The sequence below is a fragment of the Dermabacter sp. p3-SID358 genome (genome assembly GCF_025147465.1).
In the GTDB taxonomy this organism is placed as follows: domain Bacteria; phylum Actinomycetota; class Actinomycetes; order Actinomycetales; family Dermabacteraceae; genus Dermabacter.
The window spans coordinates 1-57,671 of the sequence record NZ_JALXOZ010000007.1 but is presented as its reverse complement, the minus strand read 5'-3'; the positions used below and the strand labels follow the sequence as shown (position 1 = coordinate 57,671).

Sequence of the window (57,671 nt, the reverse complement as noted above, 5' to 3'; positions counted from 1 at the left end):
CTCGCGGCGCTTGTCCTTATCGAGCTCAGACTGGAGGCGCGTGTTGATTTCCGTGAGCTTCTCGTCTTTAAAGCCCGTGTAGTTCTGCTGCGAATTCGGCAGGTAGGTGTTCGAACTCGAAAGTTCGGCAAGCAGGGTACCCACCCAGCTAAACGTCACGAAATCGAAGCTCTGCTTGAGGATGTAGTCGGTGAAGTACTTGTCGCTCGGAACCGTCTTCAGATCAATCTCGAAACCGGCCTGGTTGAGGTTCGTCATGATCTGGCGAGCGCGGTCCTCGTTCGACTTCGCCTCCGCCGGGATGATGATCGAGAATTTGAGCTTCTTGCCGTCCTTCTCGTACACCTTGCCGTTGAGCTTGTACCCCGCATCTTCGAGGATTTTCTTCGCGCCCTCTGTGTCGGCGTCAGGCGAAAGGTTGTCGCCGAACGAATCCTCGTAGCCCTCCTGACCAGGCATGTACACGTAGTTGTTCTTCAGAACAATGGGTGCCTCAAGGGGTTCCACGACCGTGCGACCCACGGCGTTTCGGTCCACCGCGGCAAAGATAGCCTTGCGCACCTCGATGTCCTGAAGAACGCCCTCACCAGCGTTCACATTGAGCGTGAGGTGGGTCCACGTGAGACCATTCGAACGCTGAATCTGCGCGCCCTTACGGCCCTTCGCCTGACCGAGAGTATCGCCATCGGCGATGTCGATGACGTCGATTTCGCCGTTGGCAAAGGCCTGCGGCATATTCTGCTGAGTGGTGACCTTGAAAATAACCTTCTCAAGCTTCGGGGCGCGGCCCCACCACTTGTCGTTGCGCTCCATCGTCACAACACCGCCGTTTTGATCGACGCTCGTGATCTTGAACGGACCGCAGCCGGGAACAGGATCATTCACGTACCCCGTGTTGAAGGCTTCGGGGGTCTCGAAGAGCGCCTTCGGGCCACTCGGGTAGGTGAAGCTGAGCCAATCGGGGAACGGGTTCTTGTACTCGATCTCCGCCGTGAAGTCGTCCTTCGCGCGGACCTCCTTGATGGAGTCCCATCCCTGGGTTGTGACGGTCGCAAACTCTTCGTTTTCGCCGTTGCAGGCCTTCCACTCGGCGATGAGATCGTTCACGGTGACGGGCGAGCCGTCGTTATCCCACACGGCCTTTTGGTTGAACTTCACGGTGACGATCTGAGGATCCTCACTCGTGACCTCAGCCGACTCGATGTAATCAGGATTCGGGCTCATTTCGCCCTTCTCGTCCGCCTTGATGTGGGTGCTGTAACCCTTCCAGTACGACACGCTCGAGGTCGAAACTTCGTTGCCGTCGACGTGGCTCGGGTTCCAGTTCGCCGGAATTTGCGTGATCGCAACTGAGAGCGTGCCACCCTCGGCAACCTGATCGTAATCCAAGCGCTTCCATGCGGTCGAAGGGAGCTTCTCTGCTTCCTTCGCAGCGGCATCATTCTTCTTCTTGTTTTCTTCCTTCTGCTCCTCGGCGCTCTTCTGCGAGCAGCCTGCGACGGCGGCGGCAACACCCGTGATAGCCGTGCCCTGGAGGAAAAGTCGGCGAGTACTCGTGATCTTCATGGTTCTCTCACTTCCTGTGTGAAACCGCGGCCCTTTTTAAGAAAAAAGGGGTTCTCAGGCCGCGGAAAAAGTTTTTACTGGTCGTCGTCTAGACGCCAGGTCTCCTCGGCATGATGGCATTCCACCCGGGAGGCTCCGACCTGCGTGCCCTCAGGGTCCGCAGTCCGGCACAGGTTCTGCTGCTCTTCGCTGAGCATCCCGATCAGGGGGCATCGCGAAGCAAAGTTGCAGCCGATGATCTCTTCAGTGGGGCTTGGTTGATCCCCTTCAAGAAGAACTCGCGTACGGGCGCGCTCAAGCTTCGGATCCGGAACCGGAACCGCCGACATGAGAGCACGCGTGTAGGGATGCTTCGGGTTCTCAAAGACATCCTGGACGGGGCCGTATTCAACGATGCGGCCCAGATACATCACCGCAATGTTGTCGGCGATCTCGCGCACAATCGCGAGGTCGTGAGCCACGAAAAGGTAGCTCAATCCGAGTTCATCGCGGAGATCCTCGAGCAGGTTGATCACGCCGGCCTGGACGGAAACGTCCAGCGCCGAGACGGGCTCATCGAGCACGAGAAGTTTAGGTTCGGTGATGAGCGCGCGCGCAATGCCGATGCGCTGGCGCTGACCGCCGGAAAATTCATGGGGATAGCGATCGGCCATCTCCGGGTCGAGGCCCACGCGCTCGAGGAGCTCGTAGACACGCTTGTAGCGCTCATCCTTCGGCACCTTGTGCACGGTGAGGGGCTCGGCGATGATGTCGCTTACGGGCATACGCGGATCAACCGCAGCCATCGGGTCCTGGAACACGATCTGCACGTCCTTGCGTAGGGCAAGACGTTCCTTCTTGTTCTTCAGAGTTGAGACATCGACGCCGCTCACCTCGAGCGTGCCGTGCTGCGGCGCAACGAGTTCGAGGATCTCAAGGCTCGTCGTGGACTTGCCCGAACCTGACTCGCCCACGAGGCCGAGGGTCTGGCCAGGCTTGATCTCGAACGAGACGTTATCTACAGCCTTCACGACGCCCACCTGGCGACGGAACACCGCACCCTTGAAAAGGGGGAAGTGGCGTTGGATCTCGGTCGCTTTGACGATCGGCTGATCCTTATCGTGGTTTTTCACCACGCGCTCCGTGTGCGGGGGGCGGGGGAAAATATCCGACGGTTTCAGGGTGCCTGCTGTGATCTCATCCGCACGGTGGCAGGCCACCTCACGCTTCGTTTCACCCGGCTGCTCAGTGAGCTCGGGCTCCTCGGTGCGGCAAAGATCGATGGCCGCAGGGCAGCGATCTGCGAAGGGGCAGCCCGGCTTGAGTTTCGCGAGGCTAGGCGGACGACCCTCGAGGGGGACGAGCCGGTCTTTCCCAGCCGTAAGCATGTTGGGAACCGAGCGGAGCAGGCCCATCGTGTACGGCATACGAGGCTCGGCGAAGATCTCCTCGACGCCGCCCTTTTCCACGAGCTTTCCGGCGTACATCACGGCGACGCGATCGACGTTGCCGGCGACAACGCCGAGGTCGTGTGTAATAAGCACGACGGCAGCGCCCGTAACTTCCTTTGCCTTCTGGAGAACCTCGAGGATTTGCGCCTGGATCGTCACGTCGAGAGCTGTCGTCGGCTCGTCGGCGATGATGAGCCTCGGGTCATTCGCCATCGCAATCGCGATCATCGCGCGCTGGCGCATACCACCCGAAAACTCGTGGGGGAAAGCCTTCACGCGGCGCTCGGCAGCAGGGATGCCAACGATCTTGAGCAGCTCGATCGAGCGTTCGCGAAGAGCCTTTGCGCTCATGTTCGAGTTGTGAAGCGTGAGAGCTTCCTCGATCTGTTGCCCAATCGTGTACACGGGGGTGAGTGCGCTCAGCGGATCCTGGAAGATCATCGAGATCTCGCGGCCGCGGAGGTCGGAAAGCTGACGGTCACTCTTCTTGAGGAGCGATTCGCCGCGATACGTGATCTCGCCGGTGATCTTCGCAGACGTCGGAAGAAGACCCATAACTGCCATCGAGCTCACGGATTTGCCGGAGCCGGACTCGCCTACGATGCCGAGGAACTCGCCTTCGTGGACGTCATAGTTCACGCCGCGTACGGCGCGCACGTCTCCAGCAGCATTCGGGAAGGTGACCGTGAGGTCTTTGACGGAAAGAAGTGGTTCAGGCACGGTTGACCTCGCTCGTAGGATCGATAGCGTCGCGGAGGGCATCGCCAAGAAGGTTCACCGAGGTGAGCAGGGCGACGAGGAACGAAGCGGGAATCACAAAGAGCCACCAGCGGGTGAGTACCGCGTTCTGACCATTCGCGATGAGCGTTCCTAGAGAGACGTCGGGCGGCTGAATGCCGAGGCCGAAGAAGCTCAGCGACGTTTCGGAAAGGATGGCGCCACTGACGCCGAGGCACGCATCGATGATGAGCAGCGAGGCGACATTCGGGATGATGTGGCGCGCAAGGATCGTGCCGGTGCCCACGCCCATGTAGCGCGCGGCTTTCACGTATTCGCGGTCCTTGAGGGACTTCGTTTGGTTCTTGACGATTTGCGCCATGATCATCCAGCCAAAGCCCGCGATCGCCACGACGATCACGATCCAGCTGACGTTCGACAGGAGCGGAGAGATGATCATGAGCACGTAAAACACGGGCAGCACGAGCAGCAGGTTGATGATCCAGTTCACGAACGTCTCGAACTTGCCGCCGAGGTAGCCCGCGAGCGAGCCGACGAACGCCGCGATCAGCGTCGCTGCCGGTGCCGCGAGAAGGCCAATGAGAAGCGACTTGCGAAGCGCTTCCACCATCGACGCATACAGATCGACACCGATCGAGTCCGTGCCAAACCAGTGCTGAGCGCCTGGAGGCGAGTTGTAGCTATATGAATCTGCTTCGCCGAGCTCATACACGTTAGGGATATTGCCGAACAGGGCAAAGAGCACAATGCCGCCGAGGACGATCGCGCCGATCCAGAAGTTGGGCTTGCGCTTCAAACGGCGCCACACTAGAGCCCAGCGCGAAAGTGGCTTCCGTCGCTTCTGACCGGTCTTATCGCCGCCGGGGTTTGCGCCCTTGCCTTCGGCCTCGTTGACGGGGATGGCTTCCGGGAGCTCGCTCGCGTCGCTGACAGGGGGTACGGGGTTGCTTGTACTCATGGCGTCACACCCTCACTCGCGGATCGAGCGCCGCGTAAAGAACTTCGGAAAGCATCGAAGAGAACAGAATCACAATCGACGTGAAGCACACGTTACCCGCGAGGGCATTCACATCGGATTGCTGCACTGCGTTAATGCCGTACTGACCCATGCCGGCCCACGAGAAAATCATCTCGAGAAACGCTGCGCCTGCGACGAGCGTGCCGAATGAGTAGGCGAAGTAGGTGGACATGGGAATGAGTGCGACGCGCACGCCATGCTTCACGAGAGCGTGATTACGCGTGGCGCCCTTGGCACGTGCGGTACGAATGAAGTCGCTGCCGAGCACGTCGAGCATGATCGAACGTTGGTAGCGCGAATAGCCGGCAGCACCGAAAGCCGCGAGCACGATCGTGGGCAAAATCAGGTGGTTCACGCTATCGAGGAAGGCTGTCATCCCGCCCTGGGCGCGCAGCGTCGGCGTGTACGAGCCGCTGAAACGAATGAGCTGGGTTCCTACCGCCTGATTAAGCTTGGTCGCCACAACCATCATGAGGAGGCCGCCCACGAAGGTCGGAGTCGAGATGAGAATGTAGGAGGCGTAGGAGACGACCTGATCCGAGAGCTTGTACTGGCGAACAGCGCCCCACACGCCGAGGGCCACGCCAATAATTGCACCGAGGAGCGCACCCGCAATGAGAAGACGCAGCGACACGCCCGCGCGCATCGTCATCTGGTCGATGACCCATTGACCCGAAATGTCCTTGCCGAGCTTCTCGCTCCACGGTTTCACGACGATGTTGGACAGCCAGGTCCAGGTGCGCTGAAGGATCGGCACCTTGTCGTTCATGTTGAGCTCGTTGAGAGTCGCGTCGATCGAGGCCTCGGGGATCGGGGGGTTCTGGCCGAGCCAGCGGCGACGAGGATAGAAGAAGCTGCCAGCCGCGATGTAGGCGAACACGGTAGCCACGACGGTGAGGATCGCGTAGTTCGCGAAGCGGCGAAGAAGATACTTTGTCACGAGAGTGCTCCGATCAGAGCGGTCTTACGCTCGTCGACATCCTTAGCTCTCCAAAGGCGGCGCGAGGGGGCTGCGGCGCGAGGATCGCTGAGGTTGGTGGACATAAGGGACACGTGCGTTTTCCTTATTTCGTATCGCCGCCCGGGGGCGACGGACCGGTTGCGCCGGGGCGCAGGGATGCTTCAGAGTAGTTCAATTCGCAAATCGAGGTGTCAATGCTCGTAATGTGAACAGTGGCGTCACGGAAAGGTCATGAACTATTCATGGAACGGTTGAACTGTACCCTATGTGAGGTGGTTCACCACGCCATATTGGTGGATTATCCCCATCCACCTAGGTTGAGGTCAAACTCAGAAACTGGAAGTCATGGTTAATTATGCACTCGGAGAGCCTGACTCTGCGCTAAGCGGTGCGGACTATCGGCGATATTCCCGGCACCTTCTTTTGCCTGGTTTCACGCCTGAGAGTCAACAAAAGCTCAGTTCGGCCAGGGTTGCCGTCGTTGGTGCAGGCGGTCTTGGGGCGCCGATCCTTCAGTATCTGGCCGCCGCAGGAATTGGCTCGTTGACTGTCATTGATGCAGATTTGGTGGATAGTTCCAACTTGCAGCGGCAGGTTATTCATTCCGAAGCTGCCGTCGGAACGCTCAAGGTTTCTTCCGCAGCCAAGGCGGTTCATGCGCTCAACCGTGCTGTTCACGTGCGCGAGATCCCCGAGGTCCTCACCCCTGCGAACGCACTCGACGTTCTCGCGGGGCACGATCTTGTGCTCGACGGCACAGATAATTTCCCCACGCGTTACCTTGTGTCCGATGCATGCGAGATTCTCAACGTGCCGCTGGTCTGGGGATCCATCCTTGCCTTCGATGGGCAGGTTGCCGCGTTCTTCGGTGACAACGGCCGCGGTGTGACTTACCGCGACGTCCATCCGCGCCCGCCGAAGCCCGGGGAGGTTCCGAGCTGCAGCGAGGCTGGGGTTCTTGGTCCGCTCGTTGGCGTTATTGGCTCGACCATGGCAATGGAAGCCCTCAAGATTCTTGCGGGTCTCGGATCGCCGCTTTTCGGTCGCATCCAGCTCTATAGCGCGCTCACTGGCGACTGGACGCGCGTCGATGTCGCTCGCCGCCCCGGTCGAGAACCCGTCACCGAAATCGAGGACCTCGTGGAGACGTGCGGCTTCCCGGCCGTGATCGCGTCACCGATTGCCGCTGCGGCCGGTCCCGGTTTCTCTAGCACTGGTGGCGAAGCTGACGAAGCCGAAGCAAACGATGTCGACGATTCCTCTGCCGCTCCTACGTCGAACCTTGACCCCGAAGTGCTTTCCCCGTCTGAGGCGATCCGGGAGGCGGCCGATGGACGTCTGCTCATCGATATCCGGGAGGAATCCGAAGCTGCGGCGGGCATGCTGCCTCACGCAGTGAACATCCCGAGGGATCGGCTCATGGAGTTTGCGCGAGGGGAGAGGGTGACCGTCGGGCCCCTGAGTGGGGTTGATGACCTGCGCGGCGCGATCCTCCACTGCGAAGGTGGCGCCCGATCGGCGGCGGCCCAAGCCGAGCTCGCTGCCCTTGGGATTGAGGTGGGCGACATGGCGGGAGGGTACATCGCGGCACAACTCGGTGCCTAGTGGGAGGCTGCATCGCCGCGCAACTTGGTGCCTAGGTCGTGGCAGGGACCTCGTAGCCTCTGGTCATTGCACCCGAACTCTTCCCAGCCTAGGTCGTGGCAGGAGGCTCGAAGCCTCCGACCGGGGTAGCCAACCCTTTCCCGGCCTAGGATTCTAACCCCAACGTTTGCGGTGGTATTCGAGGCTATTGCGCCACAAACGTTGGGTGCAGATTCGTCGGCATGTGCTGTAGTCGCCGAATTCCGTCCATGAACGTTGGGCGTAGATTCTGGCGCCCCCAGTCCGGCGTCACTCGACTTCTCCGGGCGCGCCCTACTTTGACGGTTATCCACAATTTGGCCCGCGCTGCTTTCTCGGAGGGCTCGCCAAGGCAAAACTGACTGTATGAGTCGACCCCCTGCGCCACTGCCGAAGAAGCTTCCACCGGTATTCATCGCCGGTGATCTCACCTCGCTCGGCGACACTCGTAATCGGCTGCGCCGCAGCGACATCAGGACCCTTGGCCCTGGCATTTACGCCGACAACAATCGCGATTTCACCGAGCCGGAGCTCGCGAGAGCTCTATGTGCGAAGTATCCGCACCTCGTGCTCTCAGGGGTGAATGCGGCGCGCGTGCACAAGATGCCGCTGCCTCCCCAGCTCTCGACGTGGGAACCTGAGGCGCCGATGAGCTTCGTTACGTCGCTGAAAGCAGCGAGGCCCAATCCGCTCATTGACCTTCACTTTTCTCGGATCGATAAGAATGAGATTCGCACTCTTACAAACGGTGAGCACAGGTTTCGAATCATGTCGCGAGTGCGCACGTGGCTCGATCTCGCGTCGATCGTTCCGCTCGATTACCTGGTGGCTGCGGGCGATGCCCTTGTGCGGATGCCTCGGTCGACGCTCGAATACGGGCGCACCGCTCCGTACGCGACGCTCGCCGAACTGGAGACCGCGGTCGCCACTTATCCAGGCTTGCCCGGTATTTGTCGTGCCCGCCGCGCGCTCGAGCTCATTCGAGTGGGATCTGATTCGGTGCAAGAAACCCGGGCTCGGCTCGCGATGATCTTTGCGGGGCTTAAGGAGCCGAGTCTCAACGTGCCGATACTGGATAATCGCGGCCGCATCGTCTGTGCGCCTGACTTTTGGTGGGAGAGGGAAGGAGTCGTTGGCGAGTACGACGGGGAGTACCACCGAAAAATCGACGCCATCGAGCGAGATCGAGCTAAGGACTTTTTCTATGCCGATCGCGGCCTCGAGGTTTTCCGGCTTCACGTTCGTGACCTACCGGTTTTGCCTGTCAACGCTCCCGACGACGTTGTCACGCGAGCGCTTGCCAATTCGCGAGCGGCATCCATTGCGAAGCGGGCCTTGAGGCGCCGAGTGAAAGTTGTGTGCAGCCCAACGCGGGTGTAACCGGCCCCGTGGGCAGCGCGTATCGAGAATCTGCACCCAACGTTTGTGGCGAAATGATCTCGAATACCGCCACAAATGTTGGGGTTAGTTTCCTAGGCCGGGGGAGGGGGCCCTGGGCGTCGATCGTCAACGGGGGAACCGGGCCTGGGGGAGGGGGCCCTGGGCGTCGAGCGTCAACGGGGGAACCGGGCCTGGGGAGGGAGCCCTGGGAGTCGAGCCTCAACGGGGGAACCGGGCCTGGGGGGGGAAGGGGAGCCGGGGCGTCAAGCCTCAACGGGGCCCGGAGGAAGGAGCCCCCCAGGGGCGTCGAGCCTCAGCCACCCGCGAACGGCGGCAGCACATCGACCCGGATCGAACCATCCTCGGCAGGCACAAGCTTTGCCGAGGGTTCGTTCTCGCTCACCTTGTTCACAAGGAAACTGCAACGCCCGAGCACAACTTCGGCGTCGGCCCCCGCCGATTCAACGGCACCCGACCTGAGAGCGTCGAGCAGGTCCCCGAGGGTGTCGCCCTCGAATTGGACGCAATGGGAGTCGGTGCCAAAAGCGTGCGCAGCGCCGGCAAAGAAGCGGACGTCGGCCGTGGTCTTCATGTGAGTCCTTTCGGTCATGTCTTTAGCCTCCGATCGCGCTCATGGGGCGTTCGGGCTGAACGAAGTCGCTGCGATCCATGCCGTGGCCCGCCTGTTTGCCCCATTGGGCGGCGCGCCACCGCTCGGCGATGTCCTCGTCGCTCGCCCCGGATCGCATGAGACCAAGCAGGTCGGTCTCGCTGTGAGAAAAGAGGCACGTACGCACGCGGCCCTCGGCAGTGAGGCGAGTGCGGGTGCAGGCCGCACAGAAGGGGCGGGTTACGGAAGCAATAATTCCGACGGTTCCCAGCGCCTCCTCACGCGGCCTTTCGCACGTCTCGACGAACGGTTCGCCGGGGGCCGGAGGCAGCACTTGGCGCACAGCTTCCGTATCCGCTGGATCGATTCCGCGCTCCTTCAACACCCCCGCGATCGTGCCCGGCGCCCCCGGCGCCGGAGCGCCTGGCCGCGGCCATACCTCGAATTTCTCGGCGGGGGCGCCGCCGCGAGCCTCGCGCACGGGGTGCATCACGTAATAGGGGCTGAGAAGCTGCCACACATCATTCGCCGTGACCATGCGCTTGCGGTTCCAGCGTCCTGCGCCATCGAGCGGCATGTATTCGATGAAACGAAGCTCCAGCCCCCTCTCGAGGCACCACTCGAGGAGCTCAGCGGCTTCGTGTTCGTTCGCGCCAGGCTGGAGAACGGCGTTGATTTTGATCGGGCTCAGCCCCGCTTCGCGCGCGGCATCGATGCCCTCGAGAACGCGGTGGAGGAATGGCCGCCGGGTGATCGCTTCGAATGTTTCGGAGTGCGCGGAATCAAGCGAGATATTGACCCTGTCGAGACCCGCCTCCACGAGCTTCGCCGCGCGCTTTTCAAGCCCGATCGCGTTGGTCGTGAGCGAGATATCGGGCTTCGGCGAAAGCTTTGCCACGGACTCGATGATCTCGGGAAGATCAGCGCGCGTAAGCGGCTCACCGCCCGTGAAGCGCACCTCGCGGATCCCGAGCTTCTCGACGCCGATGCGCACGAACCGTGCGACCTCGGCGACGCTCATGAGCTGGGGCTTCTTCAGGAACTGTAGGCCGGCTTCCGGCATGCAGTACGTGCAGCGGAGATTGCAAAAATCGGTCAGCGAAATGCGCAGATCGCTCGCCGTGCGCCCGTAGGTATCGATAAGAGCATGCGACACCGGCCGACCCTCGGTCGAGGGGGTTTCCTCAATGGGGTCCATGGCGCGGGGCTTCGGCATCCCGAGGTCGATCGACATGCTCTCCTTTAGATGTTCGCGGAACGAGGGTCACACCAGCTTAGGGGACTTTCGCGCGCTACCCTAGAGGCCCTGGCCACATCTGGAAGGAACACCACCGTGGAGCACGAGTCGCGCCTCGCGCCTGGTCGCATCCCCCTCGCTGAGCATCGGCGGAGCCTTCGCGAGCTCATGAGCGCCGTGCTGGATTCGCCGAACGCCCCGGGCGTTGAAACCGTCGGACTCGAAGGTGCCCGAAACCGCACCCTCGCGCGCAACGTTTCTTCGCCCGTGAACGTGCCGCCCGTAGCGAATTCGCAGATGGACGGCTTTGCGCTCAACGTGGCAAGCCTCGCTTGCACGCCCGATGGCGCCTCGATCACCTTGCCGCTCGGCCACATTATCGCTGCTGGGGAGGAGCCATCGGCGCTCGAACCCGGCACGGCCCGCCCCATCATGACGGGCGCACCCATTCCCGCGGGCGCGAACGCCGTGATCCCGGTCGAGGCCACGGACATCCAGCGGTTTTCGCAACTCACGAATGAGGGGTCCGACGCTACCCGGCAACCGTCGGACCTCACTTTCACGATCGCCCCCGAGCACCGCACCGAGGGGCGTTTCGTGCGCCACGCCGGAAGTGATACCGATCGTGGCGATGTGGTTGCGCGTGCGGGGCAACGGCTCACGCCGCGCCTGATCGGCCATCTTGCGTCGGTGGGCGTTGCGGAGGTCGAGGTGCGCGAGCGCCTTCGCGCCGTCGTCGTCTCAACCGGAAGTGAGTTGCGCGATCCCGGCGAAGCAGCAGTCGAAGAGTGGAAAATCTTCGACGCAAACTCGGTTCTGATGAGTTCGGCCCTCGGGGAAGCGGGAATCGAGCTATGCGCGCGTCTGCGCGTGACTGACGATCCGAAGTCGCTTCTTGCCGAGGTGCTTCGCGCGTGCGAAAACACGCAGGCGCAGATCGTGGTGTCGACCGGCGGTGTGAGTGCAGGTGCCGTCGAGCCGATTAGGCAAGCGGCAGAGATGTCGGGCTCGCCGCTACGCCTGGCCTTTGACAAGGTCGCGATGCAGCCGGGTGGGCCACAGGGCCTCGGGGTGCTCGCAACACCGCACGGGGATGTCGCGTGGATCGCCCTTCCTGGCAATCCGGTTTCGGGGTTCGTGAGCCTTGAACTGTTCGTGCGCGAGGCCCTCGGCGCCCCGCCGCGCCCTCGCATGTCGCTGCCCGTGCGCACGCAAACTGGTGAGCCGGAGCCGTCGCCCGAGGGTCTCGTTCAAGTGCGGCGCGCGCGACTCAACACCGATTCGACCGTCAAGCTCGTAGGTGGCCCAAGCTCGCATCTTCTGGGCGCGCTCGCCTTGAGTGACGCGCTCGTTCTTATTCCACCGGAGGTCACGCGCGTGGCCGATGGCGACATTCACGAGGTGATGATTCTTCGATGACCAGCGATAAAGCACATGAAAGAGCCGATCTCACGCACGTTCGCGCCGATGGCTCGAGCCACATGGTCGACGTTTCCGGCAAGGCTGTGACGACGCGTGAGGCGAGTGCGAGCGCGACACTTACGAGCCGCGCGGACGTGATTGACAGGATCCTCGCGGGCGACCTTCCGAAAGGGGAGGCACTGAGCGTTGCCCGAATCGCGGGGATCATGGCGGCGAAGCGCACGCACGAACTGATTCCGCTGTGTCACCCGCTTCCGATCACCAAGGTCACGGTCGATTTTTCGCGCATCGCGCCCGAGACTCTCGAGGTGAGCGCACGCGTGAAGACCGAAGGCAAAACGGGCGTCGAGATGGAGGCGCTCACCGCCGCGAGCGTCGCCGCGCTTACGGTTTACGACATGATTAAGGCCGTTGATCACCTCGCGGTGATCGGCGATGTTAAGGTCCTCGCGAAGTCGGGCGGTAAGAGCGGCGATTGGGATCGCATGGTTGCGAGCGGCGAGAAGGGTGGCGCGGCGTGAGTCTCGTGGGGGACCGGGGCTGGTCGGCGCGCGTCATCGTGGCGTCCACCCGCGCCGCGCGCGGCGAGTATGACGACCTCACGGGTCCTGAGCTTTCGGCTTGGCTCAAGCGGTGTGGTTTCGCCGGTTGCGGTGTCACCGTGGTCCCGGATGGGTCCGACGTTGGCCGCGCCCTCGGCGGGGCCATCTCTGCCGGGGTGGACCTCGCGATCACGACGGGCGGCACGGGCCTCACACCGAGTGACGTGACTCCCGAAGAGACAAAGCCGCATCTTACGAGGGAGATTCCCGGGATTGCGGAGGCGCTTCGCCTCAAGGGTCGGGAATCCACGCCGTATGCGGTCGTGAGCCGAGGCCTTGCCGGGTTTGCGGGCCGCACTCTCGTTGTGAATCTCCCCGGATCGCGTGGCGGAGTGAAAGATGGCATGGCGGTGCTCGAGCCGATCCTCGAGCACGTCTTACGGCAACGCGATGGAGGTGGGCACGAATGAGTTCGGGGGCGAAAGCCGCGCAGGATGAGCGAGACCCGCAGCTGGGATCGGTTGAGGAGCGCGCCCGTCATGCGAGCGTGAGTGGCGAGCCGATTACGGTGAGCGACATGGTCGCGCATGTGACCGATCGCCGCTGCGGTGCTCTCGTGACGTTCGATGGGCTCGTGCGCGATCACGATGAGGGGCGCGGGGTTGAGCGTCTGAGCTACACGGCGCACCCAAGCGCGGGCGATGTTATGGCCGATGTCGTGCGCACGATCGCGGAGCGCTACCCCGACGTGTTCGTTGCCGCGAGCCACCGCTACGGTGACCTCGCGGTGGGGGATTCTGCGCTCGTCGCGGCAGTTGCGGCCCCGCACCGTAAGCGTGCGTTCGAGGCCTGCGGTGATCTCGTTGATGAGGTTAAGGCCCGTGTGCCGATTTGGAAGGATCAGTATTTTTCCGACGGCTCCCACGAATGGGTCGGCGCGATCGGCTAACCCTTGTGCCCGCACGGGGTATTCGGGCATGGAAAACGCCCCTGCGCTGCTGCGCTCGAGTGAGCGGCGCGCGGGGGCGTGCGGTAAGTGAGGTGGGCGTTCTTAGCGGCCGAGGCCGAGGGTTGTGAGGCCCTGGCTGCTGCGCGCTTGCGCGATGGCTGCGAAGTCGCCGCCGAGGCGGTTCTTGTGAACCGTGTTGTGTCTTTCGACGTCCTGTCCAACCATGCGATCGGAGAGGTTTTCGAAGGTCTTGAAGATCGAGCGGATGATGGTCATTTGTGGTGTGTCCTCACTACCGGTGTTGCCGTGAATTATGCGCGAAAAGTGGCGGTAGAGAGTTCTCCACCGCTGGCATCTCGCGTACCTCAATCTTATTAAATGGACACTCGCTCGCGCTAGAGCGGAAAATGTGATACCGGCCCTAGGATCCGATTCCCCGGACGCGGGGTGTGGAGCGTCGGCGTTTTCGGGACCATCGCCCCGCCCTCTTCTCCTCATCCCCTCCCTCCTCCCTCTTGGATTGACGTAGGTAAACGTACGAAACGTGGGTTGAGTGAACTCCTCTGTCTCCAGTCCACCTTCTCTTTTTAAACGTTGGGGCAGGGGTGGCTAGATGTGGGCGGCAGGTTGAGATTGTGGTGATCGCCGTAGATTGATGTCGTCTGTGAGTGGGGAAATTTTGTCGTTTCGTGGGGGGCGCGGATGTGAGCCTCGTGCGATTTGGTACGTTTTGCTACCTCAATTCGAGAAAGGGTGGGGAGTGAAGGGGAGTGAAGGAGGGATGGGGAAAGGAGGGAGGAGCGTGAAGCTGGCACTCAGCTTTGACGAGTGCTAACCGGCACACTAGTCTTATTCCGTTGGCAGTCTCAGCGTGAGAGTGCCAAATGGTGCACCGGGTTGTTCGGCACCGCGACGACGAACATCCCACCGTGGTACACCCGTCAACTTCACATTGATAAAAGAAGGAGTGAGGTCGCATGTCGGTCTCCATTAAGCCCCTCGAGGACCGTGTCGTCGTCCGCCCGCTCGAAGCTGAGCAGGTGACTGCTTCGGGCCTGATCATCCCCGATACCGCCAAGGAGAAGCCCCAGGAGGGTGAGGTCGTCGCCGTGGGCGAAGGCCGCTTCGACGACAAGGGTGCACGCATCCCCATGGACGTCAAGGTCGGTGACAAGGTCGTCTTCTCGAAGTACGGCGGCACCGAACTCAAGTACGGCTCCGAGGAATACCTCGTTCTGAGCCAGCGCGACGTTCTCGCAATCATCGAAGGCTGAAAGGCTCATCGTGGCTAAAGAAATCATTTACGACGAGGAGGCGCGCCGCGCGCTTGAGCGTGGCGTCGACAAGCTCGCCGACACCGTTAAGGTGACGCTCGGCCCCAAGGGCCGCAACGTCGTCCTCGACAAGAAGTGGGGCGCCCCCACCATTACAAATGACGGCGTGACGATCGCCCGCGAGGTTGAGCTCGAGGATCCGTACGAGGATCTCGGCGCTCAGCTTGCGAAGGAAGTTGCGACCAAGACCAACGACGTTGCCGGCGACGGCACGACCACCGCGACCGTTCTCGCTCAGGCGCTCGTGCACGAAGGCCTGCGCAACGTGGCTTCTGGCGCGGCTCCCGCAGCGCTCAAGCGCGGCATGGAGAAGGCCGTCGAGGCGCTGAGCGACAAGCTCGGCGAGATCGCGATCGACATCGACTCGAAGGAACAGACCGCGTCCGTCGCGACTGTCTCCTCGCAGGATGCCGAGATTGGCGAGCTCCTCGCCGAAGCATTTGACAAGGTTGGCAAGGATGGCGTTATCACGGTCGAAGAGTCCTCGACCACGGCGCTCGAGCTCGACTTCACCGAGGGTATGCAGTTCGATAAGGGCTTCATCTCCCCGCACTTCGTGACCGACGCTGACCGTCAGGAAGTTGTTCTCGAAGACGCCTACGTGCTGATCAACCAGGGCAAGATCTCGAACGTGCAGGAGTTCCTGCCCGTTCTCGAGAAGGTCGTCGAATCGGGCAAGCCCCTCTTCGTGATCGCCGAGGACGTCGAGGGCGAAGCTCTTGCCACCCTCGTGGTCTCGAAGCTGCGCGGCTCCTTCAAGGGTGCCGCCGTCAAGGCTCCCGCGTTCGGTGACCGCCGCAAGGCCATGATGCAGGACATCGCGATCCTCACGGGCGCCGAGGTCATCACGCCCGATCTGGGCCTCGATCTCAAGACGACCGAGCTCAGCCAGCTCGGCACGGCCCAGCGCGTCGTCATCACGAAGGACAATACGACCATCGTGGGCGGCGCAGGCGATGTGGAAGCCGTTTCCGATCGCGTCCAGCAGATTAAGGCCGAGATCGAGAACACCGATTCCGAGTGGGACCGCGAAAAGCTCCAGGAGCGCCTCGCGAAGCTCTCGGGCGGCGTGTCGGTCATCAAGGTCGGCGCTCACACCGAGGTCGAGCTCAAGGAAAAGAAGATGCGCATCGAGGACGCGGTCGCCGCTACGCGCGCCGCGATCGACGAGGGCATCGTCGCCGGTGGTGGCTCAGCCATTGTCCAGGCTGCGACCGTTCTCGCCGATGACCTCGGGCTCGAGGGTGACGAGGCCGTCGGTGTTCGCGCCGTTGCCAAGGCCGTCGCCGAGCCGCTGCGCTGGATCGCCGAGAACGCTGGCGAAGAAGGCTACGTCGTCGTGGAGAAGGTCAAGGAGTCCCCGGTGGGCACCGGCCTCAACGCTGCGACCGGCGAATATGTCGACCTCGTCGAAGCCGGCATCATCGACCCTGTCAAGGTGACGCGTAGCGCCCTGCGCCACGCCGCCTCGATCGCGGGCCTCGTTCTGACCACCGAGACCCTCGTCGTTGACAAGCGCGAGGACGACGAAGAGTAGTCAATCGTCGGCCTCCATCTCATGCGCCCCGCTCCTTGAGCTTTCTCGAGAAGCGGGGCGTATTCTTAGCGGAGTGCACCCAAAACGCGCCACGCGCGTTCTCGCACACCGAATCCCGAATTGCCGAGACTCGCGAGAGTGAGAGGGGATCGCATGAGCGCAGTGTTCCACTCACCATCGCGCAGCACGCCCAGGGGTGAGCGCCCCACGCAGGATGTGACGACGAGGCACAACGGCAAGGCGCACAGGATTGTTATGCGGCCGAGCCCCGCGGCCATGAGCGCGTCGCTCCTCGCGGCGATCGTGTTCACGGTTCTTCTTGAATTTCTCGTGGGCATCAGTTTCATCGGCCAGGGCCTCTGGAGTGATCCGCGATTGTTTCGCGATCACTGGTTCACCCTGCCGCTTTACGTGTGGTTCGGCGTCGTGATTCTTGCGCTCATCGGGGTGCTGCGTATCGTCAGCCAGTGCGTGATCCTTCATGACGATCGGATCAAGGTTCGAGGGCTCTTCCGTATCCCGCGTTCGGCGCGCTGGAGTGCGCTTTCGGGAATCTGGCTTGTGCGCGACATCTACCGCGGTAAAGAACCCCGTGACCCCGTGGAATCCGAGGTCGATGCCTTCGATGCCGCCCTCATCATGCGCTCGAGTACGAGCCGCGTTGCGAACCTCTCGGGCGCGTTTTACGGCACGCGGGCGCAGTCAATTCTTGTGCGCGAAGCCGAGGCTCACGGCGTCAAAATCGACCATATTGATCATGCGCGCCCCGGTGAGCTTGCCCGCATGATGCCCGGCTCACTGACGGTCATCGATCGTCACCCGAACATGTTCGTGCTTGCGATTGTCGCGTTCTACGCCGCGCACAATGTGCTGACCTTCATGATCTGGGGGATCTGAGGCCACCGGTTCCTTGGCACAATGGAGCCATGCCTGCCCGCCGTACGAAGCGTTTTGCCCGCCCGCCTTTGCCGCAGAGGGCTGGGCTCGATGCCGTGAGGGTGGTGGCGGCGCCACACGAGGTGGGCCGTCCGGTAGGCGAGGTGCTGCTGGAGCGATTCCCTGCGCTCGGTTCGCCTGAGGCGCGTGACCTCGATGCGCGTTTCGCCGAGGGCGAGGTCGTGGACCAGCATGGCGCCGCGTGGTCAGTCCAGGAGCCGATGACGCGTGCGCGCGAAGTGTTTTTCCACCGGGAGCTCGCGCCGGAACCTTTCGAGCCGGCCGAGATTCCGATCGTGTACGAGGACGAGCATCTGCTTGTGGTCGCGAAGCCGCGCACGATGGCGAGCATTCCGCGCGGCGAGCACATTCGCCGCAGTGCCCTTGTGCGGCTGCGAGTCGCGCATGGGCTTCCCGATCTCTCGCCGATTCACCGGCTCGATAAGCAGACCGGCGGGATCCTCGTGCTCTCGAAGATTCCGCAGGAGCGGGGCGCCTATCAGCAACTATTTTCGCGCGGTGAAGTGCAAAAGCGGTACGTGGCGTGGGTGTCGGGGGAGGGGCCGACGCTTGCCGAACTCGAGCGCGGCCCGATCGAGATCCGCGAACCCATCGCGAAACGGCACGGTGATCTCTGGGCGCACATTGACCCGCATGGGAAAGAGGCGTGGACGAGCGTGCGGATGATGCGGCGTGAGGCGGAGAGCCGTCGGAGTCTCGTGAGCCTGGTACCGCATACGGGCCGCACCCACCAGCTGCGCGTGCACCTTGCACACGTGGGCCTGCCGATTGTGGGGGACGAACTGTATCCCGCGCCCGCGCCCGATCCCGCGACGGGGGAGCGGTCACGACGGGACGTGAGTGAGTCTCTCGCCCTGTGGAGCGTGCTCATGGCGTTCACTGATCCGGTGACGGGCAAGGAGCGTCGGTTCGAGTGGTGGCCGCCGGAGGTGCCGGGAGATGACTGAGCGCATTGAGCCGCGTGTGAAAGGTGGCCGGATCGCGCTCGGCCCGACCTTCGTCGCGCGCCTAGTGCCGTGGCTCAAGTGGGGAGCGCCGCTCCTTGCCACGCTGTTCCTTCCGGTCACGGGCCTGTATGTGGGGCGCATCAGCGGTTGGCCATGGTTTGTGTCGCTCCCGCTCGCGTGGTGTGCGGGCTGGGCCCTGCTCGCGCTGCTCATGCTCGCCGTGCTCGCGTGCGTGCACAGAACTACCTGGTGGGACCCGGTTGCGGGCGAGGTCCGCCGGGGCCGGCAGCATCTTGCGGTCGCGCACGTCCAGGCGGTCGTTCCGGACTTTCGGCCCCAGGGTGTCACGGCGCTGGAGGCGGGGGAGGGGGCCCGACGCTTGCTCATCCCCTATAGCGGCTGGGACGACCGCAGTTACGAGGGAATCGCCGAATTCGAGCGGAGGGTATTCGCGGAGGAGGGGGTATCTCGCCCGCAGTTGCTCGCACGTGACCGAGCCGCGCGAAAGTCCTGGGAGAACCGCGCTCTTGCGAAGAAGTACGGGATGACGTGGCGCGGCGAATTCGAGGATCCGCACGTGTTTCTCGAAGCATTTGATGCGCGCAGGAAGCAACTGGCAAGGAGGCGGCGCTAAGGTTGGATCATGACGAATGATCCCTTCGGTTTTGTCGGCCTTACCTACGACGACGTGCTGCTTCTCCCCGGGGAGACGGACGTCATTCCCAGCGATGTTGATACGACCTCGCGCCTCACGCGCGAGATTAGCTTGAGGGTGCCCCTCGCCTCCGCCGCGATGGATACCGTGACCGAGGCCCGTATGGCGATTGCGATGGCGCGCCTCGGCGGCATTGGCATCCTCCACCGCAACCTTTCGATTGAGGATCAGGCCCACCAGGTCGACCTCGTGAAGCGTACCCAGACCGGTCGCATCCCGAATCCCGTGACCATCGGTCCGGAGGCGACTCTCGAGGACTTCGATGCGACGTGCGGCAACTACCGAGTTTCGGGCCTGCCCGTCGTCGATGAACACGGGAAGCTTCTCGGTATCTGCACGAACCGCGACCTGCGTTTCATTCCCGTTGCCGAGTGGGCGAGCACGAAGGTTGCGGACGTCATGACCCGCGAGGTGTACACGGCACCCACCGACGTGAGCCGCGACGAAGCAACGGCACTGCTGCGCAAGCACAAGCGTGAACGACTTCCCCTCGTCGACGAGAACGGGACGCTCACGGGGCTCATCACCGTCAAGGACTTCGTCAAGAGCGAGCAGTTCCCGAATGCCTCGAAGGACGCCGAGGGGCGCCTGCTGATCGGCGCGGGCGTGGGCTTCTTTGGCGATTCCTACGAGCGCGCCGGAGCGCTGCGCGACGCGGGCGTCGACGTGCTCGTGGTCGACACCGCGAATGGTCACGCGCGCCTCGCCCTCGACATGATTCGCCGACTCAAGGCTGATAAGGCCTTCGAAGGCGTTCAGATCATCGGCGGTAACGTCGCGACCCGCGAAGGTGCCCAGGCCCTGATTGACGCGGGCGTGGATGCCGTCAAGGTTGGCGTGGGCCCGGGCTCGATCTGCACGACTCGCGTTGTCGCGGGCGTTGGCGTCCCGCAGGTCACCGCCATTTATGAAGCCTCGAAGGCATGCAAGAGCGCGGGCGTTCCCCTCATTGGCGATGGTGGCCTGCAGTACTCGGGCGACATCGCGAAGGCTCTCGTTGCTGGCGCCGATACCGTGATGCTCGGCTCGCTCCTGGCGGGCACCGCCGAGTCGCCCGGCGAGGTGATCCTCATGAACGGCAAGCAGTTCAAGAGCTACCGCGGCATGGGCTCGCTCGGCGCGATGGCCTCGCGCGGCAAGAAATCCTTCTCGAAGGACCGCTACTTCCAGGCGGATGTCGAGACTGACGACAAGATCGTGCCCGAGGGCATCGAGGGAACTGTCGCCTACAAGGGCGCGCTCGGCACCGTCGTACACCAGCTGACGGGCGGCCTCGCGCAGTCGATGTTCTACGTGGGCGCCCACACGATCCCCGAGCTCAAGGAGCGCGGCAAGTTCGTGCGCATCACGGCGGCGGGTCTCAAGGAATCGCACCCGCACGATATGGCGCAGATCGTCGAGGCGCCGAACTACCGCGCCCGCTAAAGCCTGGGGCTATTCGGCGCGCAGTGCCTCGACCGGGTCCTGTCGCGCCGCCCTGCCCGAGGGGATCACGCCCGCCAGTACGGTGAGCACCACCGAGATTCCCACGAGGATCACTCCCGCGAGCGGCGGGAGGCTCGCAATGTCCTCGACGTCGAATTTTTGCTCGACGATGATGTTGGCGGGAATGCACAGCAGCAGGGTGACCCCCACGCCCATGAGGCCCGCAAGCAACCCCTCGATCACGGTTTCCGCATTGAACACGTGGCGGACGTCGGCCTTGGAGGCCCCCACCGCGCGCAGGATGCCGATTTCCTTGCGTCGCTCAAGCACGGAAATGTAGGTGATGATCGCGATCATGATCGACGAGACCACGAGCGAGATCGACACGAAGGCGATGAGCATCCACGTGATCACGTTGATAATGCTCGTCACCGAGCTCATGAGCATCCCCACCATGTCGGTGTAGACAATCTCCTTTTTCTTCTCGCCCCGCGCCTTGGCCTGCGCGTTGTAGGAGTCGAGAATGGCCTTGACCTTGTCCTTGTCCTTGAAACTCGCCGGGTAAATATCGACTTGATCGGGACTCGTGCGATCAGCCCAGCCGAGCTTTTCGAGATTGTCCTCGTAACTTGCCGCGCGCGTCGATACCATCGTCGACATGAACGCAGCGAGCTCTTCCTTGTCCATGTTCATCTCGAACGCATCGGCGAATTTCTCCGGATCGACACTCATGGCATTCGCGAAATTCTCGCCCATCGTGGACATCGCGTCATTGATCTGGCGTTCAATCTCGCCCTGGAGTGCGCTCATGTATTCCTGCATCATGGAGCCGATCGCGTTCGTCAAATATCCGCCGATGGCCTGCTGAATTTGGCTTGCGAGGGCGCCGCCTAGCTGGGTGGAGAGCTGCTCGGCGATGGCGCTCGAGAGATCGTTGCTGACCGCGGCGGAAACGTCCTTGAGGGCCGGGTCGTCGCCGAGGGCCTCGAAAAGTTGCTGTTCAAGTAGCGCGCGATCGACCACCTTGTCGGAGTTCGAAATCTCGTCTAGTTTCCCTTTGACCTCGTCGGTCTGCATGTACTCAAGCACGACCTCGGCCGTGTCCCGATCGGGAATCTGGTCGCCGTCGGAATCCGCATGCGCCGCGTAGTACTCCTGAAAGCCCTGGATGAGCGCGCCCGCCTCGCCGCTGAGGTATGCGCCGGCATCGGGCCGGATCACGTCGCCCTCAAGGGCCTTCGCGAGCGCGCCCGGGAGGTCGATATCGGCGAGCTGGGGGTAGCGCGCGGTGAGGCCGGCGAGGTCGAGGTCCTGGGGCTCCACGGTTGGGGGTCCGACGGTTGCCGCGCCCGGGTCGAGGCTCGAAAGATCAAGGTCGCTCATATCGAGTGCGCCCGGATCGAAGCTCGGCGCGGGCATCGAGCTGAGATCGAGACCGCTGAGGTCCATCTGGAGCTTCGACTCGTCGATCTGGAATGCGCCGCGGATCTTCTCCTGGTCGACCGTAAACAGGGAGCTCATGTCGAAGTCGTCGCCCTGATCGTCGTTCTTAAGTTCGTCGAATGTCTTTCCGGTGAAAACGTCGACATCGGGATGCGCCCGCTGCTCGTGGACGATCTCCGACTGGGCAGCTTCGGTGATGACCTGGTCCGTGAGGGCGGGGAGGTAGGAGATACCCTGCTGGAGTGCGCCCATGTCCTCACCTTCGTTCGGGCGCACGATGCCGACGATCGTGAGGCGCTCGCCCTTGTCGATCTTCTCGCGCATGAAATCGGCATCGCCGCTGCGGTCGTTCCACGTGCCGGTGTCGTCGTTGTGGGTGTAGGTCTCGAAGGCGTTGACGCGCGAGAATTCGGTGCCGATGATCTGGTCGTAGGTGTACTCGCCGGGTTTTGTGGAGTTTGTGTCTCGCGAGGTGTCGTCGGAATCTCCCGATGCTCGTCCCGCCCGCGTGTTTTCCATCATCTCGTCGAGTTTCGCGTGGTCCTTAAGGCCGAGTGTGTACTCGTATAGATCGGGCATTCGGCCGTTTTCGTCGAGGACGAGCACGAGTTCGTGCGCGTTTGTCGGCCAGCGGCCGTCGAGGACCCGGTATTTCGAGGTGTAGAGCGCGGTGTTTTCGGGAAGCTGACGGAAAGCGTTCATCGAGAACATTGCGCTCGCGGGACTGAGCGAGAAGCCCCCCGAGTATTGCGAAAACGCCTGTTCCGGGTGAACCTGCACGGGTTTGTCGGTGTCGAGCGCGAAGATTTGAGGTTCGGCCGCATACGAGTATTCGATCGCCTTCACGTAGGAGTTGATTCCTCCTCCGTTGGCGTCGAAATAGTCTTTGAGGGAGGCGAGATCGTTGGTGCTCGTCGAGTTCATGGAGCGCGTGTACATCTCAACGGCGCGCACCGTGTTCGCTTTTTCTTCGCCCTTGGGCTTGGCGTTCGCGAGTCCCGATTCCATCGAGACCCCCGTCTTTTGGATGCTGAGCGGGTAGTTCGCGAGAGCGTTTTCCTCGGTTTTGGCGATGTAGCTGTTGACGCCGTTCGCGAGCGCGAGAATCGCGGCGATACCGATGATGCCGATCGAGCCCGCGAACGAGGTCATGATCGTGCGGCCTTTTTTCGTCATGAGGTTGTTGAAGCTGAGCATGAGTGCCGTGAGCGGCCCCATGCGCGTGTTGCGCGTGGGCTTCGCCGCGCGCGTTTCCTCAAGAGCCGGATCGAACGGGGCGGAATCGCCCACGACCTGCCCGTCGGCGAATTCCACGACGCGCGTGGCGTACTCGTGGGCGAGCTCGGGGTTGTGGGTCACCATGATGACGAGGCGGTCGCTCGCGACCTCCCGAAGGAGGTCCATGACCTGCACGGACGTGGCGGAGTCGAGGGCGCCCGTGGGCTCGTCGGCGAGAAGAATCTCGGGGTCGTTGATGAGAGCGCGTGCAATAGCGACTCGCTGCATTTGCCCGCCGGAAAGCTGGCTCGGCTTCTTGTGCACGTGTTCGCCAAGGCCCACTTTGGCGAGGGCATCGAGGGCGCGTTCGCGGCGCTCGGACCGCCCGACGCCCGAGAGCGTGAGAGCGAGCTCAACGTTCGCAAGGACACTTTGGTGGGGGATGAGGTTGTAGCTCTGGAAAACGAAACCGATGCGGTTGTTGCGGTAGCGATCCCAGTCGCGGTTCTTGAAGTTTTTCGTCGAGATACCGTCGATGACGAGGTCGCCGGAATCGAAGTGGTCGAGGCCGCCAACCACGTTGAGCATCGTGGTTTTGCCAGATCCGGATTGGCCGAGGATCGCGACGAACTCGTTGTCACGAAACGCGACGCTCACGCCGGCAAGCGCGACCTGGGTAAAGGTGCCCGTCGTGTAGGACTTGGTGATGTTGTGCAGTTCGAGCACGGCTCTCCATGGTTGCTCGCGCGGAGGGGGTCTTTCCTCATCCTACGGCCGGCCACGTTTAAATGTCCCACCCCGACGTAGGCTTGTGACATGAGTTGGATTGACGGCCCGATGCTGGGCTTTGATACGGAAACCACCGGCACGGATACCGCGAATGATCGCATCGTGACCGCAGCCCTCGTGTTCTCCACGGGGCCGGGCCGCGAGGGCGAAACTATCGCGACGTGGCTCATCAACCTGGGCGTGGAGATTCCCGAGCAGGCCTCGCGCGTGCACGGCATCTCCACGGAGCACGCGCGCGCCTACGGCATGGAGCCTGCGCCCGCCCTCGAGGAAATAGCGGTGCGCATCGTTGAGTGCCTTGAGCAGGGCGCTCCGATCGTCGCGTTTAACGGCGGCTTCGATCTTTCGATCATCGAAGCGGAGCTGAGCCGCAACGGCCTGCCCACGATCGAGGATCGCCTCGGCCGCGCGATTGCGCCTGTCGTCGATCCGCTCGTGCTCGATCGCGGGCTGGATCGCTACCGCAAGGGCAAGCGCAACCTGTCGACCCTCATGGAGGTGTACGGGATCGAGGAGCCGGAAGGCAATATGCATACGGCAGATGTCGATGTATCCATGACCCTCGATGTTCTGCGCGCCATGGCGAAGAAGCACACGGTCATTGCCGAAAGCGATCTCGCCGAGCTCCACAAGAAGCAAATCGAGCTTCACCGCGCATGGGCCGAAAACTTCATCGACTATCTCAAGCGGCAGGGCAAAACACCAGACGTCAATCCCGTATGGCCTCTGTAGACTGGAAACCGTGCAGAACGAAATCGAAATTGGACGCAATAAGCGAGGCCGTCGCACCTACGGCCTCGACGATGTAGCCGTGGTGCCCTCCCGCCGCACGCGGGATCCGGAGGATGTCTCAACTTCGTGGCAGGTTGATGCCTACCACTTCGACATCCCGATCTTCGCAGCCCCCATGGATTCCGTGATGAGCCCCGAAACGGCGATCCAACTCGGCCAGTTCGGTGGGCTCGGCGTGCTCGATCTCGAGGGCCTGTGGACTCGCTACGAGAACCCCACGCCGCTCCTGGAGGAGATTGCGCGCCTCGACCCGAAGGATGTTCACCACCGCATCCGCGAGATCTACTCGGAGCCGATTAAGCCGGGCCTCATCCGTGAGCGCATCACGCAGCTACGCGAAGCTGGTGTGGTCGCGGCTGGTTCCCTCTCGCCGCAGCGCACGCAGGAACACTGGAAGAGCGTCGTCGATGCGGGCGTCGACATCTTCTTCATCCGCGGCACCACCGTTAGCGCCGAGCACGTCTCGGGCAACCGCGAGCCGCTCAACCTCAAGCGTTTCATCTACGAGCTCGACGTCCCCGTCATCGTGGGCGGCTGCGCAACCTACACCGCGGCCCTCCACCTCATGCGCACGGGCGCGGCGGGCGTTCTCGTGGGCTTCGGTGGCGGCGCGAGCCAAACCACGTGGGAAACCCTCGGTATTTCGGTGCCGCTCGCCTCTGCCGTCGCGGATGTCGCGGCGGCCCGCAGGGACTACATGGACGAATCGGGCGGCCGCTACGTGCACGTGATCGCCGACGGCGGCCTCGGCCGCAGCGGTGACATCGTGAAGGCTATCGCGTGCGGGGCCGACGGTCTCATGGTCGGTGCCGCGCTCGCACGAGCCACGGAAGCCCCCGGCGGCGGCTTCCACTGGGGCAGCGAAGCACACCATCCCACGATGCCGCGCGGGCACCGTGTCGAGGTCGGCCAGGTCGCGTCACTCGAGCAGATCCTGTTCGGCCCCGGCCTTTCTGCCGATGGCACCACGAACCTCGTCGGCGCGCTTCGCCATGCGATGGCGACGACCGGCTACACGGACCTCAAGGAGTTCCAGCGCGTCGAGGTCGTCACGACCCGCTGATACCCTCCACGAAAAATGGGGCTCGCCACTTTCGGCGAGCCCCATTTTCTGTGCGGTAATCGTCAGCCGCGCGCGACCTCGAGGGTCTGCTGCGCGATCGCGAGCTCTTCGTTCGTGGGGTACACAACAACGGTGACCTTCGATTCGGGTGCCGAGATGATCCACGGTTCCTTCTTGCGCTGCGCGTTCGCTTCCGCATCGAGGATGATCCCGAACTCCTCGAGGCCCTCGAGGGCGCTCGAGCGGGCAAGCGAGGCGTTCTCGCCGATGCCCGCGGTGAACGTGATGACATCGAGCCCACCGAGGATGAACGCGTACGCACCCACGTACTTCTTGACGCGGTGAGCCCACATGCCGAGCGTGAGCTTCGCGGCCTCGTCGCCAGCCTCCACGGCGGCGGAGATGTCGCGGAAGTCGCTCATGCCGAGCTGGCCCATGAGACCGGACTTCTTGTTGAGAAGCGTGTCAACCTCGGCGGGATCCATGCCGGCCTGGCGGCTGAGGAGCGCGTACACGGAAGGGTCGATGTCGCCAGAGCGGGTGCCCATGACGAGGCCCTCGAGCGGGGTGAGACCCATCGAGGTATCAACGGGCTTACCGTTCTTGACGGCGGAGGCAGAAGCGCCATTGCCGAGGTGCAGGACGATCTGGCGGAGGTCTTCGCCTTCGCGGCCGAGGAAGCCCGGCACGCGAGAGGAAATGAACTCGTGGGAGGTGCCGTGCGCGCCGTAGCGGCGAATCTTGTACTGCTCGGCGACCTCCTTGTTGATCGCATACGTGTATGCCTCGGGCGGAAGCTGCGTGAAGAACGACGTGTCGAAGACGACGACGTGGGGAAGGTTCGGCAGGAGCGCGCGTGCACCGTTGATGCCGTCCACCGCCGCGTAATTGTGCAGGGGAGCGAGGGCACCGAGTTCGTGGATCTGGTCGCGGACCTCGTCAGTGACGAGGGTGGCTTCAGGGAACACCGCGCCGCCCTGGACAACGCGGTGGCCAACGGCGCTCACGGTCTCCTCGGTCAGCTCAACGCCAACCTTCGCGAAGAGCTCCTCGACGACCTGCATGCCCTTGACGTGATCGGGGATCGAGCCCTCCCATGTTTCTTCCTTGTCTCCGGCCTCGATCGACGCGTTGCCCGTGGGCAGCGTGATGCGCTCGACGATGCCGGACGCGGTCACGTGATTCGAGGTCGGGTCGATGAGCTGGAATTTAATCGAACTCGAACCCGAGTTGATCACGAGAACGTTGCTGTTGGTCACGGTTTCTCCGTTCGTAGTCAGGTGGGGCGTCTCGCCCGTCAGTTCTGGTTCTGCGCCTGGATCGCGGTGATCACGACGGTATTGATGATGTCCTCGACGAGCGCGCCGCGCGAAAGGTCGTTCACGGGCTTGTTGAGTCCCTGGAGAACGGGGCCGATCGCGATCGCTCCGGCGGAGCGCTGCACTGCCTTGTACGTGTTGTTACCCGTGTTGAGGTCGGGGAACACGAACACGGTCGCGCGTCCTGCGACTGCCGAATCGGGAAGCTTGGTCTTCGCGACTGAGGCGTCCACGGCGGCGTCGTACTGGATCGGGCCCTCGACGTTCAGGTCGGGGTGGTTCTCCTTCACGAGCGCGGTCGCTTCGCGAACCTTGTCGACGTCGGCCCCCGAACCGCTCGTGCCCGTCGAGTACGAGAGCATCGCAATCCGCGGATCCACGCCGAACTGCTCTGCCGTTGCGGCGGACTGAGCGGCGATGTCGGCGAGCTGCTCGGCTGTAGGGTCGGGGTTCACTGCGCAGTCGCCGTACACGAAGACGCGATCCTCGAGCGCCATGAGGAACACGGAGGAGACGACCTTCGCGCCCGGCTTCGTCTTGATGATCTGAAGCGCGGGGCGGATCGTGTGGGCGGTCGAATTGACGGCGCCCGAGACCATGCCATCGGCATAGCCCAAATGGACCATCATCGTGCCGAAGTAGGAGACGTCCTGGACGGTGTCTCGCGCCTGGTCGAGGGTCACGCCCTTCTTTGCGCGAAGACGTGCAAACTCTTCGGCAAACTTCTCGACGAGCTCTTCATCGTGCGGGGACACGATGCGGGCTTCGGCGATGTCGTGGCCGAGCTGTGCAGCCTTCTGGCGGATCGCAGTTTCGTCTCCCAGCAGCACGAGGTTTGCAACGCCGCGGCTGAGGATCGCCTCGGCGGCTGCGATGATGCGCGGTTCATCGCCCTCGGGAAGCACGATCGTCTTCTTTTCGCCTTGCGCGCGGGCAATCAGGTCGAACTGGAACATCATCGGTGTCACAACGTCGCTCTTTGCGAGGTTGAGTGCCGAAATGAGGTCGGTCATCGCAAAATTTTCGGTGACGAGGCGGCGGGCCGCATCGATCTTTTGCGGCGTCGAGGTGAGTTTGCCGTCGATGTTGCTCGCGGCAACGGCGGCCTCGAAGGTGTTTTCCTCTGTCACGATGATCGGCAGGTCGCCCGTGCCGAGGGCCTTGATCTCCTCGGGAAGGTCGTAACCGCCCGTGAGCACGAGCGAGCTGAGCGACGGGAACGTGCCCGACTGCTGCGACATGAGGATGCCCTGGATAAGATCGTGCCGGTCTCCGGGGGCGATCACTGTGCTCGACTCGTGGAGGTTCTTGAGCACATTCGGCAGCCCCATCGCGGCCACGACGATGTCGAGCGCAACGCGCTCGAGAAGTTCAGGCGCCCCCTGGACGACAGTGCCGTTTACGGCGTCCTTGATGGCGTTCACGCTCGGCGAGTACACGATGTCCGATTCGGGAAGGGCAGCGGTGATCACGCCTTCCGGAAGAACCTTCGCGATCTCTTCGCGGGTTGCGGGCAGCTCCTCGTCCGTGGCGCGGTTGATGACGACGGCGACGGGGGTCGCGTGGTTCTGGGCGAACTCGTGGAAGGCGATCTGGGCGACCGTCGCGGCCTGCTGCGGATCGCGGCGGCGTGCGCTGACGACCAGCACAACCGGCGCGCCGATATTCGCGGCCACGGAAGCGTTGAAGGCGAGCTCGGTGGGGTTTGCGAGACCGTTGTAATCGGAACCGAGAACGAGCACCGCTTGGTACTTCTCGTGCAGCTCCTGGTAGCGGCGCATGATCTCTTCCTGCGCCTTCTCAGGATTGGAGTTCACGAGGTCGTAGGTGACGCCGAGTGCTTCGTCGTAGCCCTGGCTAATGCCCGGGTGCGAAGTAAGGAGTTCAACGGCGGAGTCACGCTCGTGGCGCGAATCGATGATCGGCCGGAACACGGCGACGTTCTCTGACGTAGCGATGAGGGCTTCAAGGAGGCCGAGGGCAACGGTGGATTTGCCGGAGCGTCCTTCTGACGAGGTTACATACACACTGTGAGACACGTTTTCTAGGATAGGGCGAGCAGTTGGATGCTGCCCGGGAACCGAGGGCCCACTCGCTCAATCTCACGCCTACACTTAAGGAATGCTTCGCGTCGCTCTCCGCCCCAAGTTCCTGGGCCTACTCGCCCTCATGGCAACAGCGACCCTTGTGTGCGGTCTCCTCGCGAACTGGCAGTTCGAGCGAGCAACGCGAGCCCTCGACGCCCGCGACGAAACGCAATCCGCCGCGCCCGTCCCGATCGAGGAGCTCATGGACGCGCACGCACCCGTCACAAACGCGGTCCAGGGGCGCCTCGCGTCATTCACGGGGGAGTTCGTGCCCTCGGAGCAAGTGCTCGTGCCCGGCCGCGAGATCGACGGCCACGAGGCCGCCGTCGTTGTCACAAACGCGCGCATCACTCAAGGGCCGCTTCGCGGCACATCCATCCCCGTCGCGCGCGGTTACACGACCGCCCCCTCGAGCGAATGGGACTCCCTTCCCGAGCCGCCCACCGGCTCGCACGAAATAGTCGTGCGCCTCGAGGCTTCCGAGGAGGCGAGCGGCACCGTGCGCCGCGAGGGCGACGGGGGCGTGGCGACCGTCGGAACGCTTTCCTCCACCCTGCTCGTGAACGTGTGGGAGGGTCCCATGCTCGCCGGGTACGGGGCCCTCACGAACGAGGCGCGTCAGTACATGGCCGGGCCAGGGGAGTCCGACGGTGCGAGCGCAACCGCTGCGGATGCGTGGCGTGACCTCGGGCCGCTTCCCGCCGCACAGTCGAGCTTCACGAGTGGCCTCAACCTCCAAAACTTCGGATACATGCTCCAGTGGATCCTCTTCGGCGTGTTTTTCCTCTACATCTGGTGGCGAAGCGTGCGCTCCACCTACCTTGATGAGCAGGCTGAGCGTAGGCTCGAACTCGAATCGCGGCTCGCCGGCGAAAGCTCGGATTAGCCGCTACCGCCCCGACCATGCCGCAAGGAGGCCCCGTGGCTCGCAAGCCGCTCAATGACACTCAAATCCGCACGTCGATGGCCCGCTTCCGGGTCGCCTCGATCGTGGAAGGTATCGCCCTGCTCGTGCTCGTCGCGATCATGATCATGCGCTACCTCGTGTACGGGGGCCAGAGCGATCTGTGGGCGACGATTTCAAAGACGTGGAGCCCCATCCACGGCCTCATCTACATGATTTACGTCGTGCTCGCCTTCGACCTGTGGAGCAAAATGCGCTGGGGCCTCGAGCGGATGCTCCTGCTCATGTTCTTCGGCGTGATCCCCGTGCTGAGCTTCTTCGGCGAACGCTGGACTCACGCAAAAGTCGAGCGCGATCTCGCCGAGCGCCCCACACTCGGCGATGCGGCGGACCGGTAGTGCGCCCATTAGGATGGAGAGCGTGATGAACGACAACCAGCTCAGCACCCAGCAAGATCCGGTCCTCGTCGTCGATTTTGGTGCACAGTACGCGCAGCTCATTGCGCGCCGGGTTCGCGAAGCGAACATTTACTCCGAGGTCGTCCCGAACTCGATGAGCGCGAGCGAAATTCTCGCGAAGAATCCCAAAGGGCTCATCCTCTCCGGCGGTCCCAGCTCCGTGTATGCCGACGGCGCCCCGAAACTTGACCCCGCGCTCCTCGAGGCGGGTATTCCGGTACTCGGCCTGTGCTACGGCTTCCAGGCAATCGCGCAGGCCCTCGGCGGCACGGTCGCCCCCACGGGCACTCGCGAGTACGGCGCGACCCTGCTCACTGAAATCCAGGGCGATTCCGTTCTGCTTGCCGATCAAGACCTCAACCAGAACGTGTGGATGAGCCACGGCGACAGCGTTCACGAAGCCCCCGAAGGCTTCGACGTGATCGCCGTTTCGGCGGGCTCGCCCGTTGCCGCATTCGAGAATCGCGAACGGCGGATCTTCGGCGTCCAGTGGCACCCCGAAGTCAAGCACTCCGAACGCGGCCAAGAAATCCTCGAGAACTTCCTCTACCGCGGCGCCGGCATCAAGCCCGAATGGACGATGTCCAACGTCATCGACGAACAGGTCGAGCTGATCCGCGCCCAGATCGGTGAAGACGGAACCGCGATCTGCGCCCTGAGCGGCGGCGTCGACTCCGCCGTTGCCGCTGCGCTCGTCCAGCGTGCGATCGGCGATCGCCTCACGTGCGTGTACGTCAACCACGGCCTCATGCGCCTTCGCGAATCCGAAGAAATTGAGCGCGCCTTCAGCGGCTCAACGGGCGGCGCAAAGCTTGTCGTGGTCGATGCCGAGGAGCGCTTCCTCACCGCGCTCGCGGGCGTCACCGACCCCGAGCAAAAACGCAAGATCATCGGCCGTGAGTTCATCCGTGTATTCGAGCAGGCGCAGGAAGACATTCTGCGCGAGCAGGGTGTTGTTGACGGCGACCAGGCTCGCCGCAAAGCCTTCCTCGTGCAGGGCACCCTGTACCCGGACATCGTTGAGTCCGGTGGCGGCGATGGTGCCTCCAACATCAAGAGCCACCACAACGTCGGTGGGCTTCCTGACGATTTGACCTTCGAACTTGTGGAGCCGCTTCGCCAGCTTTTCAAGGATGAGGTGCGCACCGTCGGCACCCAGCTTGGCCTGCCCGACGAAATCGTGTGGCGCCAGCCGTTCCCCGGCCCGGGCCTCGGCATTCGCATCATCGGCGAGATCACGAAGGAGCGACTCGACACGCTCCGCGCCGCCGACGCTATCGCCCGCGAAGAGATGACCCTCGCTGGCCTCGACCGCGACATTTGGCAGTGCCCCGTCGTGCTCCTCGCCGACGTGCGCTCCGTTGGCGTGCAGGGCGATCACCGCACCTACGGCCACCCAATCGTGCTGCGCCCCGTGACGTCGGACGATGCTATGACCGCCGATTGGGCGAAGGTCCCCTACGACGTGCTCTCGAAGATCTCGACGCGCATCACGAATGAGGTCGAGGACATCAACCGCGTGACCCTCGACGTGACGAGCAAGCCGCCGGGCACGATCGAGTGGGAGTGACCCCCGAGGTGTGAGGTGCGGGCCCGTTCCCCTGTGGGAGCGGGCCCGTTTTCGTTGTGCGAGGCTCACTCCTGAGACCCGTTCTGGTTGCGGCGGCCCATTGCGGCTATCGAGGAGCCATTCCCTTGGGGCGGTAGTTCTATGTGCTGTCCAGTACCAATCGGGTACACGGCATTCAGGGTGTAGAAAAGAGGCCAGGCAACGTCGAGACGGGCCCATGACGTTGTTTTTCTACACCTTGAAATCAACTGGTCGGGGTGGGGTGGGGCGGGGTGGGGCGGGAGGGGAGTCGCGGAGGTCGAGCCCCCGGTGGGGCGCGAGATTAGAGGGCGATTTCCTTGTGCCATGTCTCCTTGCGAAAGTCTGGGCGCCACTTCATCTTCTCGTAGGCAAGGTTCGCGCCCGTCGGAGAATCGGCATCGACGAAAAGCTCGCCCCTCGTGAAACCATGCTCGGTGGCAAGCGCATAGAACGCCTCAAGCAAAGCATGCGCCGCGCCCTTGCCGCGCCCTTCGCGCGTCACGCCGAGATATTCAACGTGGGCCGTTTTCGACTCGGGTAACCACGACGTCATGAGCGTGCCAATCACGGTTGGCTCCGAGCCGTTTTCGGGGTGCAGTTCCGCCAGAAGGTCGCGATCCCAACGGTGGTGCGCGTATAAATCGGTGCGCTCGCACCACTCGTCGAAGCTCTCTTCAAAGTGGTTGAAGTGGTCCTCGAATGCGTGCTCGAGTGCCAGGTGTGCAGCGCGCCGATCATCGATGTTGGCGAGGGTGCGTACGCGCACATTCGGAGCCACGTGGGGAGCCAGGGAAGCGTCGGACTCTCGCTGCTTGATTTCCCGCATGCGCGCGGCGATGTCCTGGTCCATGACCACCCAGCTGCGGGCCTTTGCATAGCCGGCGTCAGTGAGAGCCTCCGCGCGGATGCTATCCGAAGGGCCAACCTCGGTGACGATCACGAAGCCGTGCTCTCCGCGCTTCTCGCCGAGAGCCCGGGCCTGCTTCTCGATCCACTCGAGGCAGCGGGCAGCGTGAGCAATGTAGAGCTCGTCGCCGCGGCGCACGGCCCATTTCGCATCGATGCGGCCGCGCGCGTGATCGTGCACCATCGCGAAGGCAACGACGGGCGCTGCGGGCTCACCGTCGATGCCGCGGTGCTCGCGAATCACCATCGCAGGGTGCCCCGCCTCGATCGTGTTGATGAGGTCGGTGCCGTCGAAGGATACGGATGGATCGGAGGCACGCAAGAGATCCCGGGCAATCACGGCGATGGCGGGGTAGTCGGCTGGAGTAGGAGTATCGACGATAGCCATGGCCAAAGTCTAGAGCGGGGACCTGCGCAAAATCTGTGTTGAAAAGTCCATTATTGCAGGTCAGGAGACTCCTGAGGAGGTTTTGCGCCGAGCTTGTCCTGAAGCTTCAAGTGGAGTTCGGCGCGCATGCCGCGTAGCGCGATGATGGCCGCGGCAAAGGCCGCGATGCCCGCGAGGTACATGGCTGCATTTTGGCCATCCACGAACGACGCCTTTGCGAGACTCCACGCCAAATCAGGGTTCGTCGAATTTCCCGGCTCGGCAAGTATCGAGGCAGAGCCGATCGTCTGTTTTGCCTCCTCGAGCACCTGATCCGAGATCTCGAGGCCGGCTTCGCGCGAGGACAGTGAGAGCCGATACGCGAGCATCCCTACGCCGCCGAGCACCGCCGTGCCGAGCGCGCCACCGAGTTCATACGCCGTTTCCGAAATCGCCGAAACCGAGCCGGCTTCTTTATCCGGCGCTGATGACAAAATCGTGTCGTTCGTGAGCGGCTCCGAAAACCCGATCCCGAGCCCGATGAGGAATGTACACAGGAAGTAGAAGAACGGGTTGAACTCGACGGTCACGAGAAGCGGCACCGTGAGGCAACCCACCGCGCACGTGACTAAACCAAGCGCCACGAGCTTATTTGAACGGACCTTGCGCGCGAAGATCGGTGAGATGAGCGCACCGAGAATTGTCGCGACAACCATGGGCAGTGCCCACATGCCAGCCTCGATTGGCGAAAGTCCAGACACCACCATGAGGTATTGCGGGAAGAAGAAAAGCGTGCCAATCGTGATGAAATACGCGATGCCATTAATGACCGTGGCCGAACGGAACGTCGGCTCTGCCACGACGTCCACGTCGAGGATGGGGTTCTCCACGACGTACTGGCGGCGCCAGAAGAGCGCGAGACCTAAAGCTCCCGCGAGCAGGAGGCCCACTTGCCAGATCGCGAAGTGGTCGATAAGAAGTTTGAAGCTCAGCACGAGTGCGAAGATTGAGAAAATCAAGAGGACGGGGGAGACGAGGTCGATTCTTCCGACCTCCTCGCGATCCGACTCAGGAACGTAGAGCTTCGCTAGTACTACGAAGACGATCACGATCGGCACGTTGATGAAGAACACGTACCGCCAGTTCGCGACCTCGAGAAGAATGCCGCCGAGCAGTGGGCCGATGGCGCTACCGCTCGAGAACGCCGCCGACCACAGTGCGAGCGCGAGGCGCCTTTCCGAGCGCTTGGTGAAGATATGGCGGATCATGCCGAGAGTTGACGGCATGAGGGTTGCCCCACCGAGCCCCTGGAGGGAGCGCCCGATAATGAGCATGACGGCCGACGTGCTGAAGCCCGACATGATCGAGGCTGCACCAAACAGGGCGGAGCCCCACATCAATAAACGCAATCGACCGAAGCTGTCACCAAACTTGCCCATCAGAATGAGCAGGCACGCAAGCACAAACGAGTAGGAATCGACGATCCATAGAAGCTCGTTAGCCGACGGATGGAGATCCTGCGAGATGCCCGGGAGCGAGATGCTCAAAACCGTGACATCGATGCTGATGAGGAAAACTGGCAACAGAACGACAGCTAGGGCACCCCAGCGCGCTCTCCACGACATTTCTATACACCGTCTTAAATCTTTAGTTTATGGATTCAGTATATCCGAACGGGTGACCGGGTGGCCCGTAGATGTGGGGAACGTCGTTTCATCAGCGAGCGTCGGACCCCTCACCGCGCCTTTTTCACGCCTCGTTCCACACCCCGGCAGGCCCGCCGCCCTCGCAGCGCTGGTGATAAAATTGAGGCGCTCACCGGTCGCATAAACCCGGTGAAAAGCGACTCTGAAAACGCAGTACACGTGAAAAGGAAATGATCGTTGTGCCTGAACTGAATGGTGGCCACACAGACGAGGCTCAGATGCCTAGCTCGGATCAGCGTGCGGTTCGAATGCGCAAGCGGTCCGAGATGCTTGAGGGCGGTTCCCGCCACCCCTATCCGGTAGGTGTGGAGCTCACGACCACGATTCCCGAGGTCGTCAAGGAGTTTAGTGGTCTCGAGGCCGGTGAAATGACGGATCGAGTCGTTGGTCTCGCAGGCCGCGTCATCCACATTCGTGAAACCGGAAAGCTCATCTTCGTCGCTCTTCAGGCTGGCGACCACACTCGCCTGCAGGCCATGCTGAATTTCAAGGCTATCGGCGAAGAAGCCTTCAACGACTTCCGTTCCCTCGTGGATATCGGTGACCACCTCTTCGTGCACGGCACTATCGGCACATCGCGTCGCGGCGAACTTTCCGTGTTCGCCGATCGCTGGGAGATGGCTTCCAAGGCTGTTCGCCCGCTTCCGAACCTCCACGGTGACCTGAGTGAAGAGGTTCGCGTGCGCCGCCGCTACGTCGACCTCATCACGAACCCCGAGGCGCAGCGCATCGCGCGCCTTCGCATGCGCGTTCTGCAGTCGATCCGCGAGACCCTTCACGGCCACGACTTCCTTGAAGCCGAGACCCCGATGCTCCAGACGATCCCCTCGGGTGCCTCGGCGCGCCCCTTCTCGACGCACATGAATGCGTTCGACATGGAGCTCTACCTGCGCATCGCCCCCGAGCTGTTCCTCAAGCGCGCCGTCGTGGGTGGTCTCGACCGCGTGTTTGAGATCAACCGCAACTTCCGCAACGAAGGCGCTGATTCGACCCACTCGCCCGAGTTCACGATGCTCGAGTGCTACCAGTCGTACTCCGACTACAACGGCATGGCTGAACTCGCTCGCGAGATCATCCAGAACGCCGCGATCGCCGCGACCGGCTCGACTCTCGTCACGCTTGCCGATGGCACCGAGTTTGACCTCGGTGGCGAATGGAAGCGCATCGACCTCTACGAGAGCCTTTCCACTCACGCCGGCGAAGAGATCACGCCTGAAACGTCCGTCGAGCATCTTCGCGAACTCGCGCGCAAGTTCGAAGTCGAGGTTGATGAAGAAAAGCTCGGCCACGGCAAGCTCGTCGAAGAGATCTGGGAGCACCTCGTTCCCGATGAAGAGCTCTACGCGCCCGTGTTCGTCATGAACTATCCGGTCGAAACGAGCCCGCTCACACGCGACCACCGCGAGCGTGAAGGCGTCGTCGAGAAGTGGGACCTCTACATTCGCGGTTCGGAAATTGGCACCGCCTACTCCGAGCTCGCCGACCCGGTCATCCAGCGTGAGCGCTTCGTGCAGCAGGCACAGCTCGCCGCCGGTGGCGATGAAGACGCGATGCGTTACGACGAAGACTTCTGCGATGCCATGGAGTACGGCTTCCCGCCGTCGGGTGGCATGGGCATGGGCATCGACCGCGTGCTGCAGACCATCACCGGTCTCGGTATCCGTGACACGATCCTCTTCCCGCTCGTGAAGCCGATCGCGGAGTAAACACCGCGCTTGAGCGTAAGGCAAGCGGCCGTTCCTGTCGGGGCGGCCGCTTTTGCTATGCCTTAAAGGGGGGGCAGGGTCAGAGTTAGGGGAAGGAGAAAAGGGGGTAGGGGTAGGGGGTGCGCCTTGGCTGCCTGGGCTGAGGGTGGAGAAGACTGCAGGGGTATGCCACAAATCGAGGTCATCACGGCGTTTTTCTTCACCCTCAAGAATTGGGGTCCGACGGTTGCCGGGCGAGCGTCGGATCCTTCTGCGCCAAGCGTGCACCTGCCCACGAGGGGTACGGTTCCAGTGGCTCTTTGTGTGCCGAACCGCTCCCGGTGAAGGGGGGCTCCCCGCACGCCGAACCCGGCGAGGAGCGCCTCCGGTCCCATACCGCCCCGCATAAAGAAACGCCCCCGGTCCCCAAGGGGGAGCGGGAGCATTTCTCGGAAAGAGAGCGAGCTAGGTTAGCTCGATGCCTATCAGGCCTGTGCAGCCTCGGCTTCGGCGGCGGCAAGCGCCTCCGGGTCGGTGCCAACGGGCTCGAGGTGCATCTCGCCCTGCTTGATGAGCTTCGGAACGATGAGGCCGAAGAAGCCCCAACCGAGGAAGGTCACGAGGCAGCCACCAACGAACGCCTCGGCGCCGGCGGCGTAGAGAGCGTAGAGGCTGTAGAGAAGCGAGATGAAGGCGATGACGACGGTCGTGCGACGCGTCTTCGCGGGAACCTTCTCGGCGAACATGAGCGCGGCGAGCGCAGCCATCGAGAGGATGTACGGCATGACGTTCGTGACCACTGCGAGGTTCACGAGGACCTCGAACTGCTTCGAGAGCTCGGGGCTCATGGTCATGAAGGTGATGAGGGTCTGAACCGCGGTAATGATGACCATACCGAGGATCGGAGCACCGTTCTTCGAAAGCTTGGTGAACCACTTCGGGAACATGCGCACGAGAGCCATCGAGCGGGCAACCTCGGCGATGGTGAACTGCCAACCGAGCAGCGAACCGAAGCAGGAGATAACCATGAGGCCAAGAACGATGCGGCCGATGACCGGGTTGAACATCTGCGAGAACACGAGACCGAACGGGCCGTCCGACGAGGCGAGCTCGGCGTTGTTGACGATACCGGCGATCACGTTGGTCGAGATGATGTAGAGAACAGCAGCGCCGATGGTGCCGTAGAGCACCGCGCGGGGAACGTTCTTCTCGGGGTTCTCAACGGCGTCGGAGTTCGCCGAAGCGGACTCGAGGCCGAGGAACGCCCAGAGGGTCATCGAGATCGACATGCTGATGGCTTCGAACATGTTGTAGCCGTGCGGGTTCCACGAGTCGATCCACAGGCCACCGTCGAACCAGAACCAGCCGAAGATGCAGATGAAGAACACCGGGATGATGACGCCCCAAATAGTGATCGAGGAGATCTTACCGGTAATGGAAGCGCCACCGAAGTTGAGAACGGTCGCGAGCCAGAGGGTGGCGATGGTGAGGAGGCCGACGATGACGGGGCCGTTCGCCATCTTCGAGGTGTCGACCTGTACGAACGACAGGGCGTAGCCGACAGCCGAAATAGCAATCGCGATGTTCGCGATCACGAGCGAAATGAAGTACGTGAAGTTTGCGGTGAAGTTACCGGCCTTGCCGAAGGCATATTCGGAGTAGCCGCCCATGCCGCCGGGGCGCTTCGAGTAGCGGCCAGCCATAGCGAAGGCGTAGGCGAGGAGGGTCGCACCAGTCGCGGTGACGATCCAGGAAAGGATGGAGACGGTGCCGACTTCGGCGAGCTTCGTGGGAAGCATGATGATGCCGGAGCCCATCATGTTCACCATCGTGAGGATGGTGAGCTGGACAACGCCCATCTTCTTGCGTTGAGGAGTCTGAGACATGAGTTGTGACCTTTAGATCGTGTCAGGAAGGAGGGGTGGGAGAGCTGGGCTCTCCCACCCCAAGCCTTGCTCTGGAATTACTTGTTGCGGATGACGTACCCGTAGGCACGCTGGCGGCCGTCTTCTTCGGTCACCATGTGAACGCCCTGGAGCTCAGGAGCGAAGCCGGGCAGCTGGTTGATGCCCTCTTCAAGTGCCATGAAGTAGTCGTACTGCGGGCCGCCCCAGACCTCACCGGGAACAACCACGACGACACCCGGGGGGTAGGGGAGAGCGCCCTCGGCCGCGATGCGACCCTTGCACTCTTCGATGGGCAGGAAGTCGACGTTGCCACGGATGAACTCGACGTTTGCCTCCTGCGGGGTCATTTCGACCTTCGGGAAGTTTTCCTCGCGGAACATGTCCTTCTGGAGCTGAGCAACCGTGCGGTTCTTGTAGAAGTCGTGCATCTCCTGGCAAAGCTGGCGGATCGTGTAACCGCGGTAGCGGTCCTCGTGCGCAGCGTAGATCTCCGGGAGAACCTCCTGAAGAGGAACGTCCTTCTCGACAGCTTCCTCGAAGCGGCGAAGTGCAGCGACGAGGTTCGAGTACTTCTGGATCGTGTCCGCCGGGGTGAGGAGGAACAGGATCGAGTTGAGGTCACACTTCTCGGGAACGATGCCCTGCGTGCGCAGGTAGTTCGCGAGGATGTTCGCCGGAATACCGAAGTCCTCGTACTCGAAACCACCGGTCTTGTTGATGAGACCCGGGGTGGTGAGCAGGAGCTTCATCGGGTCGACGAAGTACTGACCTTCGACGTAGCTGTCGAAACCGTGCCACTGCTCGCCCGGGTGGAACTCGAAGAACTTGCGGTTCGAGGCGATGGTCTCGGTGTCGTACGACTCCCACGGCTTTCCATCAACCGTCGTGGGCACGAACGGCTTGAGGAGCTTGAGGTTGCCGAGGATGAGCTTACGAGCCTCAATCGAGTTCTTGAGGGCTTCGTCCCACAGCTTCTCGCCGGCGCCGTTCTCGTGCATCTTGGCGTTGATGTCGAGCGAAGCGAACAGCGGGTAGTAGGGGCTCGTCGAGGCGTGCATCATGTACGAGTTGTTGAACTGGTCAAAGTTCACGTACCGATCCTGGCCCTTGATGTGCGAGTCCTTCTTGTGGATCTGCGAGGCCTGCGAGAAGCCAGCCTGCTGCTTGTGCACCGACTGGGTCACAAGGATACCGGGGTCGTTCTCGTCGAGCTCGAGGAGCATCGGCGAGCCTTCCTTCATGATGTCGATCCACTGCTCGTAGCCAACCCATGCGGAGTCGAACAGGATGTAGTCACAGAGGTGACCGATCTTGTCGACGACCTGGCGGGCGTTGTAGATCGTGCCGTCGTAGGTGCCGAGCTGGATGATCGCGAGGCGGAACGGGCGCTCAGCCTTTGCACGCTCGGGGTCAACCTTCTCGAGGCGCTCACGGATGTAGTCCTCTTCGAAGCAGTGCTCGTCGATACCACCGATGAGGCCGAACGCGTTACGTGCGGTCTCGAGGTAGACGGGCTTGCCGCCGGCCATGATAAGGCCGCCGTGAATGTTCGACTTGTGGTTGTTGCGGTCGAACAGAACGAGGTCATCCGGGCCAACAACGGCGTTGATGGCGACCTTGTTCGAGGACGAGGTGCCGTTGAGGATGAACCAGGTGTTGTCGGCGTTGAAGATGCGTGCGGCCGCTTCGGTGGCCTGAACGGGCGGGCCATCGTGGATGAGGAGGTCACCCATAGCGACGTCGGCGTTACAAAGGTCGGTGCGGAAGAGCTCTTCGCCGTAGAAGTCGAAGAAGCGACGGCCGGCCGGGTGCTGGCGGAAGAACTGGCCGCCCTGGTGGCCGGGGCAGTCGAACGGCGAGAAGCCGCGGTTGTAGTACTTCGTGAGCGCGCCGAAGAAGGGGGGAAGGACCTCGTCTTCGAACTTGTCGGCGGCTGCGGCAACCTGGCGAGCGAAGTAGTCGCCCTGGAGGTCGTCGAGGGCGATAACGCCATGGAGGCCCTCGAGGTTGGTGGTGTCTTTGGTGCTCTTCACGGCGGCAAACACGGGAATGCCGAAACCGTAGTCATTGATCTCGGCAACCTTGCCCGCGTCAACGTCATCCTGGTCGAGGATGATCGCGGAGATGTTTGCGAGGTCGCCGCCCTTGAATGCGGTGAGTTCGTAGCCGGGGATCGGGTGGATAGTTGTGTCAGAGCCGAGAAGTGCGGCGCTGACTCCGATAGTCCTGCTGAGCATTTTCACTTTCCTTGCATTGGAGAAATCTGGTCGGCACAGCTTTGTCCGACACGTAGAAGCTACACCCGCACCTTCATGCACTTCTAGGGAGTTAAGTCCCTTCGTTTGCTGCTGTAACGGGATGTTTACGTCGAGTGCGTCTGCGATTTGCGCGGGGTCGGTTTTTGTGCAACGCTGAGCGCTCTCGTTCAAATTCGTCCAAATAGTGATCTAGCTCCTTTTGTGGATGGGTACGCTCCCGGTGCTGCGGCCTGCAGTTTTGGCTTTTAGGGTCCGATGGTGGTGTGTGTGACATTGTGACTAAGGGCACAGCGTGGCGCGTGCCTTGTTGGTTGGCGGTCGGGTGCCGGCGCTTCAGTGGTGCGACACCTTTAAGTGCAGTGTGCGACACCTTTGAAACTGCACGGTGAGACTGAAAGTGGGCAGCGCTCGTCGATATTTGTTGCCCGTAATCCTCCTAATCGGGAGTTTTTCTGGATATTTAAAGTTCCACGGCGTATTGGTCTGATTTAGGGGGTAGCGCGCACGCACTTCTTGCTCGGTGAGGGGCGGTATTGAAGGTGGGCGTTGCGGGTGTTGAGGGGCGTCGGGGGTTTGGGGCTGTTTTTCACCACTTTCGGTAGGCGTCGGCAGGAGTCGCCCCGGGCGCCCTCCCATCGGGACGCTCGTCCCGATCTGTGCCGCTCACACCGTCACGGAACCACTACATGTTGTGGCCTCCGCGTGTCGCGCCACAAGATATGCCGCTCGCGAGTGAGTCTAAGTGGGCAGCCGAAAGCTCCGCACGCGCGGCCGATCGGCACACCGAAATACACCACCCCATTTGCGATAGGAGCGCACCATGCCCGCACGCCACCACGCCGAGCGCACCCTTGTGGACCCGATTTCGACGATCAATGATTATCTTGGCCGCGCCGATTGGCGCGTGAATGCGAACGCGAACCAGGGCTACAGCGTTGGCGGGCTCGTGCTCAACTCGGCGGGCAAGCTGGTCGCGAATTACTGGCTCGATGAGGTTTTCATTGCGGAGGCTGGCCAGGCCCACCGCGAGGGCGATCTCTATATCCATGACCTCGACATGCTCACGGGATACTGTGCGGGCTGGTCGCTGCGCACGCTCTTGCAGGAGGGCTTCAATGGTGTGCCGGGCGCGATTGCCTCGGCGCCCCCGAAGCATTTTTCCAGTGCCTGTGGACAGATCGTGAACTTCCTCGGGACGCTGCAAAATGAGTGGGCGGGAGCGCAAGCGTTCAGCTCATTCGATACCTACATGGCGCCGTTTGTGAGGCTCGATGCGATGAGCTACGAAGAGGTGCGCCAGAACATGCAGGAGCTCATCTATAACCTGAACGTTCCGAGTCGCTGGGGGAGTCAGTGCCCGTTTACAAACCTGACGTTTGATTGGAACTGCCCGGACGACCTCAAGGATCAGTATCCGCTTATCGGCACGGAGGTGTGCGACTTTACGTACGGCGAGCTGCAAGAAGAAATGAACCTGATTAATCGCGCGTACATCGACGTGATGACGGAGGGGGACGCGAATGGTCGCGTGTTCACCTTCCCGATTCCGACTTACAACATCACGCGAGACTTTGATTGGGACTCACCGAACTCAGAGCGTCTTTTCCGGATGACCGCGAAGTACGGTCTGCCGTATTTCCAAAACTTCATCAACTCGGAGCTTGATCCCGGGCAGATTCGCTCGATGTGCTGCCGTCTCCAGCTCGATCTTCGAGAGCTCCTCAAACGTGGCAACGGTCTTTTTGGAAGCGCTGAACTCACGGGCTCGATTGGCGTGGTCACGATCAATATGGCGCGCCTGGGCTACCTCCACAAGGGTGATGAAGCCGCGCTCATGGACGCTCTCGATCGCCTCCTTGACCTGGGTAAAGACACTCTCGAGAGGCGGCGCGCGACGGTGCAGGAGCTCATCGATCGCGGGCTTTACCCGTACACGAAGCGCTACATGGGCCACCTCGGTAACCACTTCTCGACGCTCGGGGTTAATGGCATGAACGAAATGGTGCGGAACTTTACGGGTGATGTCCACAATCTCGTGACGGATGCGGGGCGCGCGATGTGCGTGCGGATTCTTGACCATATTCGCGAAAAGATGGTGCAGTTCCAGGAGGAGACGGGGAACCTCTATAACCTCGAGGCCACTCCGGCGGAAGGTGCAACGTATCGCCTAGCCAAAGCTGATCGTGAACGCTTCCCCGGTATTCTCCAGGCCGGCACGGATGAAAATCCGTATTACACGAATTCCTCGCAGATTCCCGTGGGCGCCACCGAGGATCCGTTCGAGGCACTCGAATGGCAAGACGAGCTGCAAACCAAATACACAGGCGGCACCGTGCTGCACCTTTACATGAATGAGCAAATGAGTTCGCCCGAGGCCGCGAAACAGCTCGTGAAGCGTGCCCTCTCGAACTTCCATCTTCCGTATCTCACCATCACTCCAACCTTCTCGATCTGCCCGAGCCACGGCTACCTCAAGGGTGAACACCACGAGTGCCCCACATGCGGCGACGTGTGCGAAGTATGGACGCGCGTAATGGGCTACCACCGCCCCGTAAGCTCGTTCAACATTGGCAAGAAGGGCGAGTTTGACGAGCGAGAGTTCTTCACAGAAGAGGCAGCCGGGCAGCACGCAGATCTCGGGGTGTCCGACGCGCGCTCGACAACCGTCGTCCCTGCATGAATGCGCGTACGTCCCCGCTCACGGCCAAGGCGCTGCAGATCGCGGGCCTCGTGCCGCTCTCGACGGTGGATTGGCCTGGAAAGCTTGCCGCGACGCTCTTTCTCCAGGGCTGCCCGTGGCGGTGCAGCTATTGCCACAACCACGCGATCCTCGACCCCCGAACTCCGGGCACGGTCACGTGGGGCGAGGTCGAGGATCTCTTGGCGAGAAGGCGCGGGCTCCTCGATGGTGTCGTGTTTTCCGGGGGAGAGGCGACGCTCCAGCGTGCCATCATCCCTGCGTTTCAAGAGGTGCGGGCGCTCGGGTTTCGCACCGGCCTGCACACGGGAGGTGCCTTTCCGTCCCGGATTCACGACATCGTCTCCTCGGACCCAGGCGGGCCTCTCGTCGATTGGGTCGGATTTGACCTCAAAGCACCGCCCGAAGTGTTTGAGGAAACCGTCGGACTGAGAAGCGCGAACCCGAACGCGAGCCGCGCCTTTGAACGCTCACGCGAGTCGTTTCTCGCCCTCGTGCGCGCCGGTGTAGAGATTGAGCTGCGCACGACCCTCAGCCCGGTGCTCGCCCCGTATGCCCCGCGCATCGTTGAGGTCGCCTCGGATCTTTGGCGCGAGGCTGGGGTGGAGAGGGGAGCGCGAACGCTGTTTTTTCAGCAGGCGAGGTCCGACGGTACGTCCGATACCTTTGCGCGCGCGCTTCCCGAGCGCCCCCGCTGGAATCGAATGTTCGAGGCGGTGCTCGAAAGTGCGCGGATGACCGGCGACGTGGTGGGTGTTCGTGTCGAGGCTCGTGCCTAGGCAGGACCTTCTGCCGCACCTACGGGATTAGGTTGCCTACGTGATTGAGTTTCGGGGAATCGGTATTGACCTTGGCCACTGATGAAGGAAGTAATGCTGGCATACCTAAACCGGCCCGGCAGGGTAGCGAACGGTAGTAGGTGACCCCTGTGCGCCACCTTGGCGCGAGAGATTCCCCTGGGGGAAGCGACATTCTGTCGTCGACTCTTCGCGGGGCTTACCGCAAAATCCCCAAGTGTAAGGATGAGGAATGGTGCTTCTCCATAGTTCGAATCCCCCGGGGGCGCGCCGCGCGCGGGGGCCTAGCGAGGCTCACGGCCGCCGCGCGCGCGTTGGGCGCGCTCGGCGTGCTCCCGAGCGGTGTCGTCCAGCAGCAACCGGCCGCCGCAGCCGAATCCATGACCGGCGGCATGCGCGGTGCTGACGGCAATGGCGTGATTGAACAAGGCGACCAGATGGCATCGGATCTTGGGGCGGGGACCTGTGAGGTCACACCCCTCAAGGGACGGAGGCTGGAAGCCAAGCTGGCTTCACCTGGAACAGGCTAGAACCAAACCTCGACAGTTCTAGTCTGAGAGACTGGGGAGTATCCGTCGCGTTTGATAACTCGAAAGACCGCACCTTCGCGTACTGGGAGTGGGCTAGCTCGAGTGTTCGAACGGCGCCGTCACGGCTGAGACACAGGTGCCGGCGGCGCGTGAGGGTGAATCCCTGGCTTCCGGAGTCACCGCAACGGATCAGGCTGACGAGTCTCTTATAATCGAGCACAAGGTCCGAAAGGACTACTCCGTTTTTGCGGAACTCTCCGCGGAAGAGGTCGCCCAGTTCGCTCAAGCTGATGAGGATTCTCCTGTCCGCTACGTGTGGAAGTCTCAGTACACGCAGGACAACGTTACTGGCGTTAAAGCCACGGCAAACTCCACATTTGTCGCCCTTGTGAACCCCTGGCCGAGCGAGAATAACCAGTGTGTCTCCATCACGGTGTCGTGGGAGGGCATCAGTCAGCACGTGATCGTGCCGGGCGAAGAGACCAAGGTTGGCCACATCAATAACGCGGACGACTCGCTGTCTCGCATGGTCGTGGAAGCCTACGACGGTAGCGGAAAGTACATTGCCTCCAGCGATACGAGCGCTTCGGGCGGAGGTGAGCAGTTGTTGCGCATCGACGAAAACGGCGACATCTACTTCACCTGGCCCGAATACCGTGGAACGAAGCTCGCGGAGCAACAGAACCTCGACTTCTCGGTCATCGCCAAACTCCGCACTGTAAGCGAGTTTGAAAAAGTGTACGAGTCGAATGAGTTTTACGGCCAGTCAGGGCGTGCTTTCGAAACCTCGAATTCGCTCCCGCGCTACAACACGCCGAATGCGATCGGTAACCACACGATCTCCCTCGACGACACGGAGTATCACGACCCGACGTACGACAAGACCAAAGACTCATTCATCTCCGGTGTTGACAGCAAGACGGGGCCACTCGCTCAAGGCCGTCAGTCCGTCACCTTCACGCAAACCCCGGACCTGATCGAGGATCTTGCGAAGAAAAAGGGCGACGGCGGCTTCGAGGCCACCGTTGAGCTCGACGAGAAGTACATCTACGAGGGCTGGGACGTGAAGATGGATGACAACTACAACGTCACCGTCACAGCCCCGGAAAACCCCAAGCCGGGCACATTCGCGCTCCCTAAAGTCACCGTGACCTACTCCAACGGGTCCGTGGACGAGCTCGAACTTCTGGTCGTTGTTGACCCGAACAATACGCAAGTCACCGACCTGGTGCGCCCTGACCTCACGAAGGGCAACCTGAACGAGGAACTCACCGCTCAGATCGGCACCAAGTCCATCATGAAGGGCTACGCGCCGGTGGCCCCAGCGATGTACGAAGTCGACCAGTCCACCGTGCCCGCAGGTTGGATCGTGACGGTGGATAAAACCGGCAAAGTCACCGCGAAAGCTGACGACTCTGTTGCGCCGGGAACGATCATCACCCCGAAGGTGAAGGCCGCCTATCCAGATCAGACCACCGATGAAATCGAGGTGCAGTTCCAGGCGATCGCGAAAATCAAGGTTCCTGATTACGACACGGTGACTGACAAACCGAACTCGGAAGTCTCGCTGACGCCCACGGTGCCTGAGGTGGGCTTGAGCGGCAACACCACCGACGAGGCGCCGGCCCGCTACACCTTCGAAGATGGCACCACGACGAAGACGCTCACGGATGACGCGGGCGAGTGGACCGTCACTATCGATGAAGAGACCGGTGGCATCACCACCACCATCCCGGCCACAGCGCCCGAGGGGCACGTGCTCGATATTCCGGTCTACGCCCATTACAGTAACGAGACTGAAAATAAGCCCCAGCAGGTCAAGGCCACCGTCGTCGTCATCAAAGGTGACATTGCGCCTCATTACTCCGTGGAATCCACGGCCCCGGGCCAAGCCGTTAACCACCAGGTTGAGGATGCCCCGAAGGGTTCAACCTTCTCCTTCGGCAAGAAGGCCGACGGTTCGCCAATCACTGAGCAAAAGGTGGACGGCTGGACGTACACGATCGACTCGAAGACTGGTGAAGTCACTTCCACCCCGCCGGCCGACTCCAAGCCGGGCGATGAGAAGACCATCACCGTCGATGTCGTGACCCCGGATGGCTCGACACCCAAGGTGCCCGTCACCACCGTCGTGAAGCTGACTGTGACCTGGGAAGCTGACCCATCGTTCCCGGCGGAGACGGTGTACCCGGGCGGTACCGCGAAGCTTCCGGTAGCACTCGAAAAGTCAGCAGACGTCACGCTTGCCAAGGAGGCCCCGTACACGCTGGGCGAGGCTCCTTCCGGTTGGACCGTTAGCATTGACAACAACGGCCAAATCACAGCAACCGCACCAGCAGATGCCAAGCCGGGAACCCAGGTCGAGATTCCCGTCACCGTGACCTACGAAGATGGCTCAACGGACACGACCAAGGCAGTGGTGAACGTCGTTGACGTTCCGACACGCCCAGTGCCGTTCGACGTGAAATACGAGTACGACGCTGACATTCCGGCCGGCGAGTACAAGGTTGTCACCGAAGGTCAAGCGGGCGAGGAACAGCAGCAGGCGGACGGCACCTGGAAACAGACGACCCCACCGACTGACGAGGTCGTGCGTATAGGCACCAAGCCTGCTGAGGCATCCAAGGACGTCACCTGGACCGCGCCGGTTCCATTCAGCACGACGCTGCGTCCGAACCCTGCGCTTGCTCCGGGCGAGGTCAAGACAGTTCAGGAAGGTGTGAACGGTGAGCGCACTTACACCGCTAAGTTCACGGCTGAGGGTGCTCAGGCCGAGGTAGCGGAGAGCGAAACCACGAAAGAGCCCGTCGAGGAGATCATCGAGTATGGGCCCCGCCTGGCTGATCAGAACCTGGTCACCGAGACGACGCGCAAGATCCCGTTCGAGACGACAATCGTGTTCGACGACACGCTTGCCGCTGGTGAGCAGAAGGTTGATAAAGCTGGCGTTGTCGGCGAGGAAAAGGTGACGTCGACCCAGAAGATTGTCGACGGCAAGCCTTCCGGCGAGCCCGTTGTGAAGACGACCACGATCACAGGGAAGCAGGATGCTGTGATCCGCGTGGGCACCAAGACAACCGGCACGAACACTGAGTCCTTTGAGACCGAGGTTCCGTTCGGTGTGAAGGTCGAATACGACCCGACCATGCCGGCTGGTGAATCCAAGGTAACGACCGAGGGTGTGCCAGGTACCAAGACGGTGACGATCACGCGTGACATCACCAACTCGAAACCTGGTGAACCGACGATCACTGAAAAGATCACGAAGCAGCCCGTCGACCAGGTCATTACCGTCGGCACGAAGCCAGGGAAGGCTACCGACGAGCTGACATGGACGACCGCCATTGGCTACGAGACGATCCTGCGTCCGAACCCAGAGCTCGCTCCCGGTGAAGTGAAGGTTGTGCAGGAAGGCGAGTTCGGCGAGAAGACCATCACGGTCAAGTTCGATGCCACGATCGAAGAGGGCGGCGTTCCGAACGTCTCGACTCGCTCTGACGTGACGGCCAAGGAGGCGAAGCCGCGCATCGTCGAGTACGGCCCGCTCGCGGAGGGCACCTCGGTCGTGACCAAGACCGAGCGACCGATTCCATTCGAGACGGAGATCATCACCGATGACACGCTCGAAGCCGGTACGCAGGTCATCGATCAAAAGGGTGAGAACGGCACCGAGGTTGTGACCTCGACCCAGAAGATTGTCGACGGTAAGCCCTCCGGTGACCCCGAAGTGACCACTGAGCGCACCAAGGACCCGGTCAAGCAGATCATTCGCATCGGCACCAAGAAGACCGAGGGCACTGAGGTCAGCGAGTACGATGTCCCCGTTCCGTTCAAAACGGAGATCATCTTCGATGACACGCTCGAAGCTGGGACGAAGGAGACGGTCCAAGAGGGCGCGCTCGGTACGGACAGGGTCACCAAGACCACCCAGATAAAGGGGTCGGAGGTCCTGTATACCCGTACTGAAACCAAGCGCATCAAGGAGCCGGTCAACGAGATCATCAAGGTTGGTACGAAGAGCAAGCCCGCATCCACGACCATCGAGTGGATCGAGAACACTCCGTTCGAGGTGGAGGTTCGCGTCAACCCCGAACTGCAGCCAGGTGAAACCAAGGTCGTCCAGGAAGGTAAGCCTGGCGAGGTGAAGTACACGGTTGATGTCCAGGTTGATGACAAGGGCAACGTCACCAAAGGTGAGCCCACGAAGTCTTCAGTGACCGAACCCGTGAAGCAAATCATCGAGGTTGGCCCTGCCAAGGACCACGAATCGGCCCTGACGGATAAGTACACGGAAAAGACCCCGTACGACGTCGTGATCGAATACGACCCGAACCTCGAGGTTGGCAAGGTCGTCCAAGATCAGGCTGGTGCCTTCGGCGAGAAGGAGATCACCAAGACTTGGAAGCTCAAGAACGGCCAGCCAGACGGTGAACCGACAGTTTCCGAGAGCGTCGTCAAGGACCCGACTCCCCGCAAGATTCGCGTAGGCACGAAGTGCAACTGCGAGAATCCGACGCCTGAGGACCCGACCGATCCGGAGAAGCCGGGTCAGCCGGAGGAGCCGGGTCAGCCTGAGGAGCCGACGGATCCGGAGGAGCCGGGTCAGCCGGAGGAGCCGAGGGTTCCTGGTGAGCCTGGTGAGACGCCTGGTAAGGCCGGTGAGTCGTCGCCTTTGCCGTTGCCTCGTACCGGTGCCGAGATTGCTGCGACTGCTGGTGTTGCGGCGCTGCTGGTGTTTGGCGGTGTAGCTGTGCTGGCGATTCGAAGGAAGTCGCGTTCGGATCGTTGATCGCCATTGTGATGGTGGCGTGAGACAGTTTCGCTAACCGCACGTGTGTGGCGGGGGAGCGGGAGAGATCCTGAGCCCCCGCCGCTTCTGTTTGTGTGAGGTTTAGAGGGAGTGCGGTTGCCCGAGGCTGCGGGGCCGCATCCGAGCGGACTAGGAACCTAAACCCAACGTTTGTGGCGGAATGGGGCGTCATATCGCCGCAAACGTAGGGTCCAGAACCGAAAGGAGCGCGGGGTTTATTGAGATTCAGTGTCAGTGGGATTCGTCTCGGTGTGGCGGACACGATTCGGCCCTTGTGAAATGACACGTTAAGTGCAAAACTGAACAGGCGGCTTCCGCGTAGATGGCGTGGACCGATAGCCCGACTTAGGACGTTATTTTGGATGCGAATGTAGTGCCACAGGCAAGAAATCGGAGCTTCGAGACTTTTTGGCTGAGGCATAGACGCGCAATCACAATTGTTTTTGCGCTCGTGGCCATGCTCTTGTCGTGGGCGCCCCCAACCCCCGCGCATGCGGCCGAAGTGGAAGTGGGTACTGCGGCAGAATTCTACCGGGCCTTTTATGGTGCCTCCACCACTGAGCGCACAGTCATCAAGCTCCGCTCCGACATTAATTTGAATGGGAGTGGCACCCAGGATGGTGGACGGCTGTATAGGCGCATCGGCCTGAAGCCAGGACAAAACATCACGGTGCAGGCTGCGGATCCCAACTCCCCGGTTACTGTCCAAAACAATGTCGATGTGGCATTCTTTGGCGTTCCGAAGGGGGCCTCGTTAACGTTTGGCGAAGGGTTCAACTTTCGCGGGCTTAACAATGAAAGGGCTCTTAATTACTATCAAGTAGATGTCAGTGGTGGCAGCTTCACCATGCTCAAGGGATCGAAGCTGTTTGGTACTCGGAGAGCGCAGTTTGGAGCGATTTACGTCAGTAACGGCGGGCACTTTACGCTCGATGGCGGTGACATTAGTGATAACACCGGCCATCCACAAAGCTCGGTTACGTCGGGAGCGCTCGTGCTCGATGGCGGAGTTGCCGACCTCAATTCAGGCACGATAGCGAACAACGGCATCCCGATTGATCAGGTGGCTCCGTTTGAGAACCAAGCGGACATCAAGGTGGGTGGGGCCATCACCGTACGTGCCGGCAGTACACTAAACGTCCACGACGGTGTTGACATTTCCAACAATAAAGGCAATTACGGCGGTGCCATCTTGGCGATGTCCACGGTGCCTGAGGATTCGAAGACCGACGCGCAGGGCCAGGATCTGCAAGAAGCAGCGGTTGTCAGCATCGAAGGCGGCACCCTCTCGCACAACACGGCACAGCGCGATGGCGGCGCCGTGTTTGCGGTCGGCAATGTGCGAATTAATGTGAGCGGCGGAACCGTTGCCGAAAATCAAACGCGATTCCAGGGAAGCTGGCATGGCCATGGCGCCGGTATTGCCGTATGGGATGGGTGCTTTACGGGCGTGGCCGGAGGGCGAAGCTCCGAAAGCTCTTGTGAAGCCCAATTCGGTGCTCCTGAGTTGCGACAAAAATTCGAAGCCTTCACCAAGGCGTATCCAGCAACATTCACAATGAGCGGTGGAACAGTTCAAGGTAACCATGCTGGCTATACCGGTGGCGGCCTCTACTTGGCCACACCGAATGCAATGATTAGCGGTGGTGCGATCCTCAACAACACCGCGCGGAGCTACGGCGGTGGTATCACTGTCCCGACACAACCTTATGTTTTGAGGTTTACGGAGCCCACTGCTATCACAGGTAACGAGGCGACGGGGGAGCGTGCGACCTCGATGTCCTATGGCGGTGGTGGTATCTGGAGTGACTCCTACGGGGCCGTCACTCACGGTGCATCTCTCTTTGGCAACACTGCGAGTGACGCAAAATATGGCCATGATTTCGCGGCTTATGGGTACAGTCCCACGAATGCCTGGGAAGGCGAAAAGACCTTGCAAAACCGCGTCAATGGTGGGGGCTTGGCTTCCTGGATCGATAAAGATGGCAACCCCCTCGAGGTTAGTCCGAAGACTGCGGAAGTGAGCGTTAACGAGTCGACTTTTGCCACGGCCAACGTGGAAAACGGCGCGCGGAAATTCGCGCTCGCAAACAGCCGCGTCAGAATCGAAGGGAACACCTCGCTTCGGGGCGGCGGTATCGGAACGTCCGGCACCGTGATTTTCCCTAGCGTTCCGGCACAGAATCTTGATGTTGTGAAGAAATGGCGTGTCCACGGGGCTACCCCGGACAAAGTCCTCACGCAAGACGAAATTCCGACCAAGCAGCTCACGTTCACACTCGTGCGCATTGATGGGGAGGAACGCACCCGACTTGAAACCTTTACCGTGACCCCGAACTCTACAACGCTTGATCAGACAATTCAGCAGTGGGCGCACACCCTCGTTGGGCTGCCTGCAACCGACCCCAATGGGCAGCAAATCAGCTACAAGCTTGTTGAATCCGTTCCCGCCTGGGAAGGTGATGACGAAGACAACCGAGAGTTCGGCATCAGCACTGAGGCCCTAAATGAGCGTCACGTCGATGTCGTCAACGACGTGAAACTGGCTCGTCCGTCTTTCACGGTTGTGGATTCGCAGGGCGCGCACATCGATGGTTATGGCTTGAAGGTGCTAAGAATCGGATCTGATGGTCAGGAGAACGAGGTGATCAATGGGGTTCTAGACTCCCAGAAATCCACGCTCGTCGAGGACTTACCTGCCGGCACCTACAGGGTAAAAGCCACCGCTGTGCCGGATGGGTTCCTACCGTTTGGGGACTTCACGTTCACCATCGCGCCTGATAGAAGCATTTCGGTCGAGGGAGACCCCTCGCACGTCACGCGCATCAACGAGGACTTTGCGATTACTGCCTCGATGAAGACGCACGAAGTTCGCCTAACCGCCTATGACGCTGACGAACCGCAACGTAGCGTAAGCGGCGGTGAAGTTTCGGTGACCGGCGCTTCTGGGGAAGCCGTGTACGTAGGAGCCCTAGCCGACGGTCTCGTGTTGAATTCTCTGCCCGCAGGTGAATATCACGTGGCTCAGACTAAATCGATTGATGGATATGTGAACTTTGAGGACTTCACATTCGTCATTGCTGCCGACGGTACGGTTTCGCTGAAGCAGGTCCCGGAGAGTGCCCGTATTACGGCCGAAGGCAACGATGTGCGAATCGGATTGGTAAAGGTCGACGATTCGACTCCGGTTCCGAGTGTCGAGCCGACGGTTGATCCGTCGGTGGAGCCGACTCCGGTTCCGAGTGTCGAGCCGACGGTTGATCCGACTCCAGCTCCAGGCAAGCCTTCGCCTGAGGCCCCGAGTGTTCCTGGTGAGTCTGGTGAGGCGCCTGGTAAGGCTGGTGAGTCGTCGCCTTTGCCGTTGCCTCGTACCGGTGCCGAGATTGCTGCGACTGCTGGTGTTGCGGCGCTGCTGGTGTTTGGCGGTGTAGCTGTGCTGGCGATTCGAAGGAAGTCGCGTTCGGATCGTTGATCGCCATTGTGATGGTGGCGTGAGACAGTTTCGCTAACCGCACGTGTGTGGCGGGGGAGCGGGAGAGATCCTGAGCCCCCGCCGCTTCTGTTTGTGTGAGGTTTAGAGGGAGTGCGGTTGCCCGAGGCTGCCCGAAGCTGCGAGGCCGCATCCGGGTGGACTAGGACTCTAAACCCAACGTTTGTGGCGGAATGGGGCCGCATACCGCCGCAAACGCAGGGTCCAGAATCGAGGAGGGGAGGGGTGGACGGGCGGACGGGAGGGGGCCGAGGCGAGGGGGCCATGAGCGAGTCGAGCACGCCGCCGTGCTCCGTTTGTCACGTTCCGCCGCGCGGCCCTTGGTGGGGGCAGGCAGGAGGCGATAATCTCCCACACGTTAAGGATTTTGCAGTCGCTGCATAATTTTTTGTGGCGGTGCACGGACGAAAAGGGGACCATGTCTACATCACTTCAGACTCACGTGGCGCGCGGCGACGCCCCCGTGGAATTCACCGGCCTCGACCGGGACGGCAAGCTCGTGTTCCTCGGCCTCATGCTCGGCATGTTCGTCGCGTCGATCTCGCAGACGATCGTCGGCCCCGCCATGCCGCGCATCGTCGCTGAACTCGGCGGCATCGAGCACTACAGCTGGATTGCGACCGCGGCCATGCTCGTTTCGGCGGTCGCGGTGCCGGTCGTCGGCAAGCTCTCCGACATGTACGGCCGCAAGATGTTCTATATCGCGGGCCTCGTCGTGTTCATGATCGGTTCGGCCCTGTCCGGCATGGCCACAAACTTCTGGTTCCTTGTGTTCTCGCGTGCCGTCCAGGGCCTCGGTATGGGCACGATCATGCCGCTCAGCCAGACGATCATCGGCGACATCATCCCGCCGCGCCAGCGCGGGAAGTATCAGGGCATCATGGGTGCCGTGTTCGGCGTGTCCTCGATCGCTGGTCCGCTTTTCGGGGGCTGGGTGACCGACAACTTCGGTTGGCGCTACCTGTTCTATCTCGCCCTTCCGCTTGGTGTCGCCGCGCTTGTGTTCCTCGCAAAGTTCATGCGCCTGCCGCACAGGGCAAGCGCTGGAAAGTTCGACCTCATTGGCGCGCTGACTCTCACACCCGGCCTTGTCATCGGCCTGCTCGCCGTGTCGTGGGGCGGCAATACCTACGATTGGGATTCCTCGGTCATCATCACCATGTTCGTGGCCGCGGCAATCCTCCTTGCGCTTTTCGTGGTCGTCGAGATGCGAGCGGAGAACCCGCTCGTCCCGCTCCGCATGCTCGCCGACTCCCGCATCTCCCTATCGATCCTCGCGAGCTTCGCGATCGCGGTCGCAATGTTCGGCGGAATCATCTACATCCCCGTGTTCGCGCAAGGCGTCCTCGGGGTATCCGCAACGAATTCGGGCGCGATCCTCATTCCGCTCAACGTCGCCATGATCGTGACGTCGATTCTCATGGGCATCATGATCACCAAGTGGGGCCGCTACAAGGGACTCCTCGTTCTCGGCGGTATCGTCATGAGCGTCGGATACATCCTTCTTGCAGGCCTCGACTGGCAATCCTCGCAACTGCATCTCACGCTCGTCATGATCGTGATCGGCACGGGGCTCGGCATGTGTATGCAGACCTACACCCTCATTGTCCAAAACGCCGTCGCTCGTGAGGATCTCGGTGTTGCGACGTCTGCCGTGCAGTTCTTCCGTAACGTCGGTTCGACGATCGGCACCGCCGTTCTCGGCTCCGTCATGTCGGCGAATCTCATGCCAAAGATCCAGGCGCAGCTTCCGCCGCAGGTCGCAGCCGCAATGGGAAAGATCGGTGGCGAGTCCGGCGGTAGTGCAGCGGCGATTCTTGACCCCTCGAAGCTCGAGGGCATTCCCGCCCCGATTGTCGAGGCCATTCGCCACGGCATGGGAGACGCCATGCAGGTTGTCTTCACGACGGCGGCCCCGTTCGCGGTTGTTGCCCTCGTGCTTTCCCTGTTCATCCGCCACACCGAGCTGCGCAGCACCAACTAGCGCCCGGCCATGGCGAGATGGACCGCTTGACGGTCACCTCGAACACGAAGATGCACCGCACGTCGATACGAGGAGGCGTGATTGACATGAGCGACACAGCCGCAACGGAGAAAGAGCAGGCGTCGGACCTGGCCGCCAGCCACGAGGGTTTGCGCGAGCGAAAGAAACGCGAATCGCGTGAAGCGATGCATCTTTCGGCGCTCGAACTCGTGGCCGAGCACGGTCTTGCCCAGGTGACGGTCGATCAGATCGCGGAGAGAGCGGGGGTGTGCTCGCGCACGTTCTTCAACTACTGGGGCTCCAAGGAGGCGGCCGTGCTCGGCGTCGATCCTGAACAGAGCAGTCGTTTTGTGGACATTCTTGCCTCTCGCCCCGCGCAGGAGCCCGTTCGCGACTCCATCCGTGCACTCCTTCGCATCCACGCGGATGACGTTTCTCGCCGCAGTGACACTCGCGAGCTCACACACCGCGTGCTCTCTCGCGAGCCGCAGCTGCTGCAAATCCTCGCCGACCGCAATAGGGGAGTGAGCCGCGAACTCAGCGCGGTCATCGCCGAGCGCCTCACTCCGAGCATGGGGGCGGACGACGCGCGCGATGCAGCGGCGATTCACGTTGCCTGGGGGTTCGCCATGGCGCGCAGCGTCTACGCTATTGCTGTGCGCCGCGATCTCTCGCTCGCGGACGCTCTGCCGATCGTTCTCGACTTTCTTGACTCAGGTCGCGTTCGCCTCTAACTGACCACCGCGAAGGAGCTCCTGCCTCATGGCCGATATCTCTCAGCCCGACACGAACGACCTCGTTGCCGCCTACGCGTTTGAGGAGCCGCGGATCCATCTCGGCGCGGTCGTCGATGGCGGCGAGCCGAACCCCGAAGCGCCGCTCTATATGCCGCTCGGAATGCTCAATAGACACGGTTTGATCGCCGGCGCTACCGGCACCGGCAAAACAAAGACTTTGCAGCTCATCGCGGAGCAAATCGCGGCCGCCGGTACCTCCGTTTTCGTCGCGGATATGAAGGGCGACCTTTCCGGCATCGCCGTTCCCGGCCAGGTGTCGGAAAAACTCACCGAACGTGCGAAGGCTCGCGCTCAAGACTGGGTCTCACGCGCTGGCACCACCGAATTCTTTTCGCTGGGTGGACACGGTAAGGGCGTGCCGATTCGCACGACAGTTACCGAATTCGGGCCGATTCTCCTCTCGAAGGTGCTGGGTCTCAACGAGACTCAAGAATCCTCCCTTTCGCTTATCTTTCACTACGCTGACCAGAGTGGCCTTGCCCTCCTCGACCTCAAGGATCTGCGCGCCCTCATCCAATACCTCACGACCGATGGCAAAGATGAGCTCAAGAGCGTCGGCGGTATTTCCACCGCGACCGCCGGCGTTATTCTGCGCAACCTCACCCAGTTCGAAAACTCCGGCGCAGACGTGTTTTTTGGAGAGCCGGCGTTCAACGTCGAGCATTTCCTCCGGAAAGATTCCGACGGTCGCGGGATCATCTCGTGCCTCGAACTTCCCGGCGTTGCCGAGCGTCCGGAAGTGTTTTCAACGTTCATGATGTGGATGCTCGCTGAGCTCTACCAGGTGCTGCCGGAAGTGGGCGATCTTCCCCAGCCGAAACTTGTGTTCTTCCTCGACGAAGCGCATCTGCTTTTCAAGGGCGCATCCAGTGCCTTTATCGACCAAGTCATCCAAACCGTGAGGCTTATTCGCTCCAAGGGCGTCGGCGTATTCTTCATTACCCAATCGCCCAAGGACATTCCCGCCGACGTTCTCGCGCAGCTCGGCAACCGCGTCCAGCACGCCTTGCGCGCCTTCACGCCCGATGACGCAAAGGCCATCAAGAAAGCCGTCGCCACCTACCCCACCACCGAGTACGACCTCGAAAAGCTCCTGACCTCACTCGGCACGGGCGAAGCGGTCGTCACTGTCATGAACGAGAAGGGCGCGCCGAGCTCCGTGGCTTACGCCGCTATGCGCGCACCCGAATCCTCGATGGAGCCCGCGCCGGAGGCCGAGATCGACCGGATCATCGCGTCCAGCCAGATCGCGGATCAATACAGCACTGTTGTGGACCGCGAAAGCGCGTACGAAATCCTCAAGGCGCGCGCGGAGGGCGGCCAGGTCTGCAACGGGGAGTCCGACGGTTCCTCGGCAACCGTCGGAACTGAACAGCCCGGTGCAGGCGCAGCCCCCGCTGCGAAGGCGAAGCCCGCGAAGGAAGAGCCTGGATTTGTGGAGAAGATCGCGGGCAACAGCGCGGTCAAGAGTTTTTTCCGTTCGGCGGGGACGGTGCTCGGGCGTGAGATTACGCGTTCGCTGTTCGGGACGACTCGCAAGCGTCGCCGATAACGGGCGACTGGAGCGCTGGTGCCTACGAACGTATCGGCGGCGCCGGCGCTATGGGACGTCCCGGAAGCCTTGGCGCTCGCGCCTTACCCGCGCTGAATCGGCAGCGCTGAATCGGCACTAAACCCCCAC

Annotated in this window: 39 protein-coding genes and 1 pseudogene (1 of these 40 running past the window's edge); 26 read left to right on the top strand and 14 right to left on the bottom strand. The window is 61.8% G+C overall.

What is annotated here, in order from left to right; translation table 11 throughout:
• From M3B90_RS04770 to M3B90_RS04755, 4 genes are all read right to left on the bottom strand, one after another.
• Positions 1-1,566: the 5' portion of an ABC transporter family substrate-binding protein gene (locus M3B90_RS04770; RefSeq protein ID WP_259888880.1), read on the bottom strand. It extends 168 nt beyond the left edge of the window; the window shows 1,566 of its 1,734 coding nt (coding positions 1-1,566); the start codon lies at positions 1,564-1,566; its stop codon lies off the left edge, out of view.
• A gap of 74 nt (positions 1,567-1,640) precedes the next feature.
• Positions 1,641-3,716, bottom strand: a complete 2,076-nt coding sequence (locus M3B90_RS04765; protein ID WP_259888879.1) for an ABC transporter ATP-binding protein — start codon at positions 3,714-3,716, stop codon at positions 1,641-1,643.
• Complete coding sequence (locus tag M3B90_RS04760; RefSeq protein WP_259888878.1) at positions 3,709-4,692, bottom strand: ABC transporter permease; 984 nt, start codon at positions 4,690-4,692, stop codon at positions 3,709-3,711. Before M3B90_RS04760 ends, M3B90_RS04765 begins: the two co-directional genes overlap by 8 nt.
• Before the next feature lie 4 nt (positions 4,693-4,696).
• Entirely contained in the window at positions 4,697-5,692 is a 996-nt protein-coding gene (locus tag M3B90_RS04755; RefSeq protein WP_259888877.1) for an ABC transporter permease, read from the bottom strand.
• A gap of 366 nt (positions 5,693-6,058) precedes the next feature.
• On the opposite strand from M3B90_RS04755, the gene M3B90_RS04750 reads away from it, so the two are divergent.
• Together M3B90_RS04750 and M3B90_RS04745 are read left to right on the top strand one after the other, a co-directional pair.
• Entirely contained in the window at positions 6,059-7,318 is a 1,260-nt protein-coding gene (locus tag M3B90_RS04750; protein ID WP_259888876.1) for a HesA/MoeB/ThiF family protein, read from the top strand.
• Between the two features lie 384 nt (positions 7,319-7,702).
• The gene (locus M3B90_RS04745; RefSeq protein ID WP_259888875.1) at positions 7,703-8,716 is read left to right on the top strand and encodes a hypothetical protein; all 1,014 of its coding nucleotides are present in this window, start codon (positions 7,703-7,705) and stop codon (positions 8,714-8,716) included.
• A 313-nt stretch (positions 8,717-9,029) separates the two neighbouring features.
• Here M3B90_RS04745 and M3B90_RS04740 read toward each other — a convergent pair whose 3' ends face one another.
• A complete protein-coding gene (locus M3B90_RS04740) occupies positions 9,030-9,326 on the bottom strand; it encodes a MoaD/ThiS family protein (protein WP_259888874.1) in 297 nt (98 codons plus the stop codon).
• A gap of 4 nt (positions 9,327-9,330) precedes the next feature.
• Positions 9,331-10,560, bottom strand: coding sequence for a GTP 3',8-cyclase MoaA (locus M3B90_RS04735; RefSeq protein ID WP_259888873.1), 1,230 nt, complete (start codon positions 10,558-10,560; stop codon positions 9,331-9,333).
• A gap of 99 nt (positions 10,561-10,659) precedes the next feature.
• Here M3B90_RS04735 and glp point away from each other — a divergent pair, with 99 nt between their 5' ends.
• The 4 genes from glp to M3B90_RS04715 are packed head-to-tail and all read left to right on the top strand — an operon-like array spanning position 10,660 to position 13,476.
• Positions 10,660-11,982, top strand: coding sequence for a gephyrin-like molybdotransferase Glp (glp, locus tag M3B90_RS04730; protein WP_259888872.1), 1,323 nt, complete (start codon positions 10,660-10,662; stop codon positions 11,980-11,982).
• Positions 11,979-12,506: a cyclic pyranopterin monophosphate synthase MoaC gene (gene moaC / locus M3B90_RS04725; protein WP_259888871.1), complete on the top strand. Its 528-nt coding sequence runs from the start codon at positions 11,979-11,981 to the stop codon at positions 12,504-12,506. The genes glp and moaC overlap by 4 nt, the downstream gene beginning before the upstream one ends.
• Complete coding sequence (locus tag M3B90_RS04720) at positions 12,503-12,997, top strand: molybdenum cofactor biosynthesis protein B (protein ID WP_259888870.1); 495 nt, start codon at positions 12,503-12,505, stop codon at positions 12,995-12,997. The genes moaC and M3B90_RS04720 overlap by 4 nt, the downstream gene beginning before the upstream one ends.
• Positions 12,994-13,476: a molybdenum cofactor biosynthesis protein MoaE gene (locus tag M3B90_RS04715; RefSeq protein ID WP_311199940.1), complete on the top strand. Its 483-nt coding sequence runs from the start codon at positions 12,994-12,996 to the stop codon at positions 13,474-13,476. Before M3B90_RS04720 ends, M3B90_RS04715 begins: the two co-directional genes overlap by 4 nt.
• Positions 13,477-13,578: 102 nt before the next feature.
• Here M3B90_RS04715 and M3B90_RS04710 read toward each other — a convergent pair whose 3' ends face one another.
• Entirely contained in the window at positions 13,579-13,752 is a 174-nt protein-coding gene (locus M3B90_RS04710; protein WP_259888869.1) for a hypothetical protein, read from the bottom strand.
• Between the two features lie 701 nt (positions 13,753-14,453).
• On the opposite strand from M3B90_RS04710, the gene groES reads away from it, so the two are divergent.
• The 6 genes from groES (at position 14,454) to guaB (ending at position 20,391) form a co-directional block, all read left to right on the top strand.
• A complete protein-coding gene (gene groES / locus M3B90_RS04705) occupies positions 14,454-14,750 on the top strand; it encodes a co-chaperone GroES (RefSeq protein ID WP_016663894.1) in 297 nt (98 codons plus the stop codon).
• A 10-nt stretch (positions 14,751-14,760) separates the two neighbouring features.
• Positions 14,761-16,347, top strand: a complete 1,587-nt coding sequence (gene groL / locus M3B90_RS04700) for a chaperonin GroEL (RefSeq protein ID WP_259888868.1) — start codon at positions 14,761-14,763, stop codon at positions 16,345-16,347.
• Positions 16,348-16,500: 153 nt separating this feature from the next.
• Positions 16,501-17,244, top strand: a complete 744-nt coding sequence (locus M3B90_RS04695) for a hypothetical protein (RefSeq protein ID WP_259888867.1) — start codon at positions 16,501-16,503, stop codon at positions 17,242-17,244.
• A gap of 29 nt (positions 17,245-17,273) precedes the next feature.
• On the top strand, positions 17,274-18,251 hold the full coding sequence (locus M3B90_RS04690; protein WP_259888866.1) for a pseudouridine synthase: 978 nt from the start codon (positions 17,274-17,276) through the stop codon (positions 18,249-18,251).
• Positions 18,244-18,885, top strand: a complete 642-nt coding sequence (locus tag M3B90_RS04685; RefSeq protein WP_259888865.1) for a hypothetical protein — start codon at positions 18,244-18,246, stop codon at positions 18,883-18,885. The genes M3B90_RS04690 and M3B90_RS04685 overlap by 8 nt, the downstream gene beginning before the upstream one ends.
• Positions 18,886-18,894: 9 nt before the next feature.
• Positions 18,895-20,391, top strand: a complete 1,497-nt coding sequence (gene guaB, locus M3B90_RS04680; protein ID WP_259888864.1) for an IMP dehydrogenase — start codon at positions 18,895-18,897, stop codon at positions 20,389-20,391.
• Positions 20,392-20,400: 9 nt separating this feature from the next.
• Here guaB and M3B90_RS04675 read toward each other — a convergent pair whose 3' ends face one another.
• A complete protein-coding gene (locus tag M3B90_RS04675; RefSeq protein WP_259888863.1) occupies positions 20,401-23,778 on the bottom strand; it encodes an ABC transporter ATP-binding protein/permease in 3,378 nt (1,125 codons plus the stop codon).
• A 90-nt stretch (positions 23,779-23,868) separates the two neighbouring features.
• Here M3B90_RS04675 and M3B90_RS04670 point away from each other — a divergent pair, with 90 nt between their 5' ends.
• Both M3B90_RS04670 and M3B90_RS04665 read left to right on the top strand, forming a co-directional pair.
• A complete protein-coding gene (locus M3B90_RS04670) occupies positions 23,869-24,573 on the top strand; it encodes an exonuclease domain-containing protein (RefSeq protein WP_259888862.1) in 705 nt (234 codons plus the stop codon).
• Between the two features lie 10 nt (positions 24,574-24,583).
• Positions 24,584-25,696 carry a GuaB3 family IMP dehydrogenase-related protein gene (locus M3B90_RS04665; protein ID WP_259888861.1) on the top strand — a complete coding sequence of 371 codons (1,113 nt, stop codon included), beginning with the start codon at positions 24,584-24,586 and terminating at the stop codon, positions 25,694-25,696.
• A gap of 62 nt (positions 25,697-25,758) precedes the next feature.
• Here M3B90_RS04665 and M3B90_RS04660 read toward each other — a convergent pair whose 3' ends face one another.
• Both M3B90_RS04660 and pta read right to left on the bottom strand, forming a co-directional pair.
• Positions 25,759-26,955, bottom strand: coding sequence for an acetate/propionate family kinase (locus tag M3B90_RS04660; RefSeq protein ID WP_259888860.1), 1,197 nt, complete (start codon positions 26,953-26,955; stop codon positions 25,759-25,761).
• A gap of 38 nt (positions 26,956-26,993) precedes the next feature.
• A complete protein-coding gene (gene pta, locus M3B90_RS04655; protein WP_259888859.1) occupies positions 26,994-29,054 on the bottom strand; it encodes a phosphate acetyltransferase in 2,061 nt (686 codons plus the stop codon).
• Between the two features lie 82 nt (positions 29,055-29,136).
• Between pta and M3B90_RS04650 the strand changes: the two genes are divergently transcribed.
• Genes M3B90_RS04650 through guaA form a run of 3 tightly spaced genes read left to right on the top strand, consistent with a single transcriptional unit; the run spans position 29,137 to position 32,034 of the window.
• On the top strand, positions 29,137-29,988 hold the full coding sequence (locus M3B90_RS04650) for an SURF1 family protein (protein WP_259888858.1): 852 nt from the start codon (positions 29,137-29,139) through the stop codon (positions 29,986-29,988).
• A 35-nt stretch (positions 29,989-30,023) separates the two neighbouring features.
• Positions 30,024-30,404: a DUF3817 domain-containing protein gene (locus M3B90_RS04645; protein ID WP_259888857.1), complete on the top strand. Its 381-nt coding sequence runs from the start codon at positions 30,024-30,026 to the stop codon at positions 30,402-30,404.
• A 25-nt stretch (positions 30,405-30,429) separates the two neighbouring features.
• The gene (gene guaA / locus M3B90_RS04640) at positions 30,430-32,034 is read left to right on the top strand and encodes a glutamine-hydrolyzing GMP synthase (protein WP_259888856.1); all 1,605 of its coding nucleotides are present in this window, start codon (positions 30,430-30,432) and stop codon (positions 32,032-32,034) included.
• Between the two features lie 322 nt (positions 32,035-32,356).
• On the opposite strand, the gene M3B90_RS04635 is transcribed toward guaA, so the two are convergent.
• Both M3B90_RS04635 and M3B90_RS04630 read right to left on the bottom strand, forming a co-directional pair.
• Positions 32,357-33,349 (bottom strand): N-acetyltransferase, encoded by a 993-nt coding sequence (locus tag M3B90_RS04635; RefSeq protein WP_259888855.1) that lies wholly within the window; start codon positions 33,347-33,349, stop codon positions 32,357-32,359.
• 50 nt (positions 33,350-33,399) lie between these two features.
• On the bottom strand, positions 33,400-34,911 hold the full coding sequence (locus tag M3B90_RS04630) for an MFS transporter (protein WP_259888854.1): 1,512 nt from the start codon (positions 34,909-34,911) through the stop codon (positions 33,400-33,402).
• Positions 34,912-35,204: 293 nt separating this feature from the next.
• Here M3B90_RS04630 and lysS point away from each other — a divergent pair, with 293 nt between their 5' ends.
• Positions 35,205-36,740, top strand: coding sequence for a lysine--tRNA ligase (gene lysS, locus M3B90_RS04625; RefSeq protein WP_396122454.1), 1,536 nt, complete (start codon positions 35,205-35,207; stop codon positions 36,738-36,740).
• A gap of 464 nt (positions 36,741-37,204) precedes the next feature.
• Here the strand turns inward: lysS and potE are convergent, their stop codons facing one another.
• Together potE and speC are read right to left on the bottom strand one after the other, a co-directional pair.
• The gene (gene potE / locus M3B90_RS04620) at positions 37,205-38,605 is read right to left on the bottom strand and encodes a putrescine-ornithine antiporter (RefSeq protein WP_259888853.1); all 1,401 of its coding nucleotides are present in this window, start codon (positions 38,603-38,605) and stop codon (positions 37,205-37,207) included.
• A gap of 77 nt (positions 38,606-38,682) precedes the next feature.
• Entirely contained in the window at positions 38,683-40,863 is a 2,181-nt protein-coding gene (speC, locus tag M3B90_RS04615; RefSeq protein WP_259888852.1) for an ornithine decarboxylase, read from the bottom strand.
• 841 nt (positions 40,864-41,704) lie between these two features.
• On the opposite strand from speC, the gene M3B90_RS04610 reads away from it, so the two are divergent.
• From M3B90_RS04610 to M3B90_RS04580, 8 genes and pseudogenes are all read left to right on the top strand, one after another.
• Entirely contained in the window at positions 41,705-43,564 is a 1,860-nt protein-coding gene (locus M3B90_RS04610; RefSeq protein ID WP_259888851.1) for a ribonucleoside triphosphate reductase, read from the top strand.
• Positions 43,561-44,361 (top strand): anaerobic ribonucleoside-triphosphate reductase activating protein, encoded by an 801-nt coding sequence (locus M3B90_RS04605; protein ID WP_259888850.1) that lies wholly within the window; start codon positions 43,561-43,563, stop codon positions 44,359-44,361. Before M3B90_RS04610 ends, M3B90_RS04605 begins: the two co-directional genes overlap by 4 nt.
• Positions 44,362-44,929: 568 nt before the next feature.
• Positions 44,930-45,121, top strand: a pseudogene (locus tag M3B90_RS09635) (hypothetical protein); the annotation flags it as partial.
• A complete protein-coding gene (locus M3B90_RS04600) occupies positions 45,046-49,698 on the top strand; it encodes a G5 domain-containing protein (RefSeq protein ID WP_259888849.1) in 4,653 nt (1,550 codons plus the stop codon). The pseudogene M3B90_RS09635 and the gene M3B90_RS04600, both read left to right, overlap by 76 nt.
• Positions 49,699-50,170: 472 nt before the next feature.
• A complete protein-coding gene (locus M3B90_RS04595; protein WP_259888848.1) occupies positions 50,171-53,191 on the top strand; it encodes a hypothetical protein in 3,021 nt (1,006 codons plus the stop codon).
• Positions 53,192-53,627: 436 nt separating this feature from the next.
• Positions 53,628-55,193: an MDR family MFS transporter gene (locus tag M3B90_RS04590; RefSeq protein WP_259888847.1), complete on the top strand. Its 1,566-nt coding sequence runs from the start codon at positions 53,628-53,630 to the stop codon at positions 55,191-55,193.
• Between the two features lie 86 nt (positions 55,194-55,279).
• Entirely contained in the window at positions 55,280-55,927 is a 648-nt protein-coding gene (locus M3B90_RS04585; protein ID WP_259888846.1) for a TetR/AcrR family transcriptional regulator, read from the top strand.
• Positions 55,928-55,955: 28 nt separating this feature from the next.
• On the top strand, positions 55,956-57,542 hold the full coding sequence (locus tag M3B90_RS04580) for a DUF853 domain-containing protein (RefSeq protein ID WP_259888845.1): 1,587 nt from the start codon (positions 55,956-55,958) through the stop codon (positions 57,540-57,542).
• The last annotated feature ends 129 nt before the right edge of the window (positions 57,543-57,671 follow it).

Bases quoted from the DNA above. Each gene is read 5' to 3' on its own strand.
- M3B90_RS04760 (WP_259888878.1), bottom strand. From the start codon at position 4,692: ATGAGTACAAGCAACCCCGTACCCCCTGTCAGCGACGCGAGCGAGCTC.
- M3B90_RS04750 (WP_259888876.1), top strand. From the start codon at position 6,059: ATGGTTAATTATGCACTCGGAGAGCCTGACTCTGCGCTAAGCGGTGCG.
- M3B90_RS04745 (WP_259888875.1), top strand. From the start codon at position 7,703: ATGAGTCGACCCCCTGCGCCACTGCCGAAGAAGCTTCCACCGGTATTC.
- M3B90_RS04740 (WP_259888874.1), bottom strand. From the start codon at position 9,326: ATGACCGAAAGGACTCACATGAAGACCACGGCCGACGTCCGCTTCTTT.
- M3B90_RS04735 (WP_259888873.1), bottom strand. From the start codon at position 10,560: ATGTCGATCGACCTCGGGATGCCGAAGCCCCGCGCCATGGACCCCATT.
- moaC (WP_259888871.1), top strand. From the start codon at position 11,979: ATGACCAGCGATAAAGCACATGAAAGAGCCGATCTCACGCACGTTCGC.
- M3B90_RS04715 (WP_311199940.1), top strand. From the start codon at position 12,994: ATGAGTTCGGGGGCGAAAGCCGCGCAGGATGAGCGAGACCCGCAGCTG.
- M3B90_RS04710 (WP_259888869.1), bottom strand. From the start codon at position 13,752: ATGACCATCATCCGCTCGATCTTCAAGACCTTCGAAAACCTCTCCGAT.
- groES (WP_016663894.1), top strand. From the start codon at position 14,454: ATGTCGGTCTCCATTAAGCCCCTCGAGGACCGTGTCGTCGTCCGCCCG.
- M3B90_RS04695 (WP_259888867.1), top strand. From the start codon at position 16,501: ATGAGCGCAGTGTTCCACTCACCATCGCGCAGCACGCCCAGGGGTGAG.
- M3B90_RS04690 (WP_259888866.1), top strand. From the start codon at position 17,274: ATGCCTGCCCGCCGTACGAAGCGTTTTGCCCGCCCGCCTTTGCCGCAG.
- M3B90_RS04685 (WP_259888865.1), top strand. From the start codon at position 18,244: ATGACTGAGCGCATTGAGCCGCGTGTGAAAGGTGGCCGGATCGCGCTC.
- guaB (WP_259888864.1), top strand. From the start codon at position 18,895: ATGACGAATGATCCCTTCGGTTTTGTCGGCCTTACCTACGACGACGTG.
- M3B90_RS04670 (WP_259888862.1), top strand. From the start codon at position 23,869: ATGAGTTGGATTGACGGCCCGATGCTGGGCTTTGATACGGAAACCACC.
- M3B90_RS04650 (WP_259888858.1), top strand. From the start codon at position 29,137: ATGCTTCGCGTCGCTCTCCGCCCCAAGTTCCTGGGCCTACTCGCCCTC.
- guaA (WP_259888856.1), top strand. From the start codon at position 30,430: ATGAACGACAACCAGCTCAGCACCCAGCAAGATCCGGTCCTCGTCGTC.
- M3B90_RS04635 (WP_259888855.1), bottom strand. From the start codon at position 33,349: ATGGCTATCGTCGATACTCCTACTCCAGCCGACTACCCCGCCATCGCC.
- lysS (WP_396122454.1), top strand. From the start codon at position 35,205: ATGATCGTTGTGCCTGAACTGAATGGTGGCCACACAGACGAGGCTCAG.
- potE (WP_259888853.1), bottom strand. From the start codon at position 38,605: ATGTCTCAGACTCCTCAACGCAAGAAGATGGGCGTTGTCCAGCTCACC.
- speC (WP_259888852.1), bottom strand. From the start codon at position 40,863: ATGCTCAGCAGGACTATCGGAGTCAGCGCCGCACTTCTCGGCTCTGAC.
- M3B90_RS04610 (WP_259888851.1), top strand. From the start codon at position 41,705: ATGCCCGCACGCCACCACGCCGAGCGCACCCTTGTGGACCCGATTTCG.
- M3B90_RS04605 (WP_259888850.1), top strand. From the start codon at position 43,561: ATGAATGCGCGTACGTCCCCGCTCACGGCCAAGGCGCTGCAGATCGCG.
- M3B90_RS04590 (WP_259888847.1), top strand. From the start codon at position 53,628: ATGTCTACATCACTTCAGACTCACGTGGCGCGCGGCGACGCCCCCGTG.
- M3B90_RS04585 (WP_259888846.1), top strand. From the start codon at position 55,280: ATGAGCGACACAGCCGCAACGGAGAAAGAGCAGGCGTCGGACCTGGCC.
- M3B90_RS04580 (WP_259888845.1), top strand. From the start codon at position 55,956: ATGGCCGATATCTCTCAGCCCGACACGAACGACCTCGTTGCCGCCTAC.